The sequence below is a fragment of the Nitrososphaera sp. genome (assembly GCA_039938515.1).
Classification (GTDB): Archaea; Thermoproteota; Nitrososphaeria; order Nitrososphaerales; family Nitrososphaeraceae; genus Nitrososphaera.
The window spans coordinates 56,020-113,690 of the sequence record JBDUUL010000009.1; the positions used below are offsets into that span (position 1 = coordinate 56,020).

The 57,671-nt window shown below is 51.6% G+C and carries 61 protein-coding genes and 1 tRNA gene (2 of these 62 only partly in view); 27 read left to right on the forward strand and 35 right to left on the reverse strand.

All coding sequences use genetic code 11. The annotated features are described in order from the left end of the window. Positions 1-73, forward strand: partial view of a hypothetical protein gene (locus ABI361_04735; protein MEO9319959.1) — the 3' portion only. It extends 341 nt beyond the left edge of the window; only the last 73 of its 414 coding nucleotides appear in the window; the start codon falls outside the window, past its left edge; it ends in the stop codon at positions 71-73. Between the two features lie 44 nt (positions 74-117). Here ABI361_04735 and ABI361_04740 read toward each other — a convergent pair whose 3' ends face one another. Further along, entirely contained in the window at positions 118-726 is a 609-nt protein-coding gene (locus ABI361_04740; GenBank protein ID MEO9319960.1) for a MarC family protein, read from the reverse strand. A 246-nt stretch (positions 727-972) separates the two neighbouring features. Between ABI361_04740 and ABI361_04745 the strand changes: the two genes are divergently transcribed. The 4 genes from ABI361_04745 (at position 973) to ABI361_04760 (ending at position 5,552) form a co-directional block, all read left to right on the forward strand. Continuing rightward, positions 973-1,371 (forward strand): hypothetical protein, encoded by a 399-nt coding sequence (locus ABI361_04745; protein ID MEO9319961.1) that lies wholly within the window; start codon positions 973-975, stop codon positions 1,369-1,371. Between the two features lie 217 nt (positions 1,372-1,588). Then, the gene (locus ABI361_04750) at positions 1,589-2,062 is read left to right on the forward strand and encodes a DUF5615 family PIN-like protein (GenBank protein MEO9319962.1); all 474 of its coding nucleotides are present in this window, start codon (positions 1,589-1,591) and stop codon (positions 2,060-2,062) included. A 177-nt stretch (positions 2,063-2,239) separates the two neighbouring features. Next, positions 2,240-4,816 (forward strand): chitobiase/beta-hexosaminidase C-terminal domain-containing protein, encoded by a 2,577-nt coding sequence (locus ABI361_04755; GenBank protein MEO9319963.1) that lies wholly within the window; start codon positions 2,240-2,242, stop codon positions 4,814-4,816. Between the two features lie 460 nt (positions 4,817-5,276). Next, positions 5,277-5,552 (forward strand): hypothetical protein, encoded by a 276-nt coding sequence (locus tag ABI361_04760; GenBank protein MEO9319964.1) that lies wholly within the window; start codon positions 5,277-5,279, stop codon positions 5,550-5,552. Positions 5,553-5,588: 36 nt separating this feature from the next. Here the strand turns inward: ABI361_04760 and ABI361_04765 are convergent, their stop codons facing one another. From ABI361_04765 to ABI361_04785, 5 genes are all read right to left on the reverse strand, one after another. Continuing rightward, positions 5,589-6,623 carry an SIMPL domain-containing protein gene (locus ABI361_04765; protein ID MEO9319965.1) on the reverse strand — a complete coding sequence of 345 codons (1,035 nt, stop codon included), beginning with the start codon at positions 6,621-6,623 and terminating at the stop codon, positions 5,589-5,591. 368 nt (positions 6,624-6,991) lie between these two features. Beyond that, on the reverse strand, positions 6,992-7,933 hold the full coding sequence (locus ABI361_04770) for a TIM barrel protein (GenBank protein ID MEO9319966.1): 942 nt from the start codon (positions 7,931-7,933) through the stop codon (positions 6,992-6,994). 213 nt (positions 7,934-8,146) lie between these two features. Next, complete coding sequence (locus ABI361_04775) at positions 8,147-8,692, reverse strand: hypothetical protein (GenBank protein MEO9319967.1); 546 nt, start codon at positions 8,690-8,692, stop codon at positions 8,147-8,149. Between the two features lie 94 nt (positions 8,693-8,786). Continuing rightward, entirely contained in the window at positions 8,787-9,173 is a 387-nt protein-coding gene (locus tag ABI361_04780) for a hypothetical protein (protein ID MEO9319968.1), read from the reverse strand. Between the two features lie 122 nt (positions 9,174-9,295). Beyond that, the gene (locus ABI361_04785; protein MEO9319969.1) at positions 9,296-10,162 is read right to left on the reverse strand and encodes a S1 RNA-binding domain-containing protein; all 867 of its coding nucleotides are present in this window, start codon (positions 10,160-10,162) and stop codon (positions 9,296-9,298) included. Positions 10,163-10,196: 34 nt separating this feature from the next. Between ABI361_04785 and ABI361_04790 the strand changes: the two genes are divergently transcribed. Beyond that, positions 10,197-11,705: a cytochrome P450 gene (locus ABI361_04790; protein ID MEO9319970.1), complete on the forward strand. Its 1,509-nt coding sequence runs from the start codon at positions 10,197-10,199 to the stop codon at positions 11,703-11,705. A 127-nt stretch (positions 11,706-11,832) separates the two neighbouring features. Here ABI361_04790 and ABI361_04795 read toward each other — a convergent pair whose 3' ends face one another. Next, complete coding sequence (locus ABI361_04795; protein ID MEO9319971.1) at positions 11,833-12,438, reverse strand: plastocyanin/azurin family copper-binding protein; 606 nt, start codon at positions 12,436-12,438, stop codon at positions 11,833-11,835. Between the two features lie 172 nt (positions 12,439-12,610). Between ABI361_04795 and ABI361_04800 the strand changes: the two genes are divergently transcribed. Further along, positions 12,611-15,061, forward strand: a complete 2,451-nt coding sequence (locus ABI361_04800) for an amino acid permease (GenBank protein ID MEO9319972.1) — start codon at positions 12,611-12,613, stop codon at positions 15,059-15,061. Positions 15,062-15,544: 483 nt separating this feature from the next. On the opposite strand, the gene ABI361_04805 is transcribed toward ABI361_04800, so the two are convergent. Next, a complete protein-coding gene (locus ABI361_04805; protein ID MEO9319973.1) occupies positions 15,545-15,829 on the reverse strand; it encodes a hypothetical protein in 285 nt (94 codons plus the stop codon). Positions 15,830-15,998: 169 nt separating this feature from the next. On the opposite strand from ABI361_04805, the gene ABI361_04810 reads away from it, so the two are divergent. After that, a tRNA-Gly gene (locus tag ABI361_04810) sits at positions 15,999-16,072 on the forward strand. 75 nt (positions 16,073-16,147) lie between these two features. Here ABI361_04810 and ABI361_04815 read toward each other — a convergent pair. The 7 genes from ABI361_04815 to ABI361_04845 all read right to left on the reverse strand — a co-directional run bounded on the left by ABI361_04815 (position 16,148) and on the right by ABI361_04845 (position 21,122). Next, on the reverse strand, positions 16,148-17,542 hold the full coding sequence (locus tag ABI361_04815; protein MEO9319974.1) for a hypothetical protein: 1,395 nt from the start codon (positions 17,540-17,542) through the stop codon (positions 16,148-16,150). A 241-nt stretch (positions 17,543-17,783) separates the two neighbouring features. Then, positions 17,784-18,284, reverse strand: coding sequence for a hypothetical protein (locus tag ABI361_04820; GenBank protein MEO9319975.1), 501 nt, complete (start codon positions 18,282-18,284; stop codon positions 17,784-17,786). A 111-nt stretch (positions 18,285-18,395) separates the two neighbouring features. Next, a complete protein-coding gene (locus tag ABI361_04825; protein ID MEO9319976.1) occupies positions 18,396-18,848 on the reverse strand; it encodes a hypothetical protein in 453 nt (150 codons plus the stop codon). Between the two features lie 70 nt (positions 18,849-18,918). After that, positions 18,919-19,581 (reverse strand): hypothetical protein, encoded by a 663-nt coding sequence (locus ABI361_04830; GenBank protein ID MEO9319977.1) that lies wholly within the window; start codon positions 19,579-19,581, stop codon positions 18,919-18,921. Positions 19,582-19,702: 121 nt separating this feature from the next. Continuing rightward, positions 19,703-20,200: a hypothetical protein gene (locus ABI361_04835; GenBank protein MEO9319978.1), complete on the reverse strand. Its 498-nt coding sequence runs from the start codon at positions 20,198-20,200 to the stop codon at positions 19,703-19,705. Positions 20,201-20,283: 83 nt separating this feature from the next. Beyond that, positions 20,284-20,622 (reverse strand): nascent polypeptide-associated complex protein, encoded by a 339-nt coding sequence (locus ABI361_04840; GenBank protein ID MEO9319979.1) that lies wholly within the window; start codon positions 20,620-20,622, stop codon positions 20,284-20,286. Next, positions 20,619-21,122, reverse strand: a complete 504-nt coding sequence (locus tag ABI361_04845; GenBank protein ID MEO9319980.1) for a PUA domain-containing protein — start codon at positions 21,120-21,122, stop codon at positions 20,619-20,621. The genes ABI361_04840 and ABI361_04845 overlap by 4 nt, the downstream gene beginning before the upstream one ends. A gap of 97 nt (positions 21,123-21,219) precedes the next feature. On the opposite strand from ABI361_04845, the gene ABI361_04850 reads away from it, so the two are divergent. From ABI361_04850 to ABI361_04865, 4 genes are all read left to right on the forward strand, one after another. Continuing rightward, positions 21,220-22,287, forward strand: a complete 1,068-nt coding sequence (locus tag ABI361_04850) for a PhoU domain-containing protein (protein MEO9319981.1) — start codon at positions 21,220-21,222, stop codon at positions 22,285-22,287. A gap of 31 nt (positions 22,288-22,318) precedes the next feature. Continuing rightward, positions 22,319-22,762 carry a multiprotein bridging factor aMBF1 gene (locus tag ABI361_04855; GenBank protein MEO9319982.1) on the forward strand — a complete coding sequence of 148 codons (444 nt, stop codon included), beginning with the start codon at positions 22,319-22,321 and terminating at the stop codon, positions 22,760-22,762. Then, positions 22,759-23,904 (forward strand): GTPase HflX, encoded by a 1,146-nt coding sequence (gene hflX / locus ABI361_04860; GenBank protein ID MEO9319983.1) that lies wholly within the window; start codon positions 22,759-22,761, stop codon positions 23,902-23,904. The genes ABI361_04855 and hflX overlap by 4 nt, the downstream gene beginning before the upstream one ends. 145 nt (positions 23,905-24,049) lie before the next feature. Next, positions 24,050-24,607: a tRNA (cytidine(56)-2'-O)-methyltransferase gene (locus ABI361_04865; GenBank protein MEO9319984.1), complete on the forward strand. Its 558-nt coding sequence runs from the start codon at positions 24,050-24,052 to the stop codon at positions 24,605-24,607. Between the two features lie 160 nt (positions 24,608-24,767). On the opposite strand, the gene ABI361_04870 is transcribed toward ABI361_04865, so the two are convergent. After that, the gene (locus ABI361_04870; GenBank protein ID MEO9319985.1) at positions 24,768-25,457 is read right to left on the reverse strand and encodes a hypothetical protein; all 690 of its coding nucleotides are present in this window, start codon (positions 25,455-25,457) and stop codon (positions 24,768-24,770) included. Positions 25,458-25,593: 136 nt separating this feature from the next. Between ABI361_04870 and ABI361_04875 the strand changes: the two genes are divergently transcribed. Both ABI361_04875 and ABI361_04880 read left to right on the forward strand, forming a co-directional pair. Beyond that, complete coding sequence (locus tag ABI361_04875) at positions 25,594-27,495, forward strand: AMP-binding protein (GenBank protein ID MEO9319986.1); 1,902 nt, start codon at positions 25,594-25,596, stop codon at positions 27,493-27,495. Between the two features lie 71 nt (positions 27,496-27,566). Beyond that, positions 27,567-30,119 (forward strand): M1 family aminopeptidase, encoded by a 2,553-nt coding sequence (locus ABI361_04880; GenBank protein ID MEO9319987.1) that lies wholly within the window; start codon positions 27,567-27,569, stop codon positions 30,117-30,119. Positions 30,120-30,168: 49 nt separating this feature from the next. On the opposite strand, the gene ABI361_04885 is transcribed toward ABI361_04880, so the two are convergent. The 3 genes from ABI361_04885 to ABI361_04895 are packed head-to-tail and all read right to left on the reverse strand — an operon-like array spanning position 30,169 to position 31,837. After that, on the reverse strand, positions 30,169-31,089 hold the full coding sequence (locus ABI361_04885; GenBank protein MEO9319988.1) for a GNAT family N-acetyltransferase: 921 nt from the start codon (positions 31,087-31,089) through the stop codon (positions 30,169-30,171). A 7-nt stretch (positions 31,090-31,096) separates the two neighbouring features. After that, the gene (locus ABI361_04890) at positions 31,097-31,630 is read right to left on the reverse strand and encodes a dCMP deaminase family protein (protein ID MEO9319989.1); all 534 of its coding nucleotides are present in this window, start codon (positions 31,628-31,630) and stop codon (positions 31,097-31,099) included. Between the two features lie 48 nt (positions 31,631-31,678). Beyond that, on the reverse strand, positions 31,679-31,837 hold the full coding sequence (locus ABI361_04895) for a hypothetical protein (GenBank protein ID MEO9319990.1): 159 nt from the start codon (positions 31,835-31,837) through the stop codon (positions 31,679-31,681). A 442-nt stretch (positions 31,838-32,279) separates the two neighbouring features. Here ABI361_04895 and polX point away from each other — a divergent pair, with 442 nt between their 5' ends. Together polX and ABI361_04905 are read left to right on the forward strand one after the other, a co-directional pair. Beyond that, positions 32,280-34,010: a DNA polymerase/3'-5' exonuclease PolX gene (gene polX / locus ABI361_04900; GenBank protein MEO9319991.1), complete on the forward strand. Its 1,731-nt coding sequence runs from the start codon at positions 32,280-32,282 to the stop codon at positions 34,008-34,010. A gap of 27 nt (positions 34,011-34,037) precedes the next feature. After that, entirely contained in the window at positions 34,038-34,595 is a 558-nt protein-coding gene (locus ABI361_04905; GenBank protein MEO9319992.1) for a hypothetical protein, read from the forward strand. Between the two features lie 318 nt (positions 34,596-34,913). Here the strand turns inward: ABI361_04905 and ABI361_04910 are convergent, their stop codons facing one another. From ABI361_04910 to glnA, 3 genes are all read right to left on the reverse strand, one after another. After that, positions 34,914-35,654 (reverse strand): SDR family oxidoreductase, encoded by a 741-nt coding sequence (locus tag ABI361_04910; GenBank protein MEO9319993.1) that lies wholly within the window; start codon positions 35,652-35,654, stop codon positions 34,914-34,916. 91 nt (positions 35,655-35,745) lie between these two features. Continuing rightward, positions 35,746-36,030 (reverse strand): hypothetical protein, encoded by a 285-nt coding sequence (locus ABI361_04915; GenBank protein ID MEO9319994.1) that lies wholly within the window; start codon positions 36,028-36,030, stop codon positions 35,746-35,748. 60 nt (positions 36,031-36,090) lie between these two features. Beyond that, positions 36,091-37,497 (reverse strand): type I glutamate--ammonia ligase, encoded by a 1,407-nt coding sequence (gene glnA / locus ABI361_04920; GenBank protein MEO9319995.1) that lies wholly within the window; start codon positions 37,495-37,497, stop codon positions 36,091-36,093. 140 nt (positions 37,498-37,637) lie between these two features. Between glnA and ABI361_04925 the strand changes: the two genes are divergently transcribed. Then, on the forward strand, positions 37,638-38,192 hold the full coding sequence (locus tag ABI361_04925; GenBank protein ID MEO9319996.1) for a hypothetical protein: 555 nt from the start codon (positions 37,638-37,640) through the stop codon (positions 38,190-38,192). 3 nt (positions 38,193-38,195) lie between these two features. On the opposite strand, the gene ABI361_04930 is transcribed toward ABI361_04925, so the two are convergent. Both ABI361_04930 and ABI361_04935 read right to left on the reverse strand, forming a co-directional pair. Then, complete coding sequence (locus ABI361_04930) at positions 38,196-38,471, reverse strand: peptidylprolyl isomerase (GenBank protein MEO9319997.1); 276 nt, start codon at positions 38,469-38,471, stop codon at positions 38,196-38,198. Positions 38,472-38,549: 78 nt separating this feature from the next. After that, positions 38,550-39,782, reverse strand: a complete 1,233-nt coding sequence (locus ABI361_04935; GenBank protein ID MEO9319998.1) for a hypothetical protein — start codon at positions 39,780-39,782, stop codon at positions 38,550-38,552. A gap of 157 nt (positions 39,783-39,939) precedes the next feature. Here ABI361_04935 and ABI361_04940 point away from each other — a divergent pair, with 157 nt between their 5' ends. After that, the gene (locus tag ABI361_04940; protein ID MEO9319999.1) at positions 39,940-40,245 is read left to right on the forward strand and encodes a hypothetical protein; all 306 of its coding nucleotides are present in this window, start codon (positions 39,940-39,942) and stop codon (positions 40,243-40,245) included. A 216-nt stretch (positions 40,246-40,461) separates the two neighbouring features. Here the strand turns inward: ABI361_04940 and ABI361_04945 are convergent, their stop codons facing one another. The 3 genes from ABI361_04945 to ABI361_04955 form a co-directional block, all read right to left on the reverse strand. Further along, a complete protein-coding gene (locus ABI361_04945) occupies positions 40,462-41,043 on the reverse strand; it encodes an HD domain-containing protein (protein ID MEO9320000.1) in 582 nt (193 codons plus the stop codon). 88 nt (positions 41,044-41,131) lie between these two features. Continuing rightward, positions 41,132-42,784 carry a spherulation-specific family 4 protein gene (locus ABI361_04950; GenBank protein MEO9320001.1) on the reverse strand — a complete coding sequence of 551 codons (1,653 nt, stop codon included), beginning with the start codon at positions 42,782-42,784 and terminating at the stop codon, positions 41,132-41,134. A gap of 153 nt (positions 42,785-42,937) precedes the next feature. Then, positions 42,938-43,219: a hypothetical protein gene (locus ABI361_04955; protein ID MEO9320002.1), complete on the reverse strand. Its 282-nt coding sequence runs from the start codon at positions 43,217-43,219 to the stop codon at positions 42,938-42,940. Positions 43,220-43,324: 105 nt separating this feature from the next. Between ABI361_04955 and ABI361_04960 the strand changes: the two genes are divergently transcribed. Genes ABI361_04960 through cobM form a run of 3 tightly spaced genes read left to right on the forward strand, consistent with a single transcriptional unit; the run spans position 43,325 to position 45,553 of the window. Continuing rightward, positions 43,325-43,972, forward strand: coding sequence for a DnaJ domain-containing protein (locus tag ABI361_04960; GenBank protein MEO9320003.1), 648 nt, complete (start codon positions 43,325-43,327; stop codon positions 43,970-43,972). Between the two features lie 17 nt (positions 43,973-43,989). After that, positions 43,990-44,739 carry a precorrin-2 C(20)-methyltransferase gene (cobI, locus tag ABI361_04965; protein MEO9320004.1) on the forward strand — a complete coding sequence of 250 codons (750 nt, stop codon included), beginning with the start codon at positions 43,990-43,992 and terminating at the stop codon, positions 44,737-44,739. After that, positions 44,729-45,553 (forward strand): precorrin-4 C(11)-methyltransferase, encoded by an 825-nt coding sequence (gene cobM, locus ABI361_04970; protein ID MEO9320005.1) that lies wholly within the window; start codon positions 44,729-44,731, stop codon positions 45,551-45,553. The genes cobI and cobM overlap by 11 nt, the downstream gene beginning before the upstream one ends. Before the next feature lie 53 nt (positions 45,554-45,606). Here cobM and ABI361_04975 read toward each other — a convergent pair whose 3' ends face one another. From ABI361_04975 to ABI361_04985, 3 genes are all read right to left on the reverse strand, one after another. Next, complete coding sequence (locus ABI361_04975) at positions 45,607-45,822, reverse strand: hypothetical protein (GenBank protein MEO9320006.1); 216 nt, start codon at positions 45,820-45,822, stop codon at positions 45,607-45,609. Positions 45,823-45,834: 12 nt separating this feature from the next. Continuing rightward, on the reverse strand, positions 45,835-46,491 hold the full coding sequence (locus ABI361_04980) for a hypothetical protein (protein ID MEO9320007.1): 657 nt from the start codon (positions 46,489-46,491) through the stop codon (positions 45,835-45,837). Positions 46,492-46,564: 73 nt separating this feature from the next. Beyond that, complete coding sequence (locus ABI361_04985; GenBank protein ID MEO9320008.1) at positions 46,565-46,858, reverse strand: hypothetical protein; 294 nt, start codon at positions 46,856-46,858, stop codon at positions 46,565-46,567. 133 nt (positions 46,859-46,991) lie between these two features. Here ABI361_04985 and murI point away from each other — a divergent pair, with 133 nt between their 5' ends. After that, positions 46,992-47,792, forward strand: coding sequence for a glutamate racemase (gene murI / locus ABI361_04990; GenBank protein ID MEO9320009.1), 801 nt, complete (start codon positions 46,992-46,994; stop codon positions 47,790-47,792). A gap of 109 nt (positions 47,793-47,901) precedes the next feature. Further along, entirely contained in the window at positions 47,902-48,726 is an 825-nt protein-coding gene (gene uppS / locus ABI361_04995) for a polyprenyl diphosphate synthase (protein ID MEO9320010.1), read from the forward strand. Between the two features lie 295 nt (positions 48,727-49,021). Here the strand turns inward: uppS and ABI361_05000 are convergent, their stop codons facing one another. Next, on the reverse strand, positions 49,022-49,837 hold the full coding sequence (locus ABI361_05000; protein MEO9320011.1) for an NAD+ synthase: 816 nt from the start codon (positions 49,835-49,837) through the stop codon (positions 49,022-49,024). A gap of 139 nt (positions 49,838-49,976) precedes the next feature. Between ABI361_05000 and ABI361_05005 the strand changes: the two genes are divergently transcribed. Further along, complete coding sequence (locus ABI361_05005; GenBank protein ID MEO9320012.1) at positions 49,977-50,777, forward strand: response regulator; 801 nt, start codon at positions 49,977-49,979, stop codon at positions 50,775-50,777. A 64-nt stretch (positions 50,778-50,841) separates the two neighbouring features. Here the strand turns inward: ABI361_05005 and ABI361_05010 are convergent, their stop codons facing one another. From ABI361_05010 to ABI361_05020, 3 genes are read right to left on the reverse strand one after another with little or no spacing between them, the layout of a single operon-like run. Then, the gene (locus tag ABI361_05010) at positions 50,842-53,508 is read right to left on the reverse strand and encodes a HAMP domain-containing sensor histidine kinase (protein ID MEO9320013.1); all 2,667 of its coding nucleotides are present in this window, start codon (positions 53,506-53,508) and stop codon (positions 50,842-50,844) included. 50 nt (positions 53,509-53,558) lie between these two features. Next, positions 53,559-53,828 (reverse strand): hypothetical protein, encoded by a 270-nt coding sequence (locus tag ABI361_05015; GenBank protein ID MEO9320014.1) that lies wholly within the window; start codon positions 53,826-53,828, stop codon positions 53,559-53,561. After that, a complete protein-coding gene (locus ABI361_05020; GenBank protein ID MEO9320015.1) occupies positions 53,818-53,967 on the reverse strand; it encodes a hypothetical protein in 150 nt (49 codons plus the stop codon). The genes ABI361_05015 and ABI361_05020 overlap by 11 nt, the downstream gene beginning before the upstream one ends. Before the next feature lie 1,026 nt (positions 53,968-54,993). On the opposite strand from ABI361_05020, the gene ABI361_05025 reads away from it, so the two are divergent. The 3 genes from ABI361_05025 to ABI361_05035 are packed head-to-tail and all read left to right on the forward strand — an operon-like array spanning position 54,994 to position 57,659. Further along, on the forward strand, positions 54,994-55,413 hold the full coding sequence (locus tag ABI361_05025; GenBank protein MEO9320016.1) for an Lsm family RNA-binding protein: 420 nt from the start codon (positions 54,994-54,996) through the stop codon (positions 55,411-55,413). 7 nt (positions 55,414-55,420) lie between these two features. Continuing rightward, positions 55,421-56,962, forward strand: a complete 1,542-nt coding sequence (gene tgtA / locus ABI361_05030; GenBank protein MEO9320017.1) for a tRNA guanosine(15) transglycosylase TgtA — start codon at positions 55,421-55,423, stop codon at positions 56,960-56,962. Beyond that, positions 56,952-57,659 (forward strand): endonuclease V, encoded by a 708-nt coding sequence (locus ABI361_05035; protein ID MEO9320018.1) that lies wholly within the window; start codon positions 56,952-56,954, stop codon positions 57,657-57,659. The genes tgtA and ABI361_05035 overlap by 11 nt, the downstream gene beginning before the upstream one ends. Here ABI361_05035 and ABI361_05040 read toward each other — a convergent pair. After that, a protein-coding gene (locus tag ABI361_05040; GenBank protein ID MEO9320019.1) for a hypothetical protein crosses the window boundary here: on the reverse strand, positions 57,643-57,671 show its final stretch. It continues 151 nt past the right edge of the window; 29 of the gene's 180 nt are visible here — the last part of the coding sequence; its start codon lies beyond the right edge, outside the window; the stop codon is at positions 57,643-57,645. The two genes, ABI361_05035 and ABI361_05040, sit on opposite strands and share 17 nt — an antisense overlap.

Consider the following 57,671-nt stretch of genomic DNA (forward strand, 5'->3'; position numbering starts at 1 on the left):
AGGCAAATCCGGCGCTAGAAGCCCGCCTAGCAGCCTCAAGATAGAACGCGAGCCGGCAAACGACGACCCTTGAGCGCGGCTTCACCTTAGCACGGAAATAGAAATGAGCCCTTTGCCCTAGAAAAGGGCCTTTATGCCTTGGACGATATATTGCACAGCAATGGCGGCGATGAAGACTGCGAAGACTCGGGATATGATCATGGCGCCCCTCTTACCGAGGACTAAGTAAATCTTGTCGGCGTTTTTCAAGATTACATAAGTGATTCCGATGACAGCAAGTATGGAGAGGACAGTCAGCAAAAGTCCGCTGGACTCAAGCGTGATAATGACCGCGGTTATTGCACCGGGACCAGCGAGCAAGGGAAAAGCGAGGGGCACCACGCCGGTGTCCCCTGCTTGGTCTCTTGCAATGAAGCTCCTTTCTCCCCCAGTGAGTAATTGTATCGCGACAATAAAGAGGAGAACCCCGCCGGCCACCATAAAGCCATAGAGAGTAATTCCAAAAATGGCAAAAATCTGAGTTCCCGCAATTGCGAAGGCAAAAAGCAAGCCGGCGGCCGTCAATGTTGCAGTCCTGGAAATCTCGACGCGCTTCCTGCTCTCCATTTTTTCCGTCAAAGCGATATAGATGGGAACTATACCCAGAGGATCGAGCACTACCAGTAGCGCGATAATAGATCTGGCAAGAAGGGAAAAAGGATCATTTGGAATCGAAAATAAGTCCACCAAGCGCCTATTACAAGTAATCAGGACAAGAAAAAACCTTGCAGCTGCTCCCTCTCAATAGCAAATCGGGCGTATGGACCTTATCTAGCTACGAAGCGTGACATCATTGCCGGCTCAGATTGCGCTATTATCCCAGCGCGATATAGGTGAAACTTTGCTGCGGGAATAACAAAAAGAAAATTCCTTCTCCTAGACGTCCAGAGGTCGCTTTTATAATCGAGTGTGTAGCTTTTGTTAATTACATCGTTGGTTGACGCCCTCACTGTCGGCACTTATGCAATTGTAGCGTTTGCCCTGTCCCCGGCCTTGATTTTCCTAGTTTATCAAGACAGTTTTGCGACTCAAAAGAGTGCAATCGGGTCGAGCCAGCTAGTGACTCCAAACGCGATGGGAGCAGAATCACTCAGCGACCTAGGTGCGCATTCCAAAACCTCGATAGTTTCATCCCGCGATAATCCAGAGATGGTTCTGGCTGAAACGTACAACGAGGCCGCGGCCTCTGAGATATCGCGATGCGCTCCTAGCAACTTTACCGCTCCTCTCTGCCAAACTACGATGTCGCTTCTGGTTAACACTTGTGGAGAAAATCAGACCCGCGTGCCCGCCTGCCAAGACCCGAGAGTCGAATTGTTTCGGCCCGGTTGAGCAGCCACTTTGCATTCGTCACATCTTAAAATCAATGGGTGAGGTCAGCACCAATAAACCATATTTCATTGCCGAAAGACTTTAAACCGATAGAGGCAATTAGAAGTAAGCCGGTTGTCGGAATGGCGCACAGTGAAGCGATCATGACAATTCTGCAAACCTTCTCTGCCATCTTCAGGCAGCAGATAGTTCGGTCAAGTAATCGGTGCCAGGTTCTATGATAGATGAGATCCTCTGCTTGGTAAATGGCAGAAGCGTGATAGTAGATGCATGCGTCTCGCGAGAAATTGTAAGAAAGCTCGCTGACAGAGGAATAAAGGCCCGCCACGTTACGGATATGGATCCGAAAATGACGGACGACGAAATTGCCCAAATAATGCTTCCTGACGATGTTCTAATTACGAAAGACGTGGACTTTGCCAGGACCTTGAGGGAGCGTGCTATCCTTCTCCCGCATATGCAGCAATCTGGCGTGAACGCTGCAGGTCTCGAGAAAAAGAAAAAGCTTCCAAAAATAAAGCTGTCCAAGGAGGTAAAGGCCGCAGCCAAAGACTCTATCGCGCGCGAAATGACACTGGGCATACTTCACCTCAAGATACTCTGCGGAGTCTTCATGGTATTTGATATGAGAGTTCTGTCCGTAGAAGAGGTCAAGGAGATATACCGCTTTGTCAGGATAGCTGCGACCTGAGAGCAGGTTAAGCTTTTCATTCACAGGATTCAGTCGGGCGACTTTGGACTTTTGTATCCGCTTTATGAAGTTTCCTTGCTTAGTCTCTTTAAAACGGTATTTCTGTGACTACTATCGAAATTCGAATAGCAGATCTCTTCAGAATTCTTATATGTATCTTATCTGAGAAAAAATTACATGTTTGCATATGACGGGAGAAAATTAGGTGTTAAAGTTTCTGCTTTGATTTTACTCGCACTCATCACATCAGTGGGAGTCACGTCTGCTTTCAGGGTTCAGGCAGCAGTTGCTCAGACTGTAACTTATCCGGTCACCCAAATGTCCGACACAACCGGAACGGGACTCTTCGGAGTATCTGCACCTTCACCTTCCCAGACCGAGTATGCTTCTGCGTCTTCGCAGTTGGTCGGCAAGAGTATAGACCAGATTACGATTAAGCTGAGGAAGGTAGGTGCGCCGCCAGGCAACTTCCAAGTAGGCATAATCAACGCCGATCTTTCCATTAAGAAGTTGTTTGGGACAATGAGCGCCTCAAGTTTGAGTCCGACTGCAACTGATTACACTTTCTCGCTTTCAGGAGGCGGCCTATATACAATCCAAGCAGGCGACAGAATTGGAATTGAATACTCGAGTGGAGACGCTCAGAATTTTGTTGCCATTCTTGTTGATCGAAATGTTGCTGACCCCTTTGATGGAAGCAACACATATCGACAGGCCTACACGACCACTTGGACTAGCTTTACATCTGATGACCTTTACATGATCTTGGTTCAGACTCATGCAGCTGATACGACTCCCCCGACCGTAACGGCGAGCCCTCCTGGCGGCACTTTCACAACGGCCCAATCGGTAACATTGACACCTAGCGAGCCTGCGACCATATACTATACTACCAACGGCATAAACCCTACAACCTCTAGCAGCGTCTATTCATCCCCTATTTCGATATCATCTAACACTACGCTGAAATTCTTTGGAGTCGATACCTCAGGAAACGTTGGCACTGTTGTCACGCAGCAGTACAATTTCCACATTTCATCATGCAGTGTAAGCATCTCACCTTCGGGTTCGCTAATGAAAAATGTGGGCGAGTTTGCTCAGTTCAGCGCGACGGCCACTGGCACGAGCTCACCGAGCTACCATTGGACTGTTTCAGGAAGTATAATCAAAGACTATCAGGAACTCACCAACTTTGCGGCATTCACGTCTACTGGCAACTATACAGGCTTGGCCACTACGCCAATGTCTACATCGGACTACAATTCACAGTCCATTGGTTTTTACTGGCTGCCTGACCCAAGCCAAGTCTACCCTAACAATGCAAATGTCACAAGAACAGTTTCTGTCTCTGTAAACGGAGGCCTCTGTTCAACTTCGCAGACAGTTACGCTTATCCGGAGCACCAACGATCCCAACAGACAGCCTGAAGACTATTACGCACGATTGAACCACCCTCTGACTTATAACGTCCCCATCGCAGGACAGCAGATCTTGTATAATGGAACAAGATTATTGCAGGAACACATGCTCTGGCACGAGACAAACAGGTTTGGCTCCAGCTCAGGCACTGGCCCTCAAAGTTACGATGGTAGCCTGTTCTTCTCCTTCCACAGGGCGCTGCTAGACAACTACAATGCATGGCGCACAATGTTTGGTTACCCACAAGTTGGAACATGGACTCCAGGCGGAAGAGTGTCTTCGATTCCTACCACCGAGAATGGCCAGGACATCACAGACGCCCAGAGATTTGGCACCAGTGGCACTCCGGCTGTACCTTCATACTTTACAATTTCAGGCGGAACAACTCTGCGGCCATCACTGAATCAATGCGACCGTAATATGCCGGCTGGTCAGCAAAAGCTCAGTGACTTCGGTAACTTGACTCAGCTGGGCTGCGCTGTAACTATCAACCTGCACAATCCGGTTCACAACTCTATCGGCTCAAGCGCAGTCCAGGGCGCATGCACCAACCCCTCAATCTTCACGACACAATGCGGAGACATGACACTCATGATGACCTCAGAGAAAGACCCCATCTTCTGGAGGTTCCACAACTTTTTAGATCAGATACGACAGAATTATCTAATCGCAACAGGCGGGGCTGCTCACATACTCTACCAAAGCCCATTCCCGCTGTATCACTACCTGACCAATTTGCCGACTACAAACGTGCAGCTTGAAAACGGGACAAAAGCTGATGTGCCCGCGATGGCAGTCAAGTTCGACCAGCCTGTTTACGGCGTGCGGGCTAGCGACTTCACGGTCAACGGCTCACCGGCAACCTCGGTAACCGGTTCAGGAGCTGGCCCTTACATATTCACAGGCTTTGACTATCCGGGCTTTGGCGACGTTAACGTCGCAATGTCGTCGGGACAGATAATCAACGGGTTCGACGAGCCCTTTGCAGGTGACTCTTGGAGTTTCAAGATGGTTGATCCAAACGGCAACATTAACCATGACGGAATTCCCGACGGGATCAAGGTAAACGTATTCTTCCTCAACCCTGAAGTAACTGACACTGATGGCGACGGAATTCCCGACTCTGTAGAAATTCAATCGCACTGTCTGAACCCACTAGATTCACACGACGCCGACCAGCCATCAGGACTTAACGGATACACCTACCTCCAAGAGTTCAGACTGCTCGGAATCATTACATGCAATACGGCTTCCTCGACGCAATCGGTCCAAACTCCGGCCATTGTCCCCACACAGACGGAGCAAACTGCTGCCGTACCCGACCTAACAAATTAGAGCACTCGCTCTTTTTCCTTTTTTTAAGACGATGAGAACGACGGCGGGAGATCAACAGACCCTGTATTTAGTTAGACAAACGCTATCAAAGATTGGCCAACCAGCCGTGGTTGTCTACCTCTTGAGTATTGCATCAGCTTAGACCCAGTGCCCCAGATTGGGCTATTGACAAGATCATGCTCAGAATTACTATTCCCATTCCAGAAATTATTCGACCCCAAGTTTCCATATTTGTGTGGATGTTTTTGGTAGAAAACTATAACCGCATTGCGCTCAGCAAAGTTTGCCGCGTCGGTTACTTTAACCATTTCTCAAAATGCTAGCGGCATGTTGATGACTGTTTGATATCCGGGCTCATAAAGGGCAATAGTGCAAATTCTAACACTTATTAGCAGATACCTGATCCCAAGTCGGCTTAGCGACGAGCATAAATGACAGAGCCATAATCATTCCGGCGAAAATGCCAAGAGATCTATCCGCTCCCGATGCAATGGAGGCCCTAAAGCCAGTCTGTAGAGAACTATCGCATCTGCTCGACGAAGGCTTATTGAGTTTCGTATCTGCAAAAGAAAATGGGGATGGCAGTTTTGCAATCAATTTGAAGGCATCAAAGTTTCACTTTGCCTCCAGGGGGTTCAAGGATTCAATCGGCGACATAGAGTATGGCTCCGGAAGCCTGAAAATCGGATTGAGGTCAAGCGGCAGGCCTGGAATAGTTTACGTAGAACTGCTTTGAATTTCTCGAATAAAAAAATGGGGGATTTGCGTCAACTCAGCAGATCATCGGGCCGCCTGGCGGGTTGACGCAATCGGGGTTGTTAAGCGAGCGCATCATTCCTGTCGGGCCCGCACTTCCAGTCTGGTTCATGCCACCTGCGCTTGGGTCCGAGAAATAAAACACGACGCTTACGTTGGTTGTAATGTCCTGCTGCCCTGCCTGGATAGGCGTTGGCGTTGCAGCCAGACCCGCGGCATGGTCGACTCTTGCGCTGTATATGGGAAAGTAAACATCATTGAGGTTTACCGATTGCACACCTGAAACCGCCATTCCCAGCGCTCCTGCAGCTATGTCAGCCCTGTGCCGGGCATTGGCGATAGCCTCCTGGGTCAGCGAATCTCTGATTGACTGTTGTTTTGCCTGCGACACAAAAAAGTCTACACCATAGACGTTGTTGGCGCCAGCTTGGACTGAGGTATCAATTACCTTCCCCGCGTCGATTGCACCGGCCGTATCAAGTGTCACCGTAACGCTGTTTGAGGCGGTATACCCTGTTACCACTTGGGATGGAGGGCAATACGGCGCGCCGTACGATTGCGGACAGAACTTCGGGCTGTCGTAGCTGTAGTTTGGTGAAACGCTATAGTTGTTGGTTGTGATGTCGCCAGGAGAAATGCCGAGAGCCTTGAGCGCAGAAATTACGCTGGTCATCAGGTCCGAGTTTTTAGAGGCCGCCTCTGCTGCGGTAGTCCCGTTGGTTATCACCCCCACCGTGACAGAAAACCTATCAGGGTTAACTTTGGTGCTTGAGCTCCCCGTCGTAGATATGGTCGACGTCGGAGGCCATGGGCTGCCATGGAAGTATGTCGGTGCCGATGTCGTCTTGTTTGCCGTCGGGGCAGACGGAGCGGTTCCCGTAGTGGCTGCATAAGTCTTTTGCGCTATGGTACTAAACGACTGGCTGGCAGCGAGTGCAATAACCAGCCCGAGGGCGAGCGTGACAATCATTAGCGTCGGCTTTGTTTTTCGTCGATTGCTTATTTTGTTTGGAGGTCTTTGCGAATTTGCGTCGTCTTTGTTTTCAAACATTTGCTTACAGCGGACTGTTAGCCTGCGGGCTGATAATATTGCGTTTCAGAACAGGGCTCTGCCTGCGTTCTGCGTTTCAGAACGATCATTTGGCTAATCTAAACGGTCAACTGTCGAACTTACTAAAGTTGCAGTCGAGCACGCTGGAATCCCTAACCGTCCAAAATCCATTCGTGGCGAGCCGTTAGTGAATCAAACCCTAGAAAGTGTTCCAAATCAGCTATGTCATGCCCAAACGCCTTGGCTACGTATTCGTCAGACGGGTTGCCGCGAAGCTTCAATCATTTGCAATTTTCGCCCCCAGCTTATTTGCATCCGCGAGGAGAAGTTTCTACGCTCAGCCGGGCATCGACAGGCCTGCCAATCGGCTAGGAATTAGACTTGCGAAACGAAGAGCCTACTATCTGGCGGCGTCTTAAATGCGTCTCAAGTGCGGCCTTGGAGCGGAGTGCGCTGGCCCTGTTGCCATCCTCTATGACTATGAAATCAGTCAGGCGTCGAGCGAGTATTTGCAGGAGGATTTTGTCGATGTTAACCCTGCCGGTCCCCACGGTGCGATGGTCGTCAAGAGTCCCGTTGGTGTCCACCGCGTGAAAATGGATTGGGCCGTCTAGGTGCGACAGGTCAGAATCCCTTCCAGTTCTGATATAGTGATGCGCGCTATCGATGCCGCGGATCACGTTCGCGAACTTGCCTTTACCGTAAGGCACCTCGTCGTAGTCCATGGCATCTGAATAGTGTTCCTCAAAAACGATCTGGATTGCTTCGCCGTTTACCCTTTTTTCCGACGCATGTGAGGCTATTTCTGACAGGGACAGCAAGAAATTCCGATGGAGTTTTTCGGCCCTCCATGTCCGGTATTTCTTGAGGACAGGTGCAAGAAGTCCGTAGGTTTTCACAGCATGACAGCCAACAAGATATGCAGGACCGTTTGCGCGTTCTCCTCTTAATCGAAAGAAAGCGGGCAGGTCCGAGAAACTGTGTAGGACAATCCGGGGGATTGCAGCCTGTTCCATAAAGTCCAGGGTCTTTAAGGTATATTCAACGGCCGATCTCCTTGCGGAGGAATTCTCCGAATCAAGACTCGGCAAATGCAATGTCCCATGGAGCGAATTAATCATGTCGTGATCCTGGGCAAACTGCCTCATAAGGTCCAAACTCGATGGAAGCGCCGCAGCAAGACAATGAAGGTGATCCTCGTTCAACTCCACGCCGCTGAATCCGTCTTCGTGGGCCATTGCCAAGGCTTCCAGCGCATTGGCGCGGGTGACGTACGGTGCTACTGATGTGACGATTCCGAGTAGGCCCAACTACGCACCTCCCAGGCGATCGCATGATGTGGTTACTGCATTCGCACTCGAACACCGTTCGCAATCAACGTTGGAAAACGTGCGCAACCGAAGCGTACCAGACTCTAATGCTACCCAGACTATTAACATAGCTGACAGTTGTTCTGCAATACAATTCCGGCGGCAGGAAATTCGACAAGGACTGTTACCATGAATTCAATCGCTGAACCGAGTTTACCTTGTATTCCTTCGCGCGTCCTCTCGGACGGATTGAACAGCCTGTGCAGTGTTCTCGACGGATTCCCTAAAATTCCGCAGCGTGCCGGTTTTTTTCGATTCCGCCAGGAGGCTAGACATTTCTTCTGCGGTGCCTTTTATTGAATCAAGCATTTCACGAAAAGACGAGATAAGCTGCTTTATGTCAGCTGACTCCCCGTTTGGATTGGACTTGTCACCGCCAAAAGAATCCATTTTGCTTTTTACGGTGCTCATAAGTTCCTTTGATCTATCTATGAGGCCGGAGTCCTTGAGCTCCCTAAAGGTTGACTCCATCCTGCTAGACATCTCGTTAAAGTTGTCTGAGACAAGACGAATATTTTCAATATTCTGTTGCCATTCGGGGGTCTTCATCGATTCGGTTATTTCTTTTGCAATCAAAGCAATCTCTCTAATCTTGTCAAAGGTTTCTTGAACTCCGGGAGTGCCAAGCTCCCGCATAATCTCTACTGCATCTGAAGCGGTCTCTTTTATGTCGTGAAGTTTCCCGCCTTTTTCTGCCATCAACTAAGGCTGTTCATTGCAGGATAAAGACTAAGAGAATTGCTGTGCTAGACGCTTCAACCGGCAAATTGTTCCAATGGCTCCGACACTGCACCTATGCCTCTGCTGAACCGCTGGCCTGTCCGCCTTTCTTTTCATTCGCCACTCCCGGAAAGTCTGCTCGCCTGCCTGCCATCTTATCTCCTCTCCGATGCCTGCCAGCATAGCGGTATTGGTACCGATGAACATTTCGCCGGGGGAGAAGCTGGGCGTAAAAGACAAAGCTCCCTATTGCAAATAGGGTGTTGATTAACCCGGCCACGTACGAGTGAAATACAAAGAAGTTGAGAAATGCATAGACAGAATTTACAATGCCGAGCGCAAGTTCAACCCAGGGGAGATACCTCCCGAGGTTTATCAGAAATGTCATTGTGTAAATGACGGCATCTATCTTCCGGGTACTTGGCAGCCCTGGCGGCTGTTGACGTTCCTGATTTTCCAATAAACCACATACTGCATTGATCCTTTTAAGAGCAATAGAAGACTATTTGCTTAGTTTGCTGGTTACTGAATGTAATAGGATCAGCGCAGCAGGTCCCGCGGGGAAACCCTCATTGGATCTCACTAGTGCACTTTCTTTTTGGATTCTTCTCGGGTAAACTTGAAGCTGCCCTGACTCTTTGTCATACCTTTTTCTATCTTTTCAATTGCGTGAGCCATAGCCTTTTCCGCAGTCTTAAAGTTCTCCGACTTGATTGTTATGCGGTATCTCGGGGCCCCCAGATAGTGGACAGTTATGTTGCTTGGATTGCTCTTTGTGCCCTGTTCCGCATCGCCAAGAACGTTTCTAATCACCTCAATGCCGTCTGGCCTGTTAGACGTCACTTCCAAAACCCCCCTTATTTCAATTAGTGGCACCTGAATTTTCTTGCTCTCCTCTTCTATTGCTCGGAGAACGGTTTCTGAAAACCCAAGGTCCTTTATCGACTCAATCCCCTTGGTGGAGACTGTTTCAAACAGCTCGTATACGTCGTCATAGTTGTCAAGGATAACCTTCTGGGTCTCCGCGAGCTGCACATCAGAAAGAGCTGCCTTCTCCTTTACTGAATTTAGAAAGCCGGTTGCCTTTTCATTTCTCTTAACCTCGATTAGCTTTGCCTTCTTGTCCTCTCCGGAGACCTGCTTTAGCGAAGTGTCAACCTCTCCCCGGGCTTTGTTGACCTTGATGATTTTCAAAACCGCCTTCTGCTGAGGTCGGACAAATCGCTGGATATTTCGCACGTAGCCTGTGGCGACCTCCCTTATCGGCAGAAAACCTGTCATGCCGCCGTATTCGTCAAGCGTGACGTAGGCGCCGTGCCCGGTCACGTCCTTGACCGTTGCGATAACGACTTCTCCCTCCTCGGGAAGTCTCTTGATTTCAGGCACCGGGGGACTACTCGCGGAATTTGGGGCAGTCCCGGGAGAGGATGAACTTGGCGAGCTGGGCATGTTATTACCTTTTTCTCTCCAGATCCCTACTTTAATGTTGACACATTGCCTTATCTCAAGTCGCCGCAGCATTTGGCAACATTCAATTGAAAGATCCGCTGTATTACATTACATAAGGGGCAGGGGAAAGAGAATTCCAGAAAGCGCAGAAAAACTTGCCGGAAAGAATCGAACCGACGGAGAAGCAAAGTTCCCCCCTGGGCCCAGCTCTATCATTGCAGGTAGACTCTTGCGGGATTTCATGCGTGACCCCATACACATGCTTCTTCAAACTGCAGAAAAGTACGGCGATGTCTCGCACTTCAAGCTAGGAAAACAGCACATTTTTCTGGTAAACAACCCCGAACTTATAGAGAATATCCTCATCCGCGATTATCGTAATTTTGTCAAGAGCCGCAGGCTGCAACTGTCCAAGCGGCTCCTGGGCGAAGGGCTGCTTACCAGCGAAGGCGAATTTCACGACCGTCAGAGGCGAATGATGCAGCCATCATTCCTTCCAAACCGCGTCAAGTCGTACGGCGCCGCGATGATAGACTCGGCCGAGAAAATGATTTCTGGATGGAGAGACGGTCAGGTATTAGACATTCATGCTCAGATGATGCACGTCACCTCCGCGATAATTACCAAGGCAGTTCTGGGGTCCGAGATATCCGACGAGGAAAGTGACAGGGTGAACCAGGCGCTTGTCTCCAGCATGAAGTACCTGGATAGAATCCAGATGCCGCTCGGCGAATTTGTTCAACGGATCCCCATACTCCCGGTCAACAAGGACTTTAGATCCGCAAAGGTAGTTCTAGACACGCTTGTATACCGCATGATCTCGGAGCACAAATCGCGGGGCGGTCAGGCTGGCGAGCCGGACCTTCTGGATACGCTAATCGCCGCAGGTAAGAGCGATGCTGAATTGGCCCGCGAGTGGGACCGACAGGTGAGAGACGAAGTCATGACGATATTCTTGGCTGGCCACGAAACAACCGCCAATGCGCTTACTTGGACGCTTTACCTCCTTTCCCAAAACCCCGAGTGCGAATCAAAACTCTTCGATGAGCTTGCCCGCGTCCTTCAAGACGGGGCTGGCCTTCGTGCCCCAAGCATCAATGACATTCACGCTCTGCAATACACCGAGAAGGTGCTTAGAGAATCCATGCGCATGTATCCTCCTGCTTGGACTCTTGCGCGCCAGGCTGTGCAAGACTACAAGCTCGACGGCTATACCGTTCCGGCCAAGTCAATAATCGTCATGAGCCAGTACGTAATGCATCATGACCCAAGGTTCTTCGCCGAACCAAATCGCTTTATTCCGGAGCGGTGGACGAACGAGTTCAGGGCTCAGCTGCCACGGTTTTGTTATTTTCCATTTGGCGGCGGAATCAGGGGTTGCTTGGGCGAGTCATTTGCATGGACTGAGGGGATACTCTTGCTTGCCACAATCTGTCGAAATTGGTCCATGACTCATGACCCCAGCCATCGAGTGGAGGCGCTGCCAATAATTACCCTGAGGCCAAAGCACGGAATGCGAATGCGGCTTCACAAGAGGCAATGACGCAAGACGAAAAGGAGATGATGGCATGCAGATGTTCTTGCGCTATCGTCGATTCAGCAAGAAAATGCACCGCGCATCCTGATTGTGCTCAGTGATGAGCGATAGCGGGCCAGAAAAAAAGGATGGCCTAGCGCGCTGCAACCGCTATGCTTCTGAACCTGCTCACGGCAATGACTCCAGCAATTACGGCAATGCCGGCGGCCAAAGCAATTCCAGCCGTCGGAAACTCGGGAACTGCGCTAGTTCCGCTGGTGACCACTACTTTACCCACCATGGTAGGATGAACCTGGCAGAAGTATGGATAAACGCCGGGCGAACTGAATGTGTGGGTGAAGGTTGCTCCTTTTGTCTTCAACACATTAGGTCCTGTCAACCCAGAGTCAAACGCCTTTCCCATATTCGGATCTGAAGAGCCGTTGCCCGAGGTAACGGTGTGTAGAACTGTATCGTCATTTGTCCACTTCACTGTGCTGCCAATTGTGACGTTTACAGGGTTTGGTGAGTATGCTCGGTCACCGAGATTTTGAGCGTTAGGCACGATGGAGACGCCGACTGTAGAATTTCCGGCGGTCGGCTGCGCGCCTGTCAGATTGCCCGGCGCGCTCCCAGCAGTCACATTCGTAGCTGATGAATTTGATGAGGTCTGTTGTGCATTTGCAGCTGCAAAACTGAGTCCAATAAACAGCAGTAAAGCCGCGGATCCGGCTACAGAAAGCCTCCTAAGTTCTGGCATTTGCGAAACTAAAAAGCCGCGCATTGCATTTAACGGCCATTTGCGGCTTTACTAATAGAAACTACTAGTATTCTGCCAACGCACCTGCGTGCTTGCCCCCCATCATCGCCTTGTGTTCCCCGGTCGGTCAAAAACTCATTAATAACAGTCTCTGGGCACCAAAGTAACACGATTGGCATCGCCAGCCGACTTTTCCAGCTCATCATCACCAGAGCACGCGCATCAGAACCAGCTAGTCAGATCGCTCGGCCTTTTGGACATAATCATGGTCGGCATCGCTGCAATGATCGCGGGCGCGATTTTCATCCTTGTAGGCCCTGCCATAAACTTGGCAGGCGGCGCCGTAATTGTCGCCTTTGCGGTTAACGGCATAATTACCCTGTTCACTGCAATGGGCTACGCCGAGCTCGGTTCCGCTATGCCAGAGGCAGGTGGCGGATACCTTTGGGTGAGGGAGGGGCTGCCCAGGCCGAATGCGTTTATCAGCGGATGGATGGCATGGCTGGCACACATTGTTGCAGGCAGCCTGTATGCTGTTGGCTTTGCTTCGTTTCTCGTCAGCCTGCTCAAGATGCTAAACGTGATCTCGGCTTCGGACCAAATGCTATTTGGCATCATTCCGCTCGAAAAGCTATTGGCAGTTGGATGCATTGCTGCATTTACCTACATCAACATCAAAGGTACGTCAGAGACGGGAAAGACAGGCACAATTGTTACCCTCATTCAACTTGGTACTATAGGCATTCTTGTAATCGCCGGCTTTTGGAGCATGTACTTGCATCCAAACTGGAGCAGCAACTTTTCCGACTTTATGCCAAACGGGATCGGAGGCCTTGTTGCGGCTATGGGCCTGACCTTTATTGCATTTGAGGGCTATGAAATAATAGTTCAGACAGGCGAGGAAGTGAAGAACCCAAAGAAAAACATTCCAAGGGCGATATTCATTTCACTTGGGCTGGTCGTGACTCTATACAGCCTGGTTGCATTCGTCGTTATTGCGGGAATATTCCCACCTGGCCAGCCAGCTTGGAAGTTCGTGGGCCAGAACCAGGAGCTGGGCGTGATGAAAGCAGCCGAGTATTTGCTTCCTTATGGGGCATTTATTGTGCTTGCAGGAGGCATTGTGTCTAGCCTTGCAGGCCTCAACGCAACTACCTTTTCGTCCGCCCGCGTGGCGTTTGCCATGGGCAGGCACTATAACCTGCCCCACAGGCTCAGCTCAATCCACCCGAAGAACAAAACGCCCCACATTGCAATCGCGATTTCAGGCATTATCATGGCGATAATGGCGTATTCGCTTCCGCTTGACCAGATAGCCGTGGCTGCCAGCGTCCTTTTCCTACTGCTTTTTACCCAGGTAAACATCGCAGTCATTACTATTCGCAAGATTCATGGCGACAAACTAGACTACGGGTTCAAGACACCGTTCTTCCCTGTCGTACCAATAATAGGCGTATTTCTGAAGCTCGGACTCGCTCTGTACCTCCTCGTGACCCAGCCGCTCAGCTGGGGTATCGCCATACTATGGGTTCTTCTCGGATTTGTCATATATCGGGCATACACCTTCAAGCGCGAAATAGATCATTATGCCCCGCTGGTGACCACGGGCGGAGACATGGAACGGAAGCACTTTCGCATCTTGATCCCCTACACGCCAGAAAACCCCGACAGGCTGCTCAAATATGCCGTAAGGGTGGCGAAAGAAAATGACGGGGAAATTAACATCCTTCGCGTCATCACTGTTCCTACCCAGACGCCGCTTTCCGCGGGAGTCGCCTTTGCGGAAAGCGCAAAAAAATCTTTTCAGCCCCTGGACCGGCTCCTCGATAAGGAGGCCGTGCTAAACCACTATCTGGTCCGGGTATCTCACGACGCTACCGAAGCCGTCATTGCCACTATAGAGGAGCAGCGAATAGACCTGCTGATTATAGATTTTGAGTCGCTTCGTGCCAACAAGAAGCTGCAGACCCTCGTCACGTGCGACATAACTGCAATCCACACGACCGGCAGCGAAATGGACGATGTATTTCCCTCGACCGGCGCCGACCGGCAAGAACCCGCCGGACCGCAGCCAGAGGCCAGAAAGAAGAACCTGGTAATCGTGTATGATGGCGGAGCGCACTCTGAGGCGGCCATGAAAACTGCGAGCTGGCTTGAGCATTCTGGCAAGTTCAACGTCAATGTGCTGGCAATCACTGATAAGCAGACTCTCGAAAAGGAGGAAGATTTTCTCGCAGGCCGCTTAAGGCTCGACAAGCATGGAGGTTCAGTCACACCCAACCAACAGGGAGCCGGCGAACAAAATGCAGAGGATATTGCAAAAGACGTGGAGAAGCAAGAGTTTCTTGCGAACGTCGGCATCGAGTTTAACAGGATAATTCTTACAAATGAAACGGAGCGTAGCGCTGAACAATCAGCATATCTAATTCAATCAGCTGTCAACGCAGCGCAGCCTGACATCGTGGTGACCGGCGCAAGTATCAGGGCATTTAGTTTGTTTGACAATCAGCACTTTGCGCTTCTTGTAGGCAGGCTCAACTGCCCAGTGATAATAGCCAAACACTTCACGATACCCGGAGTAAACAAGGTGAGGACGGCTATTGCACGGTTCATGAGAAAGTAGCCACCTATTTTTGGGACTGCGACTGTGTGGGCAAGAAAACAGCGTGCAATCGCATTGCTTGCATATTCTATAACATTTCAATAAAACCGGCTACCCTAACACGCCACCGTCTCGCTTTAATAGCGATATCTCGCCCTACAAAAGGGATGCCTTCCCTTATAGAACTTTTTAACAATCAATCGGCGGAGAGCATGAACCGAGAATTTCTAATCTGCGATTCCTGTTTTTGGGCTGCCTCTTCGCTGAGCTTTCGACGGGCGGACGTTCTAGACTGTCCGCAATGCGAGAAGGTTTTATCACGGATTCCGCTCGGCCCGAAGGAATGTTTTACCTATAGCATTGACTCACAGCGCGGCGTCGAACTCGCTTTCGCCTAAGCGTGTGTTTCAGCGCGCAGCAAGACCAGAATTTTGAAGCAGACTTTTTGGATAATCAGGCGTCCACATTTTCAGGAAATACAAAATAATCGAGTCAGGCGGCCCTTTACCAGTTATACTGGGCGACCTTCTTTGGCTTTGTGAAATAGTCTTCTACTTCACTCAGTCTATCCAGAGAACCTTTTGACTTGCGGAGTTCTGAGAACGAGACGTCGCTGCGCACTTCTTTGAACATTAGCAGGGCCTGTTCCAAGGTCGCGCCATGCTTGATATCATATTCTATAAGCCTGCACATGTTTGCAAGGCTTCCGTATTTTTTATGGTTCCTCCTCTCCCACGCGGAAGCGTTCTCTGATAGACCAGTGACATATTTCACAATCGTCTTTTGCATATGCTCAATATGCCAGTCCCTCATTGGGAAATTATTATTCTGGACCAAAAATTATCAATATTATATACAATCGCCCCACTTATAAGCGGACTGCCTGTCTGTCTCGCTTTGTGGGTACTCACGCGACGTATTAATAGCTAGGTCCGTTTTGATAAGTCGAGGCCTACGAGCGGTCATGGTCTAGCTTGGTTATGACATGGGCTTCCCAAGCCTATAACCCGGGTTCAAATCCCGGTGACCGCATCCGGTATCGGAAGAAAGGTGTTATAAAAGAAAGGGGACTGCAGGTGGTTTCTTGTGGACCTGCAGAGGTAGAGTTTAGCTCAGGGGTACGTATTGGAAATACGCACTGTAGCTCTGCCCAAGTGTTGCTGCTCGTGGACGGTTTGTGCTGCCATCCTGCCAGTGGCTGAAGATCACGTTGTGTGCGTCACCGTGACAGTAATTGCAGTCGGCTGGATAGATTAGATAGTATGTCGCGGTTGGGTTGAGGCCGGTGAAGGAATAGCCATTTTCATCAGCGAACCCGCTGGCTACCACGTTTCCTGACGCATCCTCAAGGCTAAAGTACATCGCAGCTCCGGGCCCGGTACCTGCGCTGCACGTCAATGCAAAACAGGGTGCCCAGTAGCTGGAGGGGACGCGATGGGCATAGACAGTTATCGAGTCCGGACCTGCAGGCGATGGTCCTGTGCCATCTCCTCCAGAGCTCCCGCCGCCTCCCGTTCCCCCACTCCCACTGCCAGAACTTGAAGTCGAGTAGACTGCCGTAAGCGAAGTCGTGCCTGAGCCCAATGTTACAGTGTGGTCCCTTGTCGTAATTCCATCCGACCAGTGGCTAAAGTAGTAGCCACCATAGTCGCCGACGGTAACGTCGTAGCTTCCAGATGGCAGGTTGCTTGAGAGTGGCGTAAAGCCGGTAGAGACAGTGCTGCCGCCTTGACTGACTGCAGTCCAGTACCCTGCTAGCGAGTTGCCACCTGAATCAACCGAGCTTACTACAAGGTTTCCGCTTGAGCCTCCGCCGCCGGAGCCTGATTGAGATGTACTGTAGATGGCAGTGATAGAAGTAGTCGAGCTTGTTGCGGTCAGCGTCCTCTCCCTGGTTGTAGAACCGTCGGACCATTTCGCAAAGTATGCGTTAGTATAGTCTTGGGGAATGATAGTATAGCTTTGGCCCGCTGAAGTGGCGAATGAGGTTGGCGTGAAGCCAGTACTTATCGTAGCCCCGTTCTGCTCAAGTACAGTGTACATTCCGCTCAGTGTCGAACCGTCGGCGTATTCGCTGTTGACTGTCACCGATGAGCCCTGCGAACCGGTGGTCGATTGGGAGGTGTCATAGATAGCAGTTAGGACTACGGGACTGGCTGAAACGTTTACGGTGTGGTCCCTTGTCGTAATTCCATCCGACCAGTGGCTAAAGTAGTAGCCGCCATAGTCTGAAACAGAAACGTCGTAGCTTCCAGATGGCAGGCTCGCTGAAAGCGGTGTGAATCCTGACTGCTCGGTGGCTCCGTTCTGTGTTATTACGGTCCAGTAGCCGGTAATTGCGTTGCCCGAAGAATCTTGGGAGGTTACGGTAAGGTTTGAGGCTGCCGCCAGCGCGCCGTTAGGCAGTATGCCCGGGGCGAGTGCGATGCTTGCCAAAATCAGCACCAACATGGCAGCGTGATGCCTTGATCGCTTGTAGTTTGGTGTCTTGTTGCTGTTCACTTTTGTTAGAAAAAAATTTCGGATTTTTGTATTGGTCAAGTGCTGAATTGAAAAATTGCTTCTGAATATTTATCGGCTCGTCGCGCCTTCTAAGGTATCCCAAAAATAGAACAAAGGCTACGGCGCAAAATAAAAACAATCTAAGAAAAAAAAGTAGGCTGAAAAACAAGGCGTAAATTGGGACGAATGCTTTTTCATTCCAGCATCATACGACAGCAGTTTGCGCCGTATTGTGCGGCAGTTATCCTGCTTGGGTCACGTTTTGCTTTGCCAATTTTGTACATGTCGCAAGGTGCCTCTTTTCCTGCTTGAGAATAGAATTGACCGCAGCTGCAAATTTCTGGTCTTTAATCTTTGGAAGCAGCTTCGTTAACACTTCGTAATGGGTAACCTCCCCTCCTTCTGCGAGGCATAGAAATTCGAGTGCATCCTGTGTTTCCGGTTCTTCGCCAAGGTACGTCTCCATCATTGTGGTAGCCTTTTGCACGGTCTCCTCGGCAAACTCCTCTATGGATTCCATGTCGAGGTCCATTGACTCTACAACGCGCTGGACGGCTTGTTCCATCTTTTGCTCATGGCTGCCGGCCTGCTGCTTCATCTCATCCATTTTCGACCTGATTTCTTTGCTGTCCAGCAGCCCTCTTGATTCAAGTTCCTCCACTGCTTGCTGCGCGGCTCTTTCCAAACCAATACACTCGCCGATCTGCTCCTGAATTACTTCGTTTAGCTTTTCTTTTGACAATGAAGCCATGTTAGTAGGCGGGACAAAATTGGTATTAAAAGAAGCTAATCCGGCTACCGGACATTTCTAGCGATGCGAGCTGCCTGCTATCCGTACGACAGGAGAAGCACTTTACTTTTTTTGTTTGCCTGCCTTGCCCGATTTGCCCGCGGCGGCCTTCTGCTTCAGTGTTAAAATTATTCCTTCGACATCAGGTACAAGGTCCATAGCTCTCGCCAGGTCTCCCTTCTTGGCCCCGCGAAGGCTGAGCGAAAAGTCGAGCATGCGATTTGATATGATGTTTCTAAGCCTGTTAAACTCGTTCAACTTGTCATATTCCTCCTCCCCGAGCCGGGACATCGACCTCAGCGCCTCGAGAGAGTCTTTGAACCTTTTGTGAGCTGTCCTAGGTCTACCCGGGAGAGCCATCCGATAGTAAGCAGCGTTTAACTGCTGCTCAAAGTATTCATGGGCAATAAGAAGCGCCTCAAGCACCAATCCTTTATCATAGAGCGTCCTAGCATACTCGACGACGTTTCCGTCGAGCCCCAGCCTATGGCCTGCGTCGAATTCCTTGTAACTCACTTGCAGTTGAAGATGCAATGCGGCATCTTAATGTTAGTATCGGCAGAGGCGAGCGAGAAGGGAGCCGCGGCTAGTAGCTGGCAAAAGTCTCCCCCGTCCTGAACGCTATGTTTCGTGCCGAGGACCTGTCACGCATACCGCGCCTGTTGGCATCGATATTCTGGGGCAGAGATGTTCCGTGCTCATCCACGATTTCAATGTGAATATTGTGCCCGAATCGCTGCTTCAAATTCAGGGCGATTCTGCGCGCCATCTGCATGTCCCCGTCGCCGATACGCAGGACTTTTTTCTTCGAGTCAATTCCCTCAACCATGACAGAGACCTCATTTATGGCATCTACTGTTGAGGAAGACACCCAGCTGGCAATCTCTTGGTGAAGATAAATGACTGAAATGCCGATCCTGCTGCCGGGATCGACGCCGATAGTAAGCTGGTCGTTGAAGTAATAAGCATGGGTTCCGGCTATCCCTCTCAAAATCCGCGCTTTTGATACGGCCAATTCGTCCTGTTCAAGCTCGGTATCGAGGATAAACACCCCGTCCCATGCGCTTCCGTTCCGGCCACCCTTTGCGTCTTTGTTTTCCGCGATGAGCCGGGCTTCTGGCTCTGTCGTTATGATAACCCGGGCTGGCGACGAGGCAGCCTCGGAGGGCGACATGGATTCGTACCGGACATCCATCTGCCTCAGCGCGCGGGTGATATTGTAATAAGGCCTTCCAAGCAGGGTTGCCACCGCAACCTGATTAGAACCCTTAAACTGAGAAAGCTGCTCAATCAGGGGCGCTTTATCAACGCGTACAAGTGGTTGAAGTTTGCTTTTAAATATTATGGAAGGTGCAAAGCACCCGGGCGGTTTAGCCTATGACTTTTCCATCCGATGTGTAACGCTTTATCTTCTTGGGTTGCGGGGTGGTCGGTGATGCTTTTGCGCCCTGCGTCTCGCCCTTTGAGACACTCGGAGCGTCTTGTGGCGATTCGCCGATTACCGTCTTGACTATGCTGCTTACGGCCCTCTCAAAGCTGGAATCAATATTCTTTTTTATTTCGTTGAGGCCCCGTTCAGCCTGTTTTGTGATCTCTGCAGACTCAGCCTCGGCCTCAAGTCTTGCTTTCTCGACAATCTGTTTTGCCTCCTCAGTAGCTATGGAAGTTATCTGCTGTCGAAGCTGCTCGATCTGTTCGTTAGAACCAGCAATTATCTTTTTCTTCATTTCCTCCGCGCGCACGTACATTTTGTCGATATCAGTTTCAAGCGATGAGAGCGAAGCCACAATAGACTCTATTGAGGATGAGTCAGTGCCAGCTGTCTGAGAATAAGTAGAATTGGAGGATAGAGCCTTTTCTCTTGCCAAATCTAGACGAAAGCGGACCGACGGATATTTAAAGCAACGTCAGCTTGAACAGACTGACGCCTATACATGCAATCGCTGTCCACCTAGGTGGTGAGCGTCAGTATTGCCTGTGCCATATCGCCTTTGGACTCTGCCAATGCCTGGATAGCCTTTTCCCTAGTCGTACCGGCCTGCTGCATTACGAGCACGATATCCTCCTCCTTGAAAGTAGGCACCTCACGTTGTTTTTCCTCGATGCTCGTCGCAACCACCTGAAAGATAGTGCTGTCCTTGCCTTTCATTTCAAGCACTTGTGGCTTTATCAGGTAAAGCTCTTTTGTATCTGTCTTGATTATCACTTCCTCGACGTCCCCTAGGTCTTTCATTTCGAGACCCATCTTGTCTAGCATGCGCCTCATCTCGCGGTTGCCGCCACGCATCATATGCCTGTCCCCGATTGCTCCGTTCTACCTTTTATTCCTTCGCGGATTCTCACCGCGACTCCGCGCTGGTATGCCTTCATGCATCGCCCGTCAAGAAGCGAAACGCCCACCGCGATTACCCCTTTCCCAGAAGAGTCAAGAATGGCAACATCCGAGCCCACGCGGACGTTGGACCCGCAGCTAGTCACGTGCTTGCAAAATACCGACCGGCCTTCGCTTACAAATGGCACCGCATCTTCCAAAACATTGACACAGTTTTTCAAAAAATCCGCCGAGCCTATTAGCAGGGCCGCCCCGGACACAGTAATAGCGACTCCCCCGTCCGTCCTAAACGTACCAGCAAGGTTCTCCCCTACTTTGAAACTCTTCACCCTGCCGGTCTTTCTCGAGAACTCGAAGCTCACGGGTCTGCCATCCAGAACCTTAGAAACGCCGCTTCCGAAAATCGCGTCGAGGTGCATTGACAGCTTGTCCGTATAGTCCAGTGGGAGCGGCTTCACTTGTCCATGTGAGGGATGAGCTAAATAAATACAGTAGCAGAGATTAACTATATAGGCACAGGTTACACATATATAGAATTGGGCGATTCCCTGTATTGTGTCCGTTCAACCTGCAGACGGCGAGGAGCAAAACGGTGAGGAAACAAGAAAGCTGCAATATACAGGTGGTTCGTCGTACATCGTTTCTCTTCCAAAAAAATGGATCCAGGACTTGGGTCTGAAACAGGGCGACCATGTTGTAATTCTCAGACAGGGAAATTCCGTTCTTCAAATAGCGCCGGCGTCCAGGAGGATGGCACGGGAACAAAAGGAGGCGACCATCGAAGTTGCCAAGGATAACAACCCTTATTTCATTGCGCGCAAGCTGATAGCGCTTTATTTTCTGGGATTTAATGTGATTAACATTGTTCCAAGGGAGGACAGGCTTCTAGTCGACCAACGGGAGGTGATAAAGAACATTGTACGGCGAGTACTAATGGGAACTGAAATCATTGCTGATTCAGCCACCGGCATCACTCTACAGGTTCTTATCAATCTGCTAGACCTTTCTGTTGATGCGGCCTTTAAGAGAATGCTGCTTATCGCAAAGTCGATGTACCGCGACGCAATGGCATCGCTCAGAGAAAATAACGCAGAGCTCGCAGAAGAGGTGGTAAAATCCGACGACGAGGTTGACAGATTCAGTTTTTACATCGTCCGCCAGCTCAAGATTGCAATAAAGAATGAACACCTGCTAAAGGAGATTGGTCTTGAGGAGCCACGCAACTGCCTCGGCTACAGGCTTATTGCCAAGTCCGTTGAGCGGGTTGCAGACCATGCGGTGATCATAGCAAAGGACGTTATCGACATGCATCAGCCGCTTAACAAAGACACCGTCGAGAGGCTCGTCTCTATGAGCACTTTCGCCTTAGAGGTTCTTGACGACTCTTGCCTCTCAATGTTCAAGCGCGACTACGAGGCTGCCGACAGGGCCATTGAGAAATCTCGGCGCGTTGATGACATGGAAAAGGCGATACTCAAGTCCGCGGGCAAGCCGCGCGATGCAAACGAACTATATAGAATCAAGCTGATAACTGAGAACATCCGAAGGGTAGCAGAGTACGCAAGCGACATCGCTGAGATTGTCCTTAACATGACTGTGCAGCAGACGCTCAGAAAAGCCTAAATCCCGCAAAGTCAAGGTCTTCTTGCCCCCTTTGCCATCATGCGAACTCTGCGGCAAGCCTGCTCCGGATCAGAAAAAGATCGTAGTTGACCAGACGGTATTTACCGTCTGCACTTCTTGTTCCAAGAGGGGAAAGCCGTACGTTTCCCCGTCCGCACCACCAGCTTCGAAAAAAAGAAGGCCAGCGGGTTCGGCCCAGCAGCAAAACGCAAGGGCACGCGGGACAAGGATTACAATGTCTGATTCGACCGTTCTTTCTCCGGACTTTGCGAGGCGCATCCGAGAATCCAGAGAAAAGAAAGGTTTGAGCGTTGAGCAGCTTGGAATGCAAATGAATGAAAAGGCCGCATTCCTGAGGAAAATTGAATCCGGCGCACTCAAACCCGACGAGAGTTTTGCAGATAAACTTGAGCGCTTCTTGGGCATCAGGCTATACCTGAGCTCCTCTGAGATGGAAGAAGACTCTGATGATTGAAAGGAGACCCGCGGGGAATAACAATATCCGGCGAGATAAATAAGGCGTCTGCTCAAGACGGAAGGCGGACTGCGCTCCTCATTTCCTATCCCTTTCAGCAAGCCATAACAGAGGCCATATCGCTTGCACAGGCTGCGGGCTATTCTGTTGTCAAGGTAATCACCCAGAAAGAAATCAACAAGGCAAAATACGGGATCGGAAAAGGCAAGGCCGAAGAAGTCAAGAGGTTAATTGACGAAACGCATCCGGAGGTAATAATCCTAGACGAGGTTCTAAAGCCCCGGCAGGTATACAGTCTTGCCAGTCTGTGTCGCGTCGAAATTATTGACCGGGAAAAACTCATACTCGAGATTTTTGAGCGCCGGGCCAGCACGTCAGAGTCAAGGATTCAGACCAAGCTGGCGCAGCTAAGGTACGAATTGGCAAGAGCGAGGGACAAGGTCAGATTGGCCCGCGCCGGCGAGCAGCCTGGATTCTTTGGTCTGGGCAAGTACGAGGCGGACATTTACTACCTTGACATCCGCAGACGCGCAACCGCGCTGAAGAAAAAGCTCGAGAGGGAGGTGACACGGAGGAGTCTCTATAGAGAACAAAGGTCAAGGGCGCGGCTGAAATCCGTTTCGCTTGCTGGATACACCTCTGCAGGCAAGACCACGCTGTTTAACAGTCTTACAGGCGAGTCAAAGGCAACGGGGATGGGGCTCTTTACGACCCTGTCTACCTTTACCCGCGCAATTGAGCTGGATGGAGAGAAGGTTTTGGTTCACGATACCGTGGGCTTTGTGAGCAAGCTGCCTGCGTACATGATAGACGCGTTTAAATCCACTCTTGACGAGCTAAAGTATGCCGACATTGTCGTGCTCGTGCTCGACGTCAGCGAGCCGGCGGACGAAATCAAACGAAAGTTTGCAAGTTCGCTTGATGTGATTAATGAATTCGAGGTGCCAGACAGCAAGATAATTTATGTACTAAACAAGCTGGACCTTGTGTCAAAGGACGAAGCGGTTGAAAAGGCCAGGCTAGTCGGGTCGCTTGACGAAAGTCGGGTTATTTCGTTGTCAGCGTTAAATGGCCAGAACACCCTGGAGCTCCGAAAGGTGTTGGCTGAGTTACTTTTGCCGGAAAGGAGGCAGCCCGCCTAGCAGGCGCCCGTGAGGCTGTGCTGGATTTGAATAGGCTACTAGCATCTCAGATAGCAGACCGTGATGGGGTGTTTTCCTTGAAGGCCGCGCCCTGCAGGACTTTGCAGCAGCTACTCGATATGGTCGAAAGGAGGCGGCTCAGGGAATGAGTCGCCGCGTGTCAGTGCTCAGGATAGGCCACAGGCTGGTTCGGGACGACCGGGTTACCACCCACTCCGCCCTAGTGTCGCGGGCATTTGGAGCCGAAGCCATCTACATGACCGGAGTGGATATTTCTGTCAGACAGACGCTTGAATCCGTTGGCAAGAGGTGGGGAGGCCAGTTTAGAGTCGAGCTTATCAATGACTGGAAAGCGTTTGCAAGGCAGTGGAAGAATGAAGGAGGCAGGGTGGTTCACCTCACCATGTACGGAACGGCCCTGAGCAGCGGGATATCAAAGTTGAACTGCAAGTCTAACGCCGGCAGGAATGTCCTTGTCATTATCGGCGCCGAAAAAGTTCCGAGGGAGGCGTACGACCTGGCAGACTATAACATCTCTGTTGGCAACCAGCCCCACTCGGAGATAGCAGCCCTTGCCGTATTTCTTGACAGGTTGTTTTCCGGAGCAGAACTGAGCAAGAAATTTGGGGGCGCCGCTCTTCGGATCGTGCCCTCGCCGCGAGGCAAGAAGGTCAGGGAAGCCCCCCGCAAATCTATTAATTGACCGAGGCGAATCTGGAAGGTACGTGATGACACTAACCTGCGCCGATCGCCCATTCAGCGATATGAGGAAATGCACCTCGACTGACTTTAGTTCGAAAAGGTGCAAAATCTTTTTTTGATTTTGTCATCACGTGAATGTTTTTCAGCCCGTCAGCCTGCCCTCAGGCCCGCTGCCGCATTAGCTCGACAAGGGCCTTTGCAGGTTCTGACGGCCCGAGCAAGAGCGCCACAGCCAGCTCGCTTTTCTTCTTTGACGGATTAAATTCTACAATATTCAACCGTCCGTCGATTAAGAGCTCGAGATAGAGTGTCTTTCGAAGGATGCTGGCGTTTCGGATTACGAGCCTTTTGTTCTTCAGGCTGTCGGGGCTTGAGCTTTCCAGCATTGTTAAACGGCTGACCGCGTTGACAAAAGAGTCGAGAAGGGAAAAGAGCGGGTCGGGGATGGACCCGGTCGCATTGCCTTCTGGTTCCGGCAATACCGCCCACCTCACCTTGTTTTCCGATGCAGACGCCAGATCATCAAACCTCCTGACAAAATCGCCAAAGAGAGACTCTAGCGTTATGTCAACGACGTGATCGTCGGTCCTAACGAATTGTGTGGTGACTTTCTGGTCTGTGAATTCTATTCCCTGGTAGCGTACATACAGAAGGGGCTGGCCGTAATTCACAACGTACGCTTCGCAGCCCTTGATCTGGGAGACTATGCTCACAAAATACGCCCGGGAAGAAGAGTTTCGAACTGCTGCATTTAGTTTTGATAGAATCATCAGGCGCAGGAGGTCTTTGATGAAATCATCGGCATAGCGTGGATAATCCTCGAAATCGTACCGTACTTCCTCTACTACCAAAAGACCCCCTAGCCAAGCTTTTCTCGCAGCATGGATTTATTTTTTCTCGTGGTATTATGTTTGGCAGCAAGTCATCACTATTAGTCCTTAGTCACATAGATATCTGGCCAATGTTGCTTGCTTTCTGTATCGCTCAGTGAATAGCTCTGGTGCGACGACACAGGAGACCAATATCAAACGGTTCATGTCAAAGTACGGACTGCAGGATTTCAGGTCTCTTGTAAAGAAAGCAAATGAGGACATTTCATGGTACTGGGACGCGGTAAACGAGGACCTGAAACTGGAGTGGTTTGAAAAATATTCCAGGGTCTTTGATTCCTCGAGGGGAATCGAATGGACAAAGTGGTTCGTTGGGGGCAAGTGCAACATCGTGGCCAACTGCCTTGACCGGCACGCCAGAACGCAGCCTGAAAAAATTGCCTATGTATTTGAAGGAAATGGCAGCACACAAAAGATAACCTACCGGGAATTAGACCTTCAAGTGAGCCGGCTTGCTGCCGCTCTCATTGACTCTGGGGTCAAGAAAGGAGACGTGGTTGCGATTTACCTTCCCATGATCCCAGAAACCTTTTACGCAATTCTGGCATGCTCAAAAATAGGCGCGATACATTCTACTATTTTCTCGGGTTTTGGCTCACACGCGTTGCAGGCTAGACTGGCCGACTCGCGCGCAAGCGTATTGATTACCTCGGATACCATGTACAGGCACGGCAAGAAAATAGACCTAAAGGAACAGTGGACAAAGGCCACATCACCGTCCAACCTGGGTTCAAAGACTTTTGTCAGGACTATAATCGATGTAAAGGGGTCATCTGGCGGCAGCGTGGTGTCGTATGACGACTTTATCCGGATTGCCGGTCAAAGCCGCGCCGAAACTCGGGTCATGGATTCGGAGGATCCGCTGTTTATCCTGTATACGTCCGGCACGACCGGCCAGCCAAAGGGGACTCTCCAGGTTCACGGCGGCTACATGGTAGTCGCGGCGCAGCAGGCAAGTTATCTTGTCGATATGGGGCCTCAAGATGTGCTGTTTTGGTATGCCGACGTCGGATGGATTACCGGCCAGACATGGGTCGTCTACGGCAGCACAATCATAGGCGGCACCTCGGTGGTTTACGAAGAGGCGCTGAACTACCCAAACGACCGTGCGTGGCAGTCAATAATTTCCAAGCACGGCGTCAGCATTCTGGGAATGGCTCCAACTGCAATCAGGTTCTTTATGAGAAGCAAGACAGACCCAGACGCGTCAGCGTTGAAGTCTCTTCGGGTCTTGGCGACAACCGGCGAGCCTATCAACAAGGAAGCCTGGGACTGGTATAATGAAAAGGTCGGGCAAAGCAGGTGCCCCGTAATTAATCTGTCAGGGGGGACTGAGGCGGGAGGCGCAATCCTCAGTCCGCTTCCGGGGTCAGATATCCGGCCGTGCTCCGTCGGAGGACCTGTACCGGGATTCGATGCGCGCATTTACGACGATGCGGGAAGGCCGGCACAAAATGGACGGCTCGTAATTGCAAAGCCATGGCCTTCCATGACGCGCGGGCTTGTCAACAGCGCCCAGAGGTTTCTTGAAACATACTGGTCGCGATACCATGGGTCGTGGGACCACGGGGACCTAGTGTTTGTCGATGAGACAGGCCTTTGGTACATTGCTGGAAGAAGCGATGACGTAATCAAGGTGTCAGGCCATAGGCTGTCCAATGCAGAGATAGAAGCGGCAGCGATGGCTCACCCGGAAGTTGCCGAAGCCGCAGCCGTGGGTGACCATGACAGCATCAGGGGAGAAAGAATAGTCCTGTGTGTTATCACGAGGCACGGCGCTGAGATCGGGCCGCGCCTCAGAGAGGAGATATCCAGGACGGTTGAGGACAAAATTGGCAAGTTCGCCAGTCCTGACGAAATTCGGTTTGTAATGGATTTGCCAAGGACGCGGACTGGAAAACTGATAAGAAGGCTGATAAAGGCTCGAATTTCCGGCAGCGAAATAACCGAAGGAGATCTAGCGCTTGTCGAAAATCCGAGCTCGGTCAGCGGCATCTGACTCGGCCTGTTTGCAGAACTTCAAGCGTGAGAACCTTTATTTTAATCGTCGAGACCGACTCTGGAATATAGATGAAGCGGCAGATAGACGGCACCAGTCGCAATGCTGACGACAGTTCTCCATCCAAGAAATTCGAGCTGGCAGGCAGTGTGCCTCATTACCCACCATCGCTCGATTTTACTATAACGCACATGTCACTCAGGGTAGTTCCAGATTTTGCTACCAAAACGATACGCTGTACAGAGCAACTGCAAGTCAAGTGTATTTCACTGGACAACAGTCCCAACACGATAGAGCTTGACGCGGCGGAACTTGACGTTTCATCCATCACGGTCGGGAACACTTCTTGCTCATTCAAGGTCATTGGCGACAAGGTCTTAGTCAGTCTGGTACAACCTGCGAGGCATGGGGACATCATTGGTCTTACAATCAGTTACAGTGCAAAGCCTAGAAAAGGCTTCTATTTTGTCTCTGCGGATGAAAAGTATCCCAACAAGAGAACCGAAGCGTGGACCCAGGGCGAGACCACCGAGTCAAAATACTGGTTTGCATGTATCGACCATCCGCTTGTAAAATTCACTTCAGACATTTCGGTAATTGTTCCCCCTGAATATACGGTAATATCAAACGGAAGTCTCAAAGAAAGACAGCAGCTGACAGCCGACGGACAGCCGGCAGTCGCCCATGTCTGGTCGGAGGGCAGGCCTCATCCTGCCTATCTTACTTCTGTCGTCATCGGCAAGTATGCCGAGATTACCGGCGGCAGGGGGCTCTACTACTATGTGCCAGGGGAATTCAGCGACGATGCGATGCGCTCGTTTGAGCGGACGCCGGAAATGCTGAAATTCTTTGAAGATTATTTTGGCGTAAAGTATCCGTATGAAAAATACTCTCAAGTCACGGTGCAGGACTTTGTTTACGGCGGGATGGAGAACTCTAGCTGCACTACGCTTACTACGGACACCCTGCATGACCAGAAAGCGCACGTCGACTTTACGAGCGACCACCTTGTGTCTCACGAACTTGCCCACCAGTGGTTCGGGGATTTGGTGACCTGCAGGGACTGGTCAAGTATTTGGTTAAACGAAGGATTTGCAACCTACTGCGAGGCCCTGTACTGGGAAGCAAGCAGGGGCACGGACGAGTTTCTCTACTACGTAATGCAGACCGCAGACGATTATTTCGAGGAGGCATCAACCAGGTACGTCCGGCCTATTGTGACAAAGACCTTCAAGCACCCCGACGACCTGTTTGACAGGCACACCTACGAGAAAGCAGGAGTCGTGCTCCACATGCTTCGCAACACCGTGGGAGATCTGGCATTTCGAAAATCCGTCGGAGCTTATCTTGACCGTTTCGGCGACTGCACTGCCGAAACTTTTGACCTGAGGAGGACGTTTGAGCTCGAAACTGGCAGGAGTCTGGAGCAGTTCTTCGACCAGTGGCTGTACAAGGCAGGGCACCCACAGCTCAAGGTGCAGATTTCAATAGAGGGACAAAATACCCTCAGGGTCAAGGTTGAGCAGACACAGGCTGAGGCGCCATTCGTGTTTTCCCTTGAGGTAAATGTGATTCAGTCGCAGGCAGGTCAGATTGGCAAGGCGAACCAGAAGCTCTTTGTCCTTCGCATCGAGGAGAAGGAGACGGCTTTTCAACTTCCGCTGGATTCTGCAGGCATAGAGTGGGTGTCAATCGATCCGGAATTCAAGGTACTAAAGACAATATCGATAAAGGCTCCAAAGGAGCTCCTTGTAAACCAGCTAAAAGGGGGCCGGACTGTCATCGAGCGGATTGAAGCAGCGAGAGCGCTTGCCGGCGAGCCGGCTGATTCAGTAATCGAGGCGCTCAAGGCCGCGGCCTCTGGCGATAAATTCTGGGGCGTGGCTGCAGAAGCCGCAAAGGCGCTTGGAAGCACCAAGACCCAAGGGTCGTATGCAGCCCTCCGTGACTGCGTCGGAAAGGTAATGCATCCCAAAGTGAGAAGAGCTGTAGTAAAAGCGATAGGCGAGTTCAGGAAACAAGAATCGTTTGAGGAGCTGGCTGCGCTTCTAGAACGCGGCGATTCGAGTTATTTTGTTGAATCTGAAGCGGCCCTGGCGCTTGGGAAGTCCCGAGACCGGCGTGCCCCTCCACTCCTAATCAAAGCCTTGGAGACGCGATCGTTTCAGAATATTGTCGCCCAAGGGGCGATAAACGGCCTGAAGGAATTTGGCGAGAACAAAGAGATAGCAGACCTGCTAGTATCAAAGAGCGAGTATGGCAACCACCACAGGGTGAGGGAGGCCGCAACGTTTGCGCTCGGTCGCTTTGCCGAGGCAAATACCAGCGTTTTCTTGCAGTTGGTTAACCTGCTCACCGACAGGTGGTTCCGTGTCAGGATAAATGCGTGCAGGGCACTTGCAGAAGCTGGGCTGGTCAAGGCGATACCAGAGCTTGCGGCAGTGTCTGAACGAGATCCTGATCAGAGAGTGCGGAGAGTGGCAGAGGAGTGCATACTTGTGATAAGAGAGTCCAGCAAAAGGCCCGCGGCTTTGGAGCATATCAGCGATGACCTGGACAGGCTTAAGTCGAAGAATCTTGAGTTGATGCAGAAATTGGACAGGCTTGAGCGCGAGATGCGCTAGAATCTAGGGGCATATGCCCGACGGCAATGCATTAACGATTGCCGCCGGTTCAACGCTCGGGCCTGCTGCGTGAGCGCTTTGCGGACGGCCGGTCCTGCTCCGCGTCCGATTCGATTTTCTTGCGGTAGAGGACAAAGGATTCTGACTCGGTCATTTCAAATTGGCGCACGGCAGCGGCCAGGCTCTGGTGGCAGATTACGTGCAGCCGTCGAAAGCCTCCCAGCATGTAGAGGTTTGTGGCAAAGGTGAGCAGTTCAGCGAGTGATTCTGACGATGAAGAGTCGAGATATACCACCTGTAGCAAGTCCTTGCGGTCCCAGTACCCCTCTGTGTTCAATACCGCCATGCCTGTTATGGGCCTACCGGTGACCAAAAGACGCTTCCTGTCCACAAATGACCGCAATGCCCTCTTGTCCAGCTGATACCACCTCCACGTGTCCATGTACCGGCCTCCGGAAGCTCGGAATAACTGAGAAGCTGAGAGGTAATTGAGAACATCGTCGAGATCCTGCACAGTCGCCAGGCGGGCTTCGGATTTTTTTCTCGCAATTTGTCTGTCCGTTGCAAGGTACGCCCAATCTGAAACGGCCTGAAAGCCGCATTTCTCCATCATTCTCTGGGAGGCAAAGTTTTTTGATGCGACTATTCCAAGAGCTTCCGACGCTCCTCGTTTTCGTCCAAACTCGAGCATCGCGTCGATGAGCGCGCTGGCCACTCCGAGTTTTCTATGGTCCTGCCTGACCCTGACGCCCTCTACCCAGACGCTCTCCTTGTAGGGGCAAAGCGCAGCGTGTCCGACTGCAATGGACCCTGAACTCTGGGAGTCGGCAATAAACAGCCGTCCCTTCCTGTCCTTCATCCAGATGTCCCATGCGACATCTATATAGTCGCCCCAGCTAAACGTGTCTGTGCAAAACTGCAGGATTGGCTGCCTGTCGGAGTCTTGCGCCGTGCGGACAGTAGTCTTCAAATGGCGTTCATCCTTTCCCGGACTGGCTGGCGAGTGCGCGCGGGTCCTGAGCCATTAACGCAAGCCAGGGGTTTAGAAGCTCAGGGTCTGCTTTTACGAGCTTGACGCCGGCTTCATGGAGCAGCCTTGTTCCATCCTCGGGATAGTCGGCAAGCACCACAATTCTGGAAATCCCGACGCTTATCGCCATCTTGCTGCACTCGATGCACGGCGCAAAAGTCGAATAGAGGGTCGAGCCCTTTGTACTTCCGGCATTTCCAAACAGCGCGCACTGCATTATGGCGTTGGCCTCGGCATGGGTGCATAGACACCGATCGAGACCTTCGCCGGACTTTACCTCTCCCCTCATTCTCTCCTGGCAGCGCGGACAGCCGCCTTCGAAGCAATTCCGGATTCCCGGCGGCGTCCCATTGTAACCTGTCGCTATCTGGCGATTATCCTTCACGATAACGGCGCCAATATGCCTAGTAATGCAATTTGAGCGCAGCTTGGCAATCTCTGCCTGCAGGAGAAAGTATGTATCCCAGTCCGGCCGCAGCACCTGCTGCTGTGGCGCCATTCGGTATAAAAAATCTAGCCCCGGAACAGGCTAGCGCGATTGTGACTTTGCCCTCCGCAGCCTTCGCTCGTCCTGCGCCACCCTGAAAAAGAACAGTGCCGAGACGGCCGCTAATCCAACCGTGCCCAGTGCGAGTATGGCATCGCCTGGCAGCGCAAGCAGCTGCGCGAGAGCAGGCACTATCTCCACCGCTTTTCAGCCCGCCATAGGCGATGAAATGAAGCCATGATTACAACTGTCGTGGCAGCATTGATTAGCAATGCTTTGAATGGCTTGTTAAAGATAGGGACATTGTGCTCTGAAACTGAACCGCGCTGTATTTGTCAGCAGCGTTTTAGAGTAATCAAAACTGTTTATGATATAGCAAAACCGCGTTTTATCAACGGTAAAATCCGATTCAAATCAGAGTTATCCTGCAAGGCAATAACATGGGAGATGGATTTCGATCGGCATTTCCAACTCCATTTCCCATGTTATTTATGTAAGCGTTAAGCCAATTTCACGTTATACAAATATCGGACGGCTCAGAGCTAGAAAGCAATCATCATCACCGTCGCGTTGTAACAGTGCTTTAAAGTTGGTATTGCTTCCAGATAAACGTTAAGTGAGTCGGATTCAATCTAAAACTGCCTTGAAAAATTCAGAGATTGGCGGCGCTCTCAGAAACCTTGGCTTTTACGCTGAAACCGAGGACGGGGCCAATTCCCAGTTCAAAGCCCGTGCTTATTACAGGGCGGCAGACGTCGTGGATGCTCTCCACCAAAGACTTGACGAGGTTTATGCAGAAAAAGGAGTCGAAGGCTTGCTAGAAATCCCCTCGATAGGCAAGGCGATTGCCGGCAAGATTGAAGAAATGATAAACACCGGCGCTATCAGGAATCTTGAGGAAGCAAGGGCCAGACTCCCGGTCGACGTGGAGCAATTCCGCTCTGTAGAGGGCCTTGGGCCAAAGACGGTCAAGCTCCTGTATGAAAAACTCGGGGTAAGGAACCTGGGTGATCTGGAAAAGGCTGCCAGCGATGGCAAATTGCAAGGCGTCGCCGGCTTTACGCCAAAGAGGATAAAGGAAATGCAAGCTCGTATTTCATATTACAGGCAAGGAAGTAGGAGGAGGCTGCTAGGCGAGGTCTACCCCCTTGCCAAGCAAATTGAGAAGAGGCTGGGCGGTCTGCCGGGGGTCCAAGAGGCCATTACCGCCGGCTCGGTCCGGAGGATGAAGGAAACCGTGGGCGATATTGATTTTCTGGTATGCACACCGGAACATAATTCAGAACGCGTAATGGAGTCCTTTGTCACAATGCCAGAAGTGGACGAGGTAATGGCGCGGGGGCAATCCAAGTCGTTCGTCAGACTTGCAGGCAAAATAGACGCGGATCTGCTAGTTGTCCCGCCAGAGAGTTGGGGTTCTGCTCTCCAGTACTTTACCGGCAGCAAGGAACACTCGGTGCACGTCAGGAGAATTGCCACCGAGAAAGGCCTCAGGCTCAACGAATGGGGACTTTACAGGGATTCCCTGCGGGTTGCGGGCGCATCTGAGGCTGAGGTCTATCGAGCGCTTGGGATGGACTGGATTCCGCCGGAGCTCAGGGAAGACTCTGGCGAAATCGAACTGGCGCTCTCGGGAGGCCTGCCTCAGCTCGTGCAGTATGGCAGCATACAGGGCGATCTGCAGGTTCACAGCGAGAGCACGGATGGCACCGCAAGCATCGAGGAGATGGCGCGTGCTGGCAGAGAGTTTGGCCTAAAGTACATCGCGATAACTGATCACACAAAGAGCCTGGCGCTGACCGGGGGCCTTGACGAGGAGGAGCTTTTGGACCAGGCCGAGCGGATTTGGGCCATGAAGGACAGGATTGAGGGAATCGAGGTTCTGGCGTCAGCAGAGGTCAACATCATGAAGGACGGTTCTCTTGACATAGCAGACAGCGTTCTTGACAGGCTGGATATTGTAGGGGCCGCGATTCACTCAAACTTTGCCCTTCCGATCGAAGACCAGACAAAGAGGATCGTCAGCGCGATTAGAAATCCGAGTGTTGATATTATTTTCCACCCGACAGGCAGGCGAATAAACAAGCGTGAAGGATATCCTGTCGACATCCAGAGGATTGTATCTGAAGCCAAGGAAACGGGGACCGTACTTGAAGTGGATGCGCACTATGACAGGCTTGACCTGAGGGACGAGCATGTGAGGATGGCTGTAGAGCAGGGAGTGAAACTCTCGATTGACTCTGACGCCCATCATCCAATCCACTATTCCTACCTCATGCTAGGCGTTGGCCAGGCGCGGAGGGGATGGGCCAAGGCCTCCGACGTGATAAACACTGCCACCTCAGCCAAGCAAGTTCTTAAGGCTTTAAAGTAATATAGAACATCAAGAATAGCTAGACCGTTGCGGACTTCACTGGAGAAAGACGAGCGACGCACCAGGAAGGTCTTTCTTGGAGTCTTTTACTTTTGCGCCTTCATGATGGCGTCAATTACCCTTTATGCGATTTATGTCAGCCTGGGGGAGTACCTCCACAGCGGCAAGGTCATTATCGGCCAGGTTCTCGTAGACACAGAGTTTCCTGTCCACGGGGTCGCAAAACTGGTGACATACCTGATGGTAGTAACCGTTCTGGGCTGGTATTGCGTGGTAAAACTTGGTGCTGAAAAGGCGAAACAAATCCCAAAGTGGATCAAGTCCATCCTTCAGCTGATAGTCCTTTCCATTGCCATAGTGTCGCTTTATGAGTTTATCTACAATTTTTCGATTTGGAATTCGCTAATAACAGCCGATGCGCTCAGGGGCGTGCTCAGGTTTGATCAGATAATTGTAAACTACCCCGACCCCCTGACCCCGTGGAACCTAGTTTTTGCCACCAAGATGTCGCTTTCGGCATTTCTAATCTCGGCGCACGGCTTTTACACCATGAGCAGACCGGAAAAGCAGGTTGCGGAGTTTTGAACTGCAGTTTCGAACTCTCCGGACCTACATTGTGTTAACATTTTTTAATGATAACAGTATCTAGAATGCGTGACATCGAAAAACAAAAATTCAGAATACTTGTCCGCTCGCGATGCGAGCCTACTCCGTGATTATGAAACAATTTCAAAAATGACCGATTATTTCAGACAGCCTAACAACGAAGAACTACTGAATTTTATTGAAGCGCACGCACGGGACCCTCACGCGGAAATAATGGGCTACAGGGAGAAAGACCAGCAAGAAAGAGAAAAGGGGCAATCGCTTAACGAATGCGATTGTCGCTGATGGGCGCGGGTCTTACCTTTCCTGCGAGGTTGGCCTGACAAGCACCTCGTTAATGTTGACGTGTGGAGGTGATTCAACGGCGTAGAGTATGGCGTTTGCGATGTCGGATGCCTGCAATGCCTCCATTTTCTTGGTCGAGGCAACAAAGGATTCAAGCGATTTGTCCGTTATGGTATTGGTCAGCTCTGTCGCAACGACACCGGGTTCGATGCACGTCACACGGACGTTCGAGCGCTGGCTGAGCTCCTGCCTCAACCCTTCACTGAGAGCTGTCACTGCATGTTTTGTAGCGCAGTAGACTCCCCCTGCAGGAAATACGATTCTTCCTGCCACCGATGAAATGTTGACTATATGACCGGACTTTTTCTCAAGCATGTGCGGCAGAACAGCTGCGGTGCAGTACAGGACGCCCTTTACGTTCACATCGATCATCTGGTCCCACTCCTCGACCTTGAGGCTCTTGAAGAAGCTGAGCGGCATCAACCCCGCGTTGTTTACCAGAATATCAATTGAAGCCCACCTGCCAAGAGCAGCGGCTGCAAACGCCTGGCAGTCTTTTCTGTCTGTAACGTCAAGCCGCTGGATGAGTATTTCTCCCCCCGCCGATGTAACGCCGGCCTTGAGCTCCTCAAGCCGTTCGACGCGGCGTGCTCCGGCAACTATTCTTGCGCCGGCTCTCGCCAAAGCCATGGCAGTCGCGTGGCCGATGCCGCTGCTTGCGCCCGTCACGAGGGCGACCTTTCCTTTTATCATCTACTGGGCAGACTCGTTTGCGCAATGTAATATTTGTATGGTTTTATGAGGGGCGGCCTGCGCAATTTGTCAGAGGCCAAAGCGGCCTCTCTTATTCCACGCTCTGCTCGGCTGGTTGTATTTTCTGCTTCCTTGCCATGAAAAGCAGCAGAACACCGAACATGGCCAGCACGACAGCGAGCCCCTGCGCGCCGCCGTTTGGAACAAATGCAAAGTAAGCGATGGAAAAGCCGAAGCAGGTGGCCGCCTGCAGCAGATACATTACGATTTGCTTCATTTTGGTTTTCTTTGAAGCAAACCCTATTGCAAAAAACGCCGCCGCTGGATAAATGGTAAAAAGCACGAATTGGTCTATGTCAATACCCAGATGAGTCAAGACCAAAGGACGTAACGCTTACGTCAAATAATAGTCTTGTCTTGGGCCTGCAGTAAGACTCTAGACGTCTGCATACATGGAGAATTCGTGCGGATGAGGCCTGAGCGCGACCTCGACATGCTCTTTTTCTTCATGCTCGATGATCCGTTCGACCGTGTCGTTGTCAAATATCGGCTTCAAGAACGCGCTGTCGCTTGCAAGCTCCTCGTAGGCTTCTCTCAGGCTGGCAGGCAGCTGTGTTATGCCCAGTTCGCGCCGCCTCTTGGCCGACATTTTGAAAATGTCTTCATTTACGGGGCTACCGATTTCCTTCTTTTCCTTTATTCCATCAAGGCCTGCAGCCAGTATGGCCGAAAACGCAAGGTACGGGTTGCATGAGGGGTCAGGTGCCCTGAATTCTATCCTCTTCATGTTTGCAAACTTGCGGCCCTTGTAGTGGGCGGGGATCCTGATGATGGCTGACCTGTTTCCTGTGCTCCAAGCAACGTAAACCGGTGCCTCATAGCCGGGCACCAGCCGGCGGTACGAGTTTGTCGTAGGTGCCACGATTGCTGCCAATGCATGGGCATGATCCATGATTCCCCCACCAAAGTACCGGGCTGTCTGGGACATTTCGGCATAGTCGTCCGACTCGTCATAAAAGAGGTTGACCCCCTTGTTCCAGAGGCTCATGTTGACGTGCATTCCGGAGCCGTTGTCAAGCGCAATGGGCTTTGGCATCATTGTCGCTATCATGTTGTTCTTTTTGGCAAGGTTCTTGACTATGTACTTGTAACTCTGGACTCCGTCTGCCGCGTTGACCAGGGTGTCAAACCGTATGTCGATTTCACACTGGCCGGCGGTTGCCACCTCGTGATGGTGAGCGTCGCAGACGATGCCGAAATTGTTTGTCAGCACATCGACGCACTGGTTCCGGTATTCCATCAGGGTGTCGCCTGGCGCGCTTGGCAGATAACCCTCTTTGAGCCGGAGGGCATAGCCCACGCTGTCGGTGGACCAAGGCGCTTCCCGCGAAGAGATGTGATAGCTCTGCCCTTGGTAGGGGGTCATTGTGTTTACCTCCAGTTTATCGAATACGAAAAACTCTACCTCAGGCCCCCAGTAGGAAGTCTCAAATCCCTGGGTTGAAAGGTATTTTTCAGCACGCTTGGCAATGCCACGCGGGTCGTGTGGATACACTTCGGGTTTGTGGCCGCCCCGGATAATGTCGCAAATCAATCTCGCCGTTGGCGCGTGTTCTATCCAGGGTATGATTGCATACGTTGAAGGGTCAGGTCGGATGATAAGGTCCGATTCATGAATTTCCGTAAATCCCCTAATTGACGAGCCGTCGAGTTTTGGAAGGCCGTCAATAAAGTCGTCGACGCGGAACATCTTTGAGTCCATTGTCGTGTGATGAAAACGGCCAAAGAGCCCGGTAAATTGCAGGTCAAGAAATGATATTTTGTCCTGCTTGAGGCGTTGCATGACTGCATCCGCGGTAAATGTTAAAGGCTCGATTTTACCATCGATTAACTTGTAAGGCAATAAGAATACCTCTTATATCAGTAGCCACAAGAATTCTATAATTTAAGCCTATGTCGGCTGCTGGCCGTGCGGGAGAGAACATGTTACCATTCTCGGTAAACGAACTTTCCAGGATATTGCTCAAGGAAATCGAATCGCCTAGCCTGCAGTCGATATCCGCTGACACATTTCAGCGAGTGGCCGTCACCATAGGGAGCCTGAAGGGGCTCGGTTACGAGGGAATCGAAGCCAGAGTCAGGGACAGGATGGTTGAAATGCTCTCTTCGTGCGCTCGTATCCTTCTCCAGAGCAGGCAGGGCAAACTGTCTTCAGAGAATCTGGATTACTCGAAACTCACGGACGAGGAAAAGTACGTCATTGATGGATTGCGGGAATCAAAAACAAGAATAGACGAGGTAATTGGCGCCGTTTCTGCTGGCAGGCTCAAAGTGCTTGAGCTGGTTGGCGCAAAGGCGCGTTCAAAGAGGGCCGTAGTCAGGTTCCTCAAACCGATGGAACAGTTTATCGGCGTAGACATGTCAAAGTACGGGCCGTACAAGGCCGAAGACGTTGCCTCAATTCCGGTGGAAAATGTGTACTCCTTTATCAGGACCGGGATTGTCGTTGAGATCCATGCTTCGGCCCTACGCAGATGACGCTCAGTCGACGCGCTTTATGATGTGGTAACCAAACTCCGTCTTGACCGGTTCTGACATTTGGCCTTTCTCGAGCTTGAAAGCGGCCTCTTCAAATGGCTTGACCATCATGCCCCTGCTGAAGTAGCCAAGGTCGCCCCCGCGCTTGCCGCTGCCCTTGTCAATGGAAACCTCCTTTGCCAGGTTTGCAAAGGATTCACCGCCCTTGAGCCTCTCAAGAATCTGGAGTGCCTCGCTTTGTTTCTTGACAAGAATGTGCGAACACTTGATTTTAGTCATTAATCGTGATAACTCGGACCTGCGAATTTAAGATTTGCGAAAAAGAAGAAAAGAGGAGCAATAACCGTGTTATTGCAATTATGGCCGTGTTGTGGAAGTCGAGTTGCTTGCGCTTGATGTTGCTGTGGAATTGGTCGCGCTATTCATCATGTTGGTGCTTGTGGAATTTGATGCCATTGCCGAAGTGGCGGTAGAGTTTTGCGCTGCGGTACTTGCGCTGGATGTCTGGTTAGCGCCGCTTGATGAAACCGGTCCGGCAGAGTTGTAGGTCTGAGTCCTCAAGGTGCCGCTTTCCACTAGCTTTAGGCTGAGGGAATTGGGGCTGCTGACGCGTGAAAGCACCTTGATGTGCCCGCCACTGTCCACCTGGTCGATACCGATAAGCGAACTTCCTGACCAAACGAGAACTACCTGGTTCGGCGTAAAGCCGGTTCCGTTGACGACTGCAATGCTGTCATTCTTGTTAGTGTCGACCATGTTCTGGCCGGTCATCAGCATCGAATGGGAGGTGCTGTTCTGGGCAGAGCTTGTGGATGTGGAGTTGTTCATGTTTGCCACGCTGGTGTTGTTTGTTGAGCTTGTGGATGTGTAATTGGACATGCCGGACATTGATGTGGCGTTTGACATCGAGCCTGAAGACATTGTGCCGCTTGCTGATGCAGTCGACGTGGACTGGTGCATGCAGCTTGCCTTTGAGGCTGTCGAGTTTGACACGCTCGATATCGAGGTCGTGTTACTCTTCATTGATGCAAGCTGTGACTGGGTCACAATCTTTACGGTGACCTGTGGGTTTGTAGTGGAGTTGCCAGAGGAAGCGGTGACTGTCTGTGGCGCGCGGATCTGTACCGTTCCAACGTTGCATACAAGCGGTCCGCTTGCCGAAGAGGTCTGGCCTGAAGTGGCGGTTGAATTCGAGGCTGTGCTTGTTGAAGTGCTAGGAGCTGATGCGGTGCTTGTTGCCGACGAGCTGCTGCCTGTTTTTACACACTGTGCCTTAGAATTGCCTGTCGAGTTGGAGCTGCTGACCTGCGTCGAACCCGCGCTTGTGGAGTTGGCGGTTCCAACCTGAAGTTTGCCTAAGTTGCAAACGACCGTGCCGGGAAGAGGTGCCGTTGAGTTATTTGCTGCAGAGCTTGAAGTCTGGGTCGCGCCAGACTGACTGGCTGAACTTGTCGAATTTGTTGTATTTGCTGTCTGGGGCTGCGATGCCTGCTGCGCAAATATCGCCGGTCCTGCCACTGCAGTTGAGAGAACTGCGAGGGCAGATAACAGCGATAGCAGGATCACTTTTGCCTTTGGATGTTGTGACAAAGCTTCTCGTAGTTGTTGCCATTAAAAGAAATTTAACGGATTTTGCTTTTTATTGAATAACCTTTCTTCGTAAGCATGGTAGCTAAGAATTGCAATAGGAGCTAGAATTCATGCCGTATTCGAAATCATGATATACTCGCCGGCGTACGCTAGAGCATTGGCCGAAGACAGCTCTGCATCCGCGGCCGCCAACTCTGCGATTCCCTTTCCAACCTTGACAATACTCTACCTCCCGGTGGAATCGATTGCCGTGGTCGAGGAGATTGGCCAAAAGTATCCCAACATCACGGTTGAGGACTGCGAAGGGTATTTTCATGGCGCCAAACGGCAGTACAAAAAGATTACAATCTGGAGCCAGGGGATAGATAGCCTGTGGTTAAACGCGATTATCGCCCGAGTACGTGAGCTGGCCTCTGTCGAGTTTGTCACGATAGTAACCGGCGGCGTCCTTTATGTCATCTGAGTTTGCGCAAGAAATGCATGCAAAGCCGGCCTTATGTCAGGTTCCAACTCGGATTTGATCTACTTGACAAACAAAGACTCGCAAGGGGATAGCGTTCCGGAAAAGATCAGGCGATGCCCTATATGCGGCTGTACACGGCATTGGATGACCGGGTGTGGCTTTCACTGGGGAAAACACAGGTACGGCCCCGACGGTCGATGCCAGATACGCGGCGTATCACTTTAGCTCGTAAAGCGCGACTGAAAGCTTGAAGGCCAGCTTGTCGCTCGTCTGCTCGGCGATTGGCATGGCAAACCTCTGCGTCTCTTCTTTGAAGCGCTTGGCCTTTTCCATATACCCCTGGTTCTTCATCGCCCTTGCGCTGTCGAGGCGATCTGCCAGCCTGATGTACCTCGAGTCCTTTGGGGCCTTTGCGAGCTCTTCATAATACTTTGCGGTGGCCTCCTCGGTGCGCGCCTCCGGCCTTGGCCGATGATCTGCGCCGGTTGTTGATGACGTCGAGAGGACGCGTGGGCCAAAGTCTGCCAGCTCGCTTTTGTACTGCTCGACTGGAATGTCATGCAGCAGTGCCGCGCAGACGAGTTCAAGATCGTGAAGATGAAGCTCCTCCGCCAGAATCAGCGCAACACGGAGCGAGTGGTTGACAAACGGCTCGCTCTTGTTCCACATTTCGCCCTTGTGCGTCCTGGCGGCAAGTGAAAAGGCGCGTGTAAGTTTTACCACATCGTCGGTATTTTCAAACAGGCGCAGAAGCCGAGCAAAGCTCGCCTTGGTGAAATTATCAAATTCCTGCTCCATTATTTGCCATAATACTGCGTGACACTGTAATAAATAACTAGGAATGAAGAAAATTGGCCGGCCCGTGCCGGCTGGGTGGAGTTACGGCCTAGCTGGTCGAGTAGTAGGCCATAATGCTCGTGTTGTCAGTTATGCTTACAGTCCTTGTCCTGCTAGTGCTTCCATTGTCCCAGTGGGAGAACTTGTAGATTCCATAGTCACCCACTGATACGGTGTATGACTGGCCCGTGAGCAAGCTGAAGCTTGCAGGCGTAAAGCCGGACTTTGCCTGGTTCGCGCTGTTTGTGATTGTCGCATAAAGGCCGTTTACGGCATTGCCGCTGCTGTCAACGGATCTGATGCTGAGCTTGGCATGCACTGGGGCTGGCGGGGGTGCCGACGCGGAGGAGTAAGTAGCCTGGAGGTTTACCGGGCTCGACGGAGTCACGGTAATAGAGCGCGAGGTGGAGCCGTCCTGCCAGTGTGAGAATTTGTACTGGCCATAGTCGGCAACCTGCACCTGGTAGCTCTGCCCGGTGTTTACAGTAAACGCTGCAGGGGAGAACTGGGTCTGCAAGACGTTGCCGCTTGAGTCGGAAAGGGTTGTGTAGTAGCCGGTAAGCGCGTGGCCCGAGGAATCCGCAGTAGTCACGCTGATTGTGGTTGTGGTCGGCTGTGGTGCCTGGCCGTTATTGTAGTAGGCTGTAATTGAAGCGTCGCTGTTCAGGTTCACTGTGCGAGTGCTTGAAGTCGAGCCGTCCTGCCAATGGCTGAAGGTCAGCTGTCCATAGTTTGCGACTGTCACGCTGTAAGAACCAGAGGCAAGTGAGAAGGTCAGCGGTGTAAAGCCAGTGCTTACCACCGCGCCGTTCTGGCTCACCGTGGTCCACATTCCATTGACCGCGTTGCCATTCTGGTCAAGCGAGTTTACAGTCAGCTTTGGGTCTGAACCGGAGCTTCCGCCCCCTCCTGTTCCCCCGCTGCCTACCGAACCGGTGTCAAATATGGTGGCGAGCTGGTCAAGGTAGGGGGTGACTGTGTCCCATGGATTTGGCAGTACATCGTTTGTGACGTAGAGCCATCCCACGGTGGACTCGGCACTGGTCACCCAGGAGCTGGAGAATGGGCTGACGCCAAATGGAATCATTCCGAGCTGCGACTTGTCGTAGCCGGACCAGCTGCTGTAGCCGCTGAGGTCTGGCAATCCGGGGCTTTCGTAAATCAGCACGAGGTTTACCGTGCCAAGATACGAGGGGATCGTGTTTGCTCCGGGGTTTCCAACTGTAAAGGACAGGCCCAGCGAATGCGCGTATGACGAGGCGGTCGAGTAGAATGACTCCCCGCCCGCGGTATTTGACATCTCGTCAAAAAAGATTCCGCTGATGCCCGGATACCAGCTGGCCCAGGTGCTTACATCGTTCTCAACCGCTGACAGGCCGCGGCCCGTGTACGACGTTGAGACGTAGCCTATTACCTGGACTCCGGCGGAACTAAGCTGTGCGATGCCGGAAGCGTAGTTTGAGTCCTTTGAAGATCCCGGTCCGTTTGACGGATTGACTATGGCAACAATGGGAACGTTTGGGTGTGCCTTCTTTTCAGCAGTTACCGTGTCCCACGTGCTACCAGGGTATGTATACAAGGGGATGATGATCCCTTCGGGTGTCGCGGCATGCGCTGGCGCGATGTTTGCAAACGCCATTGGTACGACCAACAGCAGCATGGCCAGACCGGCGACAAATGTTCTGGTACTTTGTTCCTTCATTTCCAGCGTAGGTTTGCTGGAAATTATTAAACGCTAATGTGACTAACAAGTGAAATCGGTTTTCACTATTGCGCCAAAACTTAGAAGATTACTTCGGCTAGGGCGCAGCATGCGCCGTACTAACCCGTGAAACGCCGGATTCTGTAGTTTGACTCAGTTTGTAGTCTGCGCCGCAGCCTCTTGCTGGACGGCAGATGGCGCTTCGGCAACAGCTTCAGTTGCGTTCAAGACTGGCGATGTCTCATTGATCCGAGTTGGCTCGGCAGTGAGTGATGCTGATGGGCTGCCTCGCGCTGGCCGCCTTGCCGATCTTTTTGCAGTTCCTGCTCGCAAGCCGGTGGTCTTGCGGCTCGACGACTTTTTGGCTGTGGTTCTCTTGGATTTTGCAGGTCGTACTTTTGATTTCGTCTTTTTGCCCCGCTTTGTTGCTGGCATGCAGCAAGTACTTGATGCCGCTTGTTTTTACCCTTTTTGGTTTTTCCCGGCGTCATAATCACAGAAGGAATAATAGAAGCGAAAGTCGATTGAGAGCACTCATTATTGGCTGATTCAAAGGGCTATTACGCGATACTTGGAGTTTCGGAAAGGGCCAGCTATCATGAGATAAGGCGCGCATACCGGCGGCTTGCAAAAAAGTACCATCCCGACAAGAATTCCTCCTCACAGGCAGAGGAAATTATAAAGACGATAAACCTGGCGTTTGAAGTCCTCTCGGACCACAACAAAAGGGCAGATTATGACAGGATGGGGATCGTCGACCCCGTTCACAGGGAGCATCATTACCAGGCCAGCCGGACAGCCCCAGAGAGCGCGGACTGGCAAGAGTTTGAGCGGCCTGGCACAGGCGCAGCGGAACCGGCTGAAAACAGCACTCCTGCGTCCCAGCACCCTTCAGGCCACCAGGCAGCTGAGCGGACCTCGGTGTATCACGGGCCAACATTGCTCGATACACCGAAGGGCAGGTTTCAGATCATAGTCGAGCCTTCCCTGTGCATGGCATTTGGCAGCTGCGAGGTTCTAGCCCCTAAGGTATTTGTCGTTGAGAAGAACAGGAGGGTCAACCCAAAGGCCGTGGTTGAATGCGAAACCTGCGAAACCTTTGAGCGGGTCTATGCAGCCGCTCAGACCTGCCCCACCAAGGCCATCAGAATAGTCGACAGGCATACCGGCGAGCAGATTTTTCCATAGGACTAAATTAAGGTCTGATGCCGCAAACCGAGATGGTCAAGATTTTCTGTGTCGGCTGCGGCCCTGGTGATCCTGACCTTTTGACCGTCAAGGCTGCAAACCTCATACAGAATGCCGAAGTTATATTTGCCCCGACCGCACGGGAGGGCAAGCCGAGCATTGCATTATCGGTTGTCGACAAGTATGTTAGCAAGAGTTCCAAGACAATCAGCCTGATTTTTCCGATGGTAAAGGACAGGGACTCGCTCAAGGAGTACTGGCAGAGAAACGCCGATTCCATTGCACAGGAAGCCAGGACAGGCAAGAGGGTGGTATACCTTACGCTGGGCGACCCGGCCCTTTACAGCACATGGATTTACGTTCATCGCGAGCTCAGGCGCATGCACCCGGACATCGAGGTGGAAGTAGTGCCAGGCGTAGCGTCGATGTTTGCGATAGCAGCCAGGGCCAAGATCAGCCTTGCCGAAGGCGATGAGACAGTCGCCGTCGTTCCCGCCTGCTACGACATGGACAGGGTGAGAAGGACCGCCGTTGCATGCGACTCGGTAATATTTCTCAAGGACGGCAGGTATTTTGACAGCGTCGTGGAGATGCTTGGAGAGGCCGGATTTGCCGGCGACTCGGAGATAGCCATAGCCCAGGACGTTTCTGCAGCCGAGGGCGAAATCCTCGAGCTGACAGACCTAGCAAGCCTGCGGGGCAGAAAGGGCCCGACTGAAAAGTATTTTTCCATAATGGTGGCGAAAAAGAACAAGTATGCAACTTGAGACAGGAAACGCCAATACTGCGGATAACCGCCCGACGGTGTACTTTGTCGGCTCCGGCCCGGGAGACCCGGAGCTTATCACCTTGAAGGCAAAGAGGCTGGTCGAGCAGGCTGATGTTATCATTTATTCCGGCTCGCTCCTAAACCCGGAAATCCTAAAGTATGCCAGAAAGGATGCGCAGCTCCACGACGCGGCTGTAATTGACAGGGAAAAAATATTTGAGATCCTGCGGGATTCAGCGCTGGCCGGAAAACTTGCCATCAGGTTTCACGACGGCGACCCGGCGCTCTTTAGCACGATAAGGGAGCAGATAGACAAACTGGAGCGCGAAGGGATCAGGTCTGTTGTCGTTCCGGGCGTGACTGCGATCCTGGGCGCGGCCGCGGCCATGAACCTCGAGCTGACCGTCCCGGGAATCACGCAGACTCTGATAATAAGCCGCGCTGAGCTCAGGACGCCGGTGCCAAAGCGAGAGTCAATAGCAGAGCTTGCCAAGCACGGCGCCACCATGGCCTTTTACCTCAGCGTCCACCTCATTGAAGATGTGGTCGCGGAGCTGCTAAAGGGCGGACAGTACACGGAAAGCACCCCCGCTGCAGTTGTCTTCCGGGCCACATGGGACGATCAGAAGATAATCACTGGCACCCTTGGAGACATTGCAAGAAAGACAAAGGACGCGAGAATTATCAAGACGGCGCTGATAATCGTGGGCGAGGCAATTTCCCCTGCAGGTTACGAATTCTCCAAGGTTTACGACCCGGGTTTTACGCATGGATACCGGAGGGCCACGCCGAACAATTCTGTCAAAGACTAGGAAAAAGAAGAGAGGGAAGGTAGTATATTGCCGTGCAGGTTACGGCCGCCGAGCTAGGGTCTCTTTGCCCACGCGCTCACCACAGCCGTGCTTATTCCTGCACCCGCAGCCCCGCTCACCGTTGCAAAGACAACGTTCTTGTCAATGATGATGTTGGGCCAGACGTATGCCAGAAAAGCGCCTAGCGAAGTGGACGCAAAGAAGGCAACGAACCCTATCGCGAATCCTACCGATCCGAACACTGCCAGTAAAGCTCCTCGTGATGCCATGAGTATTACCCCTTATTGCTGGCTCTCCGCGCCAGTCTGCATTCCAAGGTCACCGATGCTGCTTGTCGACGGGAATTTGTCATGCACTTTCTGCTCTGCTACCGCAGAGGCTTCCATCATTATCTGGTCGATGTCAGAGCCGCCGCCAGTGTTGAGGTCTATTCCAGTGCCGCTGCCCTGCATCGATTCCATCATGATGCCCGAAAGCAGGCTCTGCACGTTGTTGATTTCTGCGTCGGCGCCTGGAACAAATCTGCCAAGGCCACCCTTTATGCCCCTGATCGAGGCCATTGCGGGGCCCAGAGTAACCATCGCATCTCCCATGTCATGGATGGTGGAAAGCCTCATTGAAACCTGTTCAAGCGCCATCCTGGCCTGTCCTAGCGTCTTTGACATCTTGCGGACCTCGGCCAGCTCGTTGGATAATACCTTTGCAGAGTCGGTGTCGTGTCTCTGCATCGAGTCCACTACGCGTCTAAATAGCGAGGCATCTCGCTCGTTTAGTTTGGTAACCATTGTGTCCAGCTTTGAAGTCTGAAGCTGGAGCTTGTTTATCGCAGTCTCAATCCTCGGCTTTAGAGGACCTTGAGGCCTTATCTGCTCCTTTAGCCTCTCGGAGGTGCTCCCGTAGTTCTGGGCGTTAGTCCAGTTTTTATCAAAACCAGTCATGCGAACACCTTCAGATGTTCGCTATTAATTCCGGGTGTATAATCCAGTAAACCAGTTGCTTAGCTATTGGTACTCATTGTCCGAGAGGCAAACGGAAAAGCTCCTTCTGCTTGACTGCACCCCAAGCCCCCATTCCCTGTCCCGTGCCCTTTTCATCAGTTATCTGGCTGACCACGATCTCTTTTGGTGCCATCGGAGGCCATATCATCGCAACGTACTCGCCCGGGCTTCCCGCCCTCTCAAGTGAGGCCATTTCCATGTTTTCCTTTGAAAACTTGGCTGACAGGGACTGCTTTATCGGCTCGATCAGCTGGCGCTGGCCGTGTACGATGAGATACACCTTTTTCGTTCGGTCGATTTCTGACAACATATGTCCGGAATCCTTGCGAACGTTAAATGTGTATCCTGCAGAGAAAAAACACTCGAAAGTTTGAGAACCGTTGCCTGCCTGCTGACAGGACTTGTTTATTTATATTGGCAGTGCGAAGCTCAAGTTCCAAGTGACCAATAACCCTGTTGCCGTGTTCGACTCTGGAATAGGCTCGTTATCAATCATCCGTGAGCTAAAGCGCGAGATCCCTTACGAGGATTTGCTGTACTTTGCAGACAGGGTCCACTTTCCGTATGGCAGCAAGTCCCATGCCGAACTTCGGCAGATAATCTCAAACACGATAATCTATCTCCAGCGCTACAAGCCCAAGCTCATAGTTGTGGCTTCAAACACCCCCTCGGTTCAGGTGCTTGAAGAGATAAGAAAGATTACTCCGGACGTCCCGCTGATAGGCGTTCGCCCGCCTCTGAAAGAGGCAGTGAGGCTCACAAAAAAGAAGCATATCGGAATAATGGCAACCGAGGGCACCATAAGAAGTCGGGAGCTTGAGAACCAGATACACCGCGAGGTCCCGCAGCACATCCTTGTTACGAAATTCAACGCATCGCCTATAGTTGAACTTATTGAAAACGGCGTCCATCTTGAAAATGAGAAGAGGACGTTTGATGTCATAAGCAGGGTGCTTGGAGACGATGTGGATCAGATGCTTGACGTGATAACGCTCTCGAGCACTCATCTTCCCTTTGTCAAGCGGTATCTTGCTGCACTTTTGCCCAACGTAAGGTTTGTTGATCCCGCCCAGACGGTTGCAAAGGACGTGAGGAAATTCCTGTCATTCAACAGGATGGCCAAAAAGCGCGGTACCGGCAGGCTGCAAATTCTAGTATCAGATGGCAAGCGCGAGTTTGAGAAATCAATCCGCAACATGGGAATCCGCGAGCCTGTTTCCGAGGTGTTTCTCACTTTCTGAAATTTTCCAGAGCGGGCTAACTAGAAAATTTCAATAGAGTGGAAGGTCTGTCTCCACAGCATCTCATATATAATAGAACAGGTTATCTTTTTCCAACGCGGTTCTAGACATGGGCATTTCTGCTTATCAGATTGACAGGGGAGGCAAGGCCATCGCAGAAACGCTTCTTCAGGTAAGCGGCATATACTCCGTCTACGAGCGCCACCTGGAATCAAAGATTGTCAAGTCGCCTCTCCCGAACCATGTCGCAATCGTGCTGGACGGCAACCGAAGATGGGCCAAGTACCACCTGCTTGAGACAGGAAAGGGCCACTTTCACGGGGCTGACAAGGCAGAGGAGCTTCTGAACTGGATCCACGACATTGGGATCAGAATAACGACTCTCTACGTTCTTTCGACTGAGAACCTTGACAGGAAGGATTCAGAACTTGACAACATTTACCGGCTTCTCGAGGTCAAGCTCCAGCGCCTTTACGACGACCCCAGAATTCACAAGAGGCAGATGAAGATAAAGGCCATAGGAGATACAAAACTCTTGCCGGAAAAAATCAGGCAGATACTGTCAAAACTGGAGGAGGAAACCGCGGAGTATGACAGGATGTTTCTCAATATTGCCATAGCCTATGGCGGCCAGAAGGAGCTTATCGAGGCAATCAGAAAAATAGCAAGGATGGCAAAGGAGGGTGAAATTGAGGTGGAGGAAATTGACGAGAAGACTATAGAATCCTGCCTCTATACCTCGCACCTGCCGCAGCCCGAGCCGGATCTGATTCTGCGAACCTCAGGTGAGAAGAGGCTAAGCGGGTTTCTGATATGGCAGAGCGCCTACAGTGAGCTAATGTTCATGGACGTTTTCTGGCCGGAATTTCGAAAAATCGACCTGATGCGCGCCATTAGGACATATCAGCAAAGAGTCAGAAGGTATGGCAAGTAGCGCTAGCGTGCCCTGAGACGAGCTTTTAGTTTCGTGTTGTGAGGTCTGCTGCGAAGCATCCTCCCGCAGCACGGGCACCGGGCTCCGTCCCACTTGAGGAACACCTCGCATTCGTTGCACCGCTTGTGGCCGTTAAAGTAGTGGCTCTCATGCTCATGCCTTGTTGCCTTGAAGTTTGAGCAAACGCTTCTGCAGTGCATCGCGTAGGGTTCCATTACCGACCAACATCTATTTCACCTTTCGTACTGACCGTCTCAACGGATGCAATGTCCGTGATGCCCTCTGAGAGCGAGAGTCAGGCTCTCAGTCTTGGGAAGGGCGGAGTCTTTCGCTTGTGGGCGCTTGACAGTACCATACCCGTGATTTTGTCAATGGTATTGCTATCGATGCCAAGCTTTCTTGAAATTTTGTTTTTGTCCATTTTCTTGTCAACTAGAAGGTAAAGGACCGAGTCGATTGTCTCGTAATCTATTCCAATTTCCTCCTCGGCCAGCTGATTTTGCCAGAGCCTCGGGCTGCTTTTTTTCTGAAGTATCTCATCGGGGACTTTCAGAAACTTTCCCAGCGCGCGCACCTGTGACTTGTAGAGAGACGCGATTGGCTCAATGTCAGCTGCTCCGTCGCCGTACTTTGTAAAATAGCCTATGAGAAGCTCGCTCTTGTCTGTTGTCCCCGCGACTAGCATTTTGTTTACGGCGGCATAGTAGTACAGGACAGACATCCTGATTCTCGAGGTCAGGTTACCTAGCGGCTTGTTGTCGCTTGAGCCCGGTAGCGCCGACTGGAACTCCGAAACGATGTCCTCGAGTCGTGGAGTGTCGTACCTGATTCCAAGGGAACGTGCGAGTCCTGCCGCATCATTGATGTCCTGTTCAGGTGTGGCAGCCGCCGGCATGATAAGGCCGTAGACTCGGTCCGCGCCTATCGCTCTAACGCAAATCGTGGCAACGGCAGACGAGTCGAGGCCGCCGCTCAAACCAACTACAACCCCGCCTGAATTGGACGATGCGATGTATCTTTTGACAAAGCCGGCCAGACTTGAGGCGATGCGGCTGTAATCCTGTCGTAGCAGTGAATCAAGAACGGCAGCGCCGGAAGAGATCCGCGTCATCCAAGCCCTCTCCTTTTCAAAAGAACACAAAGATTCGTTCAATAATAATGAATTGCCGAAAACCCGAGCCGCTGGTCCTCTGCCTCTTTAATTTCGTGCTTTAGCTATTTGTTAAATATTAGCTCCGTTATAAGCCTCTGTGACACGCAGGCTAGGCTCGTTCTCTTTTGATGTCATATCACGGATGCTTGGAGTCCTGAGCAGGGGAGAGGAAATGAGAATTACAAACCTGGCGATCGAGACGAGAATGAGCTACTATGGCTGCATACGGTATGTGAGCCTCCTTGAGGCGCTTGGTTGGATAACGCGGTCGAAAATCAAGGCGCACATACAGAATGAAAACAGATCCGACTTTTCGCACAGCGCGATCTCGATCTCAGATTCTGGCCTTGAGGCCCTGGGCAGAATTGCGCCAATCGCCTCGCAGGCAATCAAAACGCCTCGAGTGGTTCCTAAGCGTCTGAGACCATCAAGGCCGCTGGCAGAGCTTGACGCTGTGCGTCCAGAAGTGGTTTTCAACGAGGCACCGGGCGAGAAAGGCATCCCGGCGGCTCAAATCGGCCCTCAAAAGAGGTCACTCAGGCTATTACTGGTAGACGACGAGGAAGACGTATTATTCACCTACGAATCGGTGCTAAAGTCACGCGGCCACCAAGTTGACGCTTTTGTGGATTCGGCGACCGCACTTTCAAACTATGCCCAGAAGGGTCCTGGGAGTTACGACGTCGTCCTGCTGGACATCCGGATGCCAAAGATAAACGGGGTCCAGCTGTTCCGCTCAATAAGAGCAATTGATTCTGAAGCAAGAATAGTTTTCCTCACGTCCCTTGACCTGTCGCCGGAGCTTAGCAGCGTGACTGAACAGCTCGGTGCTAATCACCTTATCCGAAAGCCGGTCACAAACGACGAGTTTTTGAAAGAAATCGAGACCTTTGTCTGAGTAGCATTATTCCGTTATCAGTTACCTATCCTGCAGGACTCGATGTACGCAAATTCGGATGGGTCTACTGAATCTTCAGCGGGAGAGTGAAGCAAAAGGTCGCACCGTGTTCATTGGCACCAGGTACGCTCGGAGATTTGTTTTCAAGCCAGATTTCCCCTCCATGCGCCTCGATAATTTTTTTGCAGATGTACAGCCCGAGCCCCATGCCTTTTTCAGAGTCTGACGCGAACTTGTCAAAAAGCCTTTGCTGGATCTCTTTGCTGACTCCAGTTCCGTCGTCGGAGATCGAAATTAACGCATACTCTTGGCCAGCATTCCTGACACCGCCGCGGGTGGTCATTTCAGCTCCCTGCCTTTCAGTCTCGCTTGTTTTGCCTCCGACCCTTTCAATTGCAACTTCAATGGTCCCGCTGTCTCCAGTAAACTTGACTGCGTTTGAAAGCAAATTCTCTATCACCTGACCTATTCGCTCAGGATCTATTGTCGCAAGCAGCGGACTTGCATCCATAGATCTAAAGCGGATGAACTTCTTGCTCCCGGGCGCGAGGTTCTGGGCGTTGTTGTACCGCTCCATTATGCGCTGCGCCACCCAGAATATGTCGGTCTCTACCTTTTGCAGGTGAAGGTTACCGCTTTCTATTCTGGTGATGTCGAGCACTTCTTCAGATAAAGTCAGCAATCGCCTTGCATTTCTTAGCACTATGTCAAGTATCTTTTTTTGCTCCGGCGCGACGGTCTTTGAGTCCTGCAGGAGCTCAGTCAGCCCGATTATCGGCTGGATGGGATTTCGCAGTTCATGTGCCGCGATATCAATAAAGTCCTTCATCGCCTTGTCATTTTCCTCCAGCTGAGCATTTGCCGAGCGCAGGTTCTCGGCAAGCTCGGTCGCATTCCACAGCTGATCGAAAATAACGGCATAGGACTGCGCCAATCCTTTTAGGTTGGAATAGGTTGCAAGCCCGCCGGCATCGAACGGACTTGGCAGCGAGTCGTCGACAAGCTCCCAGCTCATGAACTCCTTTCTATCCGACACCAGGATCGTAATGCGGCTGCTCAGATTGCCTTCTGAGATCTTGATGTCGATACCCGGTGTCAGGTCTTCCATTTTGCGCTTTGTTTCCTCAGCCCCCGGTGAAAAAGGCACCAGCATCCGGAGTTTAGCGCCGTTTGCAATTGCGTCCCTGTAAAAGGAAGAGTTTTCAGGAGTAGCTGCAAACTGGAGCGTGCCTGCTGTCGCCCACAGCACGAGGAGCTCGTGTTTTGTCTGGGACATTATCTTTTGCGCAAGAGCGATAGAGACCCGGGTATCAGGGATAAGCTCTGTTTTCTCGGGCAGGCGGCCTTCCTGGATTTGCTGTATCTTCCTCGGAGCGTCCATGCCCTTGCTCCAGAGGCTGTCAAAGAAGTTCTGCTGGTGTTCGACGAAGGGCTTTATGTTGCTAAAGATCACCTTTGGCAGGCTGCTGTTGGCGTAAGACGCGGACGCTTCATACCATACATCCGTCACTGCAAAATCACCCTTGACTACCTCAAGGTGGCGAAGCTCTGCAAATTCCATTATCCTCCTGCAAAAGACTAGATTTTCATTATTGATTTCCGTGAGTATCCGGAGTTTAATTCCCCGCCTCGAAAGCCCTTCAAGGCCCTTCATGACATCGAGGGAAGCCGCCAGGGCCTTGACAGAACCGGGGTCGAGGCAGGCGTCGAAATGGTTGCGTATTTGGTCGTATGAAGCAAGGACGTTCTTTAGAATCGCCTTGCCGCCTTCCCACACTTCTGTCCGCTCTCGCTCCAGGCCGCTCTCAAGCTCTAGAAACCTCAACTCGCAGTCAATCGATTTTTCCCATAGCTGATTGAAGAGGTACTGCTGCTGCTTGACAAGCCCCGGTGAGTTCGTAATTACCGAATGGGCTTGAGACCTCTCGGGGTTCTCGCTGGAATTGGATGCCAAAAAATTGGAGTCCGATATCAAAAAGTATCCTTTCAGTCCGTCAACGTGACGCAGCTCTGAAAACTCCCGAATTTTTCTACAGTCTGCAATGTTGTCTCGGGTGATTTCGACAATATGCCGGATTCTTATCCCCCTGTCGCGAAGCTGCCCGAGCCGGGCCTGGGCGTCAGGTGACGCGGCAAAATTAGACGGTCCGAATCTGTCCTGGCAAATATCGACCGAGTTTTTAGTCGCGCCGAGGGCCTCGTGAACCTTTCTAGAAATTTCCCTGCGAGAATAGACAACCTCGGTCCTTTCCGGTTCTACACCGTGCTCAACCTTTTGAATAAAAACCTCGGCAGGGATGGCCCTTTCCCAAAGGGTTTCAAAAAAGAATTTCTGCTGATGGACAAACTGTGGCAGGTTGCATGCGATGACCTTTGAAAGCGAGCCATCCTGAGCCTCTGAGATGCAGACATAGTCCATTCCGTCGGCAACCGCAAAAATGGAACAGTTTGGCTCCGCATGCCTGACCTCGGCAATCCTCATAAATTCCCGGACCCTGTCGATGTTTTGCGGAGCAATTTCAGTAATGAAGCGGATCTTTACGCCGCGTCTGGCCAGGTCCAAAAAGGCTTCCCATATGGGACCGCTTGCCATTAATACAGTCGTGCCGGTCATGTCCGTGCAAATGTCAATATTGTTCCGGACTGCGAGGATGAGGGAATGAATCCTGCTGCTCGGCTGAGAAGCATCGTCCCAAACCTCAATGACATCGCGGCTGGAGATTATCGTCACGCGTAGACTTGCCACATCTTAATCAGAAATCATATTAAAAAGGTATTTGCTCAGTTCTCTAAAATTTTGCTTCCGGCGGGTACAGTTAATCCAAAATTCTTTTGTGCCAGCACAAACAGCTCCAGTGCCTCTGTCCCAAATGCCGATAGCTGATACTGGCTGCCATCAGTGCATGTCACCTCCACGGAATAATACTCGATCCCGTTCGGTGCCAGCCTTATATCCCGAGGGGCACGCGATATCCAGCACGCCGAGCCGGCTGCTGCTTCACATTTCCCAAGGAGCCTGCAGAGCGCATCCGCAGCGCTATCAAACGGCATTCTCTGCCTCCCTTGGGTCGCCGGGCTCCACAACTGTCCTTCTGGGTTTTCCAGCCCTCCACCCCTGCCTTGCGTAAAGATACGCAAGCGTAGGGATAAACCCCGTCGCGACAAAGAAGATGGTTTCAAAGGTTTCCATGCAGTCTATATCCCAGGGAAGCAACATTAACTTGGCTCAAAGCCGCGTCTGAAGAGTATGCACTGCCGCTAAGATATCATAAGCCCGCGTGAATCGTCAAATTTTTTGTCGCCCGAGATTCCCTTGAGGCCGATAAAATGTACATTTATGCCGGATTCTTACGCACTCGCTCATGCTCCCGTCAGCACTGAACGAATTCTCCCATGCAGCCGTACTCCAGGAAATAGTCCCTAACATGCCTGACGCATGGCAGTAGATCAAGCCGTTTCTGGTCGTCGCGCTGCAGAAGGCACCCGCAAGGGAACCTTTGTGGCTTCATTGCTTCGCTATTGGGACGGGAAATATAAAAGATATTTGCACTTCGTTTTACCCTAAGCATTTACCATAACATTGATACATTTTCCTGCAGATTCCTGCGTTTAGTCAACGGACAATTTTGCAGATGTTAGCAGGTTGATTGCAGGTGGTTGACCCTGGAGGGGTAGAGGGCTCTCCGGGGTTGCTTTCAAGCACCATTTGTCATTGGGAGCCAGAAATGACACGCCGTCTGGGGGTCACCGCAGATAAGCAAGGAGTCTGGTCAGGGCAAACGATAAGCGCTTTGACGGATGGTTCTCGATCCGGGATAGATTCGTAATCGCTCATCCCAGCCAGCAGGCGCGCTGGCACATGGCTCGCTATCTTCTGACAAAATGCCTGGTCTTTCCTCGTCAGTCTCAAAAAATATAGGTCATGTTCTAGCGCGCCTGAGAATTGCGATCAGAAAACCGGAGCGCTAGGCGGAATTTGCGGAAGGCATCTGCGAGATTGATGTTTTTGACCTTGGCGAATTGTTCAAAAAGTGGATGGTTGCCTCATGAAAGTCTAGCTGACCGGGCGAGGTCGCAACTGAAGGAAAAGTGTGGAGAGACGCGATTGAACCCGTAGAATCCCGCGCGACGACGCAATGAGGCTTTTGCGCGCATTGGGGTCCGAGCCTGCCTCTTGTTCAGGTATATATATTGCTCGGGCGCATAGCGTTCCGGAATGTCAGCTGCACTTGTATCTCGAAAATTTGGTGAGGAGACCTTTCATTTCCTTGGAAAAAAAGTCTCTGTAGAAACTTCAGATCAAAAAATTTACAGTGGTACTCTTTCGGGCATTGATGACAAGCTTGATCTGGTACTTGACAACGTAGAGGGTCACGGCATCTTGAAGCTTATCTTAAACGGCACTTATGTCAAGGAGATTCGGCTCATGGAAAAGCCCTTTGATTTCAAGGCGCTTGCAGACAGGCTCTCCAGGGTCTTTCCCGGCCTCGTGAAAATAAGAGAGGATGTGGGCGCGATTATTGTCATGGACAAGATTAAGGTGACCCAGGCCGGCGTCGAAGAAGGTACGGGGCTTTCTGCAGACAGGGTAAAGGCAGTCTACGACGAGTTCATGAGAGATAGCAAGAAGCAGTAACGCAACCGTGCCAATTTTTGAAGTCCGACACAGCGACCTTGCAGCGCGGATCGGCAGGATAGAAACTCCGCACGGAACCTTTGAGACCCCGGCCTTTGTGCCGGTGGTCCACCCGGTAAAGCAGACGGTCAGCACGACTTTCCTGAAAAAGCTGGGCTTTGAATGCGTGATCACCAACGCATACATCACTCTCCGGCACTATGGCGATGAAGCCAGAAGCCGCGGGATACACGACATTATCGGTTATGACGGCTCTGTAATGACAGACTCGGGTGGTTATCAAGTGCTTGAATACGGTTCAGTGGAGGTAGATCCCGAGACAATGGCCCTCTTTGAGAGGGACATCAGGAGCGACATCCCAATCCCCCTTGACAAGCCCACCGGCTACGGGCTAGATCATTCCAAGGCATCAGAGTATGTAGAGACTACACTTGCCAATTGCAGGAAAACGCTAGACGCCGTCTCGCCACGGAGCGAAGGCAAGGACGGCGCGATATGGATAGGCCCGGTTCAGGGGGCAGAGCATTCCGACCTTGTCGAGCGTTCCGCCAAGGCTCTGGACCAGATGGGTTTTTCATTCCTTGCCCTTGGAAGTCCGGTCGAGGTAATGGAGGCGTACGAGTTTGCTGTTCTGGCTCGAATGATAGCTACGGCAAAGAGGTCGCTTTCCAGAGGCAAACCAATACACCTTTTTGGCGCCGGCCACCCTCTTACGATCTCACTTGCCGTCGCGCTTGGCTGCGATACCTTCGATTCGGCATCCTACATGCTTTACGCAAGGGAGGGCAGGTACATGCTACCGAACGGCACTGCGAGAATAGACGACCTGTCGTATCTCCCATGCCCTTGCCCCGTCTGCAACTCGTACAAGGCGGCCGAGCTGCGCGGGCTTCCAAACGACGAGAGAACCGTTGAGATAGCAAAGCACAACCTCAGCGTCCTAAAAGCCGAGGTCGATGCGGTCAAGCAGGCCATAATGGACGGGAGGCTGTGGGAGTACTGCATGGTAAAGGCAAGGGCGCACCCCAAGCTAATGGAGGCGGTCCGGCTGTTCCAGGACTTTGAGTTTCTTGCAGAAGGAACCGCGCTTTTCAAGGACAAGGCGGTGTTTCTCTACGAACCAATCGACCAGCACAGGCCAGAGGTCAGGCGGTTTCGTGAAGCGGTAGCCCGGTGCGCTGCGCGGGGCAAGAAAAAGCTGGTGCTGTGCCCAGAAGGCGAGCTGCATCCATTTTATTCAACGAGGATTTACGCCCAGCTGCGGAGGGCCTATCCGGATGGCCAGATATGCAGCTACAGCCCATTCCTTGGAATCATTCCGGCAGAAATCTCCGACGTGTATCCTGCCGCGCACAATGTCGCGGCACGCTCTCAATATTCCGCTTCAGATTTTCCAACGTTTGCAGACTCGCTGGCTCGGTATTTGGATTCAAATGGCTTTGAGGAGATTGTAATCGCAGCAGAGCGGGACGACTTTTTGAAACAGTCTATTGACCTTGTACTTGCTTCAAGGGACAATAGAATCAAAGTGTCGCAGCATGAGCGATAGCGGCTCGGAGAGCAGCATTTTCAAAAAGGCAGGAGAGCTTCAGAGACGGATGGCCGGAGAGGTCATAGCCTGCGATACAGAGCCGTCAAAGCTTGAAACCGTTTGCGGCTTTGACGCGTCATACTCTAATGGCATGGCGTATTGCTCTGCCACGGTCATAAAGAACCATGAAGCTTCAGGCGATTCTTTCCGCATTTTAGAAGCCATAGACAACCAAGTTCCCACCCCAGCCCCTTATGTGCCGGGCGTATTCATGCTGCGCGAGGGCCCGGTGGCGATACAGACAATTTCCAAGCTAAACACTAACTTTGATGCGGTAATGATAGACGGCCACGGCCTCCTGCATCCTCGCAGGTGCGGCCTTGCATGCTTTGTGGGATTGTCACTAGATAGACCCGCGGTCGGAGTCGCAAAGAGCCTCTTGTGCGGCAAGGAGCGCCAGGATCATTTTGTGGAATACAAAGGAGAAGTCCTGGGGTACGCTTTGGAGGCGCAAGGAAAAAAGCTGTTCGTAAGCGTGGGGCACAGAATGTCGCTTTCAACCGCGGTTTTGCTGGTGGAGAAGTTTATCAAGCCAGGCCAGCGTTCTCCCGAGCCGCTCCGTGTTGCGAATGAGAGGTCAAAACAGGCGTTAAAGCTGTCGAGAATTAATAAAAATAAGGGGCTCGGAATGCCCGAAACTAGGCCCTCGCGGTAATTGGCTGCTCTT

Coding starts and splice junctions, on each gene's coding strand:
- ABI361_04750 (MEO9319962.1), top strand. CDS start 1,589: ATGATAGATGAGATCCTCTGCTTGGTAAATGGCAGAAGCGTGATAGTA.
- ABI361_04755 (MEO9319963.1), top strand. CDS start 2,240: ATGTTTGCATATGACGGGAGAAAATTAGGTGTTAAAGTTTCTGCTTTG.
- ABI361_04760 (MEO9319964.1), top strand. CDS start 5,277: ATGCCAAGAGATCTATCCGCTCCCGATGCAATGGAGGCCCTAAAGCCA.
- ABI361_04765 (MEO9319965.1), bottom strand. CDS start 6,623: ATGTTTGAAAACAAAGACGACGCAAATTCGCAAAGACCTCCAAACAAA.
- ABI361_04775 (MEO9319967.1), bottom strand. CDS start 8,692: ATGGCAGAAAAAGGCGGGAAACTTCACGACATAAAAGAGACCGCTTCA.
- ABI361_04785 (MEO9319969.1), bottom strand. CDS start 10,162: ATGCCCAGCTCGCCAAGTTCATCCTCTCCCGGGACTGCCCCAAATTCC.
- ABI361_04790 (MEO9319970.1), top strand. CDS start 10,197: ATGTTGACACATTGCCTTATCTCAAGTCGCCGCAGCATTTGGCAACAT.
- ABI361_04795 (MEO9319971.1), bottom strand. CDS start 12,438: ATGCCAGAACTTAGGAGGCTTTCTGTAGCCGGATCCGCGGCTTTACTG.
- ABI361_04805 (MEO9319973.1), bottom strand. CDS start 15,829: ATGCAAAAGACGATTGTGAAATATGTCACTGGTCTATCAGAGAACGCT.
- ABI361_04840 (MEO9319979.1), bottom strand. CDS start 20,622: ATGATGCGTGGCGGCAACCGCGAGATGAGGCGCATGCTAGACAAGATG.
- ABI361_04865 (MEO9319984.1), top strand. CDS start 24,050: ATGAGTCGCCGCGTGTCAGTGCTCAGGATAGGCCACAGGCTGGTTCGG.
- ABI361_04880 (MEO9319987.1), top strand. CDS start 27,567: ATGAAGCGGCAGATAGACGGCACCAGTCGCAATGCTGACGACAGTTCT.
- ABI361_04910 (MEO9319993.1), bottom strand. CDS start 35,654: ATGATAAAAGGAAAGGTCGCCCTCGTGACGGGCGCAAGCAGCGGCATC.
- glnA (MEO9319995.1), bottom strand. CDS start 37,497: ATGCAACGCCTCAAGCAGGACAAAATATCATTTCTTGACCTGCAATTT.
- ABI361_04925 (MEO9319996.1), top strand. CDS start 37,638: ATGTTACCATTCTCGGTAAACGAACTTTCCAGGATATTGCTCAAGGAA.
- ABI361_04930 (MEO9319997.1), bottom strand. CDS start 38,471: ATGACTAAAATCAAGTGTTCGCACATTCTTGTCAAGAAACAAAGCGAG.
- ABI361_04945 (MEO9320000.1), bottom strand. CDS start 41,043: ATGGAGCAGGAATTTGATAATTTCACCAAGGCGAGCTTTGCTCGGCTT.
- ABI361_04950 (MEO9320001.1), bottom strand. CDS start 42,784: ATGAAGGAACAAAGTACCAGAACATTTGTCGCCGGTCTGGCCATGCTG.
- ABI361_04955 (MEO9320002.1), bottom strand. CDS start 43,219: ATGCCAGCAACAAAGCGGGGCAAAAAGACGAAATCAAAAGTACGACCT.
- cobI (MEO9320004.1), top strand. CDS start 43,990: ATGCCGCAAACCGAGATGGTCAAGATTTTCTGTGTCGGCTGCGGCCCT.
- cobM (MEO9320005.1), top strand. CDS start 44,729: ATGCAACTTGAGACAGGAAACGCCAATACTGCGGATAACCGCCCGACG.
- ABI361_04975 (MEO9320006.1), bottom strand. CDS start 45,822: ATGGCATCACGAGGAGCTTTACTGGCAGTGTTCGGATCGGTAGGATTC.
- ABI361_04980 (MEO9320007.1), bottom strand. CDS start 46,491: ATGACTGGTTTTGATAAAAACTGGACTAACGCCCAGAACTACGGGAGC.
- uppS (MEO9320010.1), top strand. CDS start 47,902: ATGGGCATTTCTGCTTATCAGATTGACAGGGGAGGCAAGGCCATCGCA.
- ABI361_05000 (MEO9320011.1), bottom strand. CDS start 49,837: ATGACGCGGATCTCTTCCGGCGCTGCCGTTCTTGATTCACTGCTACGA.
- ABI361_05015 (MEO9320014.1), bottom strand. CDS start 53,828: ATGCCGTTTGATAGCGCTGCGGATGCGCTCTGCAGGCTCCTTGGGAAA.
- ABI361_05020 (MEO9320015.1), bottom strand. CDS start 53,967: ATGGAAACCTTTGAAACCATCTTCTTTGTCGCGACGGGGTTTATCCCT.
- ABI361_05025 (MEO9320016.1), top strand. CDS start 54,994: ATGTCAGCTGCACTTGTATCTCGAAAATTTGGTGAGGAGACCTTTCAT.
- ABI361_05035 (MEO9320018.1), top strand. CDS start 56,952: ATGAGCGATAGCGGCTCGGAGAGCAGCATTTTCAAAAAGGCAGGAGAG.